Origin of the sequence: Streptomyces sp. YIM 98790 (assembly GCF_011421595.1) — a bacterium.
In the GTDB taxonomy this organism is placed as follows: Bacteria; Actinomycetota; Actinomycetes; order Streptomycetales; family Streptomycetaceae; genus Streptomyces.
On the sequence record NZ_WTLH01000014.1, the window covers coordinates 1 to 57671 of the forward strand.

Below are 57671 nucleotides of genomic sequence, written 5' to 3' on the forward strand. Positions count from 1 at the left end.
CGGGGCGGCCGGGCTGGTCACGGTGCTGCTGCTGCCGGCCACCGCCGGCACCTGGTGGATCGCCCTCGCCGCCGCCGGCTACGCGCTGTGCGCCGGGCGGGCCGTGGCCGCGCCGCTGACCGGCCCGCTGGACTGGCTGCTGCCGCCGCTGTTCCGCGCCGCCGAGTACGGCACCGTGCTGATCCTGGCCTCCGGGGCCGGGAACGGCCCCGTCACCGACATCTCGGTGAACGGAACCTTGCCCGCGGGTTTCGGACTGGTGGCCGCCTGCGCCTACCATCACTACGACACCGTGTACCGCCTGCGGAACGACGCGGCACCGCCCCCCACCCGGCTGGTCCGGGCCACCGGCGGACACGAGGGCCGCACCCTCGTGGTCGTGCTCGCCGCGCTCAGCGCGCCCGCAGCCGCGTTCACCGTCACCCTGGCGCTCCTGGCCGGAGCGCTGGGTGCCCTCACGCTCACCGAGAGCATCCGCTACTGGTGCTCCGACCGGGCCGCCGGGGCACGCGTTGCACACGACGAGTCAGGAGAACCCGCATGATCGGCCTGGTACTGGCGGCTGGCGCCGGACGGCGGCTGCGCCCCCACACCGACACCCTGCCCAAGGCGCTGGTGCCGGTCGGTCCCGAGCGGGACGGCGAGCCCGTCGCCGTGCTCGATCTCACCCTCGCCAACTTCGCCGAGGTCGGACTGACCGAGGCCGCCGTGGTGGTCGGCTACCGCAAGGAGGCCGTGCGGGAGCGCCAGGCCCTGCTGGAGCGGCGGCACGGGGTCAAGCTCACCCTGATCGAGAACGACAAGGCCGAGGAGTGGAACAACGCCTACTCCCTGTGGTGTGCCCGGGAGGTGCTGCGCGAGGGCGTGATCCTGGCCAACGGCGACACCGTGCACCCGGCCTCGGTGGAACGCGACCTGCTGGCCGCCCGCGGCGACGGCCGCCGCATCATCCTCGCGCTGGACACCGTCAAGAAGCTCGCCGACGAGGAGATGAAGGTCGTCACCGACCCGCAGCGCGGCGTGCGCCGCATCACCAAGCTGATGGACCCGGCCGAGGCCGGCGGCGAGTACATCGGCGTCACCCTGATCGAGCCCGAGGCCGCCGGGGACCTGGCCGACGCCCTGCGCACCACCTTCGAGCGCGACCCCGACCTGTACTACGAGGACGGCTACCAGGAGCTGGTGGACCGCGGCTTCCGCATCGACACCGCCCCGATCGGCGAGGTGCCGTGGGTCGAGATCGACAACCACGAGGATCTCGCCCGGGGACGGGAGATCGCGTGCCAGTACTGACCCGGCTGATCCCGTCCCCGGTCACGGTGGACATCCGCAGCGGCGCCCTGGACGGCCTGGCGGCGCTGCTGGCCGACCAGCGGATCGCCCCGACCGGCAAGTTCGCCGTGGCCGTGAGCGAGGGATCCGGGCGCGCGCTGCGGGACCGGCTCGCCCCCGACCTGCCCGGCGCCGACTGGTTCCAGGTCGGCGGCGGCACCCTGGACGACGCGGTGCGGCTGGCCAACCGGGTCCGGCGCGGCCACTACGACGCCCTGGTCGGCCTGGGCGGCGGCCGGATCATCGACTGCGCCAAGTTCGCCGCCGCCCGCGTCGGCCTGCCCATGGTGGCGGTCGCCACCAACCTCTCGCACGACGGCCTGTGCTCCCCGGTGGCCACCCTGGACAACGACGCCGGCCGCGGCTCCTACGGGGTCCCCACCCCGATCGCCGTGGTCATCGACCTGGACGTGATCCGGCACGCCCCCTCCCGCTACGTCCGTTCCGGCATCGGCGACACCATCTCCAACATCTCCGCCGTCGCCGACTGGGAGCTGTCCCACAAGGTCACCGGCGAGCCCATCGACGGCCTGGCCGCCGCCATGGCCCGCCAGGCCGGCGAGGCCGTGCTGCGCCACCCCGGCGAGGCCGGGGACGACGACTTCCTCACCGTGCTCGCCGAGGGCCTGGTGCTCACCGGCATCGCCATGTCCATCGCCGGCGACAGCCGGCCGGCGTCCGGCGCCTGCCACGAGATCAACCACGCGCTCGACCTGCTCTACCCGCGCCGCCGCGCCCCGCACGGCGAGCAGTGCGGCCTCGGCGCGGCCTTCGCCATGCATCTGCGCGGCTCCGCGCAGGCGCCGCTGATCGCAGCCACGCTGCGCCGCCACCGGCTGCCGGTGCTCCCCCGGGAGATGGGGTTCACCGAGGAGGAGTTCCTCCGGGCGGTGGAATTCGCCCCGGAGACCCGCCCCGGCCGCTACACCATCCTCGAACACCTGCACCTGACCCCCGAACAGATCAGGAACGCGTACGCAGACTATGTCGACACCGTCAAAACCATCGGTAGCTGAGCTCCGTCCCGTCGTCCACCCCGAGGGGATCAAGGACCGGCGGAGCGGCGAACACTGGGCCGGCCGGCTCTACATGCGGGAGGTGTCCCTGCGCTGGACCCGGCACCTGGTGAACGGGCCGCTCAGCCCCAACCAGCTCACCGGGCTGATGGTGCTGGCAGGGGTCGCGGCCGGCGCGGTGCTGCTGCTGCCCGGCGTGCCCGGTGCCCTGGCCGCCGCCCTGCTGATCCAGCTCTACCTGCTGCTGGACTGCGTGGACGGAGAGGTGGCCCGCTGGCGCGGGCAGACCTCCATCACCGGGGTCTACCTGGACCGGATCGGCCACTACCTGGCCGAGGCCGCGCTGCTGGCCGGGTTCGGCCTGCGCGCCGCGGACGTCTTCGGCCGGGACGGCGGCGGCAGCGGCCCCGACTGGCTGTGGGCCTTCCTGGGCACCGTGGCCGCACTGGGCGCCATCCTGATCAAGGCCGAGACCGACCTGGTGGACGTCGCCCGGCTGCGCGGCGGTCTGCCCGCGGTCAAGGAGGAGGCCGCCACCCCGCGCTCCTCCGGGCTGGCGCTGGCCCGCCGGGCCGCCTCCGCGCTGAAGTTCCACCGGCTGGTCGGCGGGGTCGAGGCGTCCCTGTTCATCCTGGCCGCGGCACTGCTGGACTGGCTGGTGGCGGAGCCCTCGGGGCTCTTCTTCACCCGGCTCGGGGTGGCGGTGCTGGCGGTGATCGCGGTGCTCCAGACGGTGCTGCACCTGGTGTCCATCCTGGCGTCCAGCAGGCTGAGGTGAGTGCGGTGGCCACGGCACAGCTGCGCGTCGGCGCGGTCGTCATCACCATGGGCACCCGGCCGCAGGAGCTCAACCGGCTGCTGGACTCGGTGGCCGCGCAGGAGGGCGAGCCGGTCCAGGTGGTGGTGGTCGGCAACGGCACCGCCCTGCCCGGCCTGCCCTCCTGGGTGCGCACCGTGGAACTGCCCGAGAACCTGGGCATCCCCGGTGGCCGGAACGTCGGCATCGAGGCGTTCGGCCCCGGCGGCGGCGAGGTGGACGTGCTGCTGTTCCTGGACGACGACGGCCGTCTGCCCGATCCCGCGACCGTGCAGCGGGTACGGCAGGCCTTCGAGGCGGACCCGCAGCTCGGCATCATCAGCTTCCGCATCGCCGACCCCGACACCGGGGCCACCGCCCGCCGCCATGTGCCGCGGCTGCGCGCCTCCGACCCGCTGCGCTCCTCCCGGGTGACCACCTTCCTGGGCGGTGCCAATGCCGTCCGGACCCAGGTGTTCCAGCAGGTCGGCCCGCTGCCGGACCGGTTCTTCTACGCCCATGAGGAGACCGACCTCGCCTGGCGGGCGCTGGACGCCGGCTGGGCCATCGACTACCGGGCCGATCTGGTGCTGCACCACCCGACCACCTCGCCCGCCCGGCACGCGGTCTATCACCGGATGGTGGCCAGAAACCGGGTCTGGCTGTCCCGCCGGAACCTGCCGCTGCCGCTGATCCCGGTCTATCTTCTGGTGTGGTTGGCCATCACGCTGGCCCGGCGGCCGTCCTGGCCTGCGCTGAAGGCCTGGCTGGGCGGCTTCGCGGAGGGCTGGCGCACTCCGTGCGGTCCCCGGCACCCGATGAGCTGGCGTACCGTGTGGCGACTGACCCGACTGGGACGACCCCCCGTGATCTGACAAGCTCGGGTCTGACACCATCCTGTGGCCGGAGCGCGACCGGGCACCCGGCCGGGGTCCCGGGCGTTTCCGGCTCGGCAGGTGTGCCCTGTGACGTGGCCTGAAGAGGACGAAAGTTTCAAGGTGAGCGAGACAACGCACCAGCGGACGACCGCCGGTTCTCCAGACTCCCGCCCCGACCGAGATCTCAGCCGCGCGGAGCTGGCGGCGCGCTACGGTCTCTCGGTCAGCGGCGCCCGGCCGTCGTTGGCCGACTACTTCCGGCAGCTCTGGGGGCGCAGGCATTTCATCCTGGCGTTCTCCCAGGCCAAGCTGTCCGCCCAGTACAGCCAGGCGAAGCTGGGGCAGCTCTGGCAGGTGTTCACCCCACTGCTGAACGCCTTCGTGTACTTCGTGATCTTCGGCCTGCTGCTCGGCGGCCGGGGCGGGATGGACATGCCGGAGTACATCCCGTTCCTGGTCATCGGCGTCTTCGTGTTCACCTTCACGCAGTCCTCGGTGCTCTCCGGGGTGAAGTCGATCTCCGGCAACATCGGCCTGGTCCGCGCGCTGCACTTCCCGCGCGCCTCGCTCCCGGTCGCGTTCTCGCTCCAGCAGCTCCAGCAGCTCCTCTACTCGATGGTGGTGATCGCCGCCGTCCTGGTGGGCTTCGGGCACTACCCCACCCTGACCTGGCTGCTGATCGTCCCGGCACTGGCTCTCCAGCTCGTCTTCAACGCCGGCCTGGCCCTGTTCTTCGCCCGCTGGGGCAGCGCCACCCCGGACCTGGCGCAGCTCATGCCGTTCGTGCTGCGGACCTGGATGTACGCCTCCGGCGTGATGTTCCCGCTGCACTACATGGTCACCCACCCGGACCGGGCGAACGCCCCGGAGTGGGTGGCCGATCTGCTGATGTGCAACCCCGCCTCCGTCTACATGGAGGTGATGCGGCAGGCGCTGATCAGCGGCCCCAGCCACCAGAGCCTGCCCGGCTACTTCTGGCTGCTCGCGGTCGGCTGGGCCCTGGCGATAGGCATCGGGGGCTTCGTGTACTTCTGGAAGGCGGAGGAGCGGTACGGCCGTGGCTGAACAGAACGACACCTCCGGGCGCACCGGCACCAGGACCGGAGCCGGGACCGGAGCCGGGACCGGTGCCGGGGCCGGCACCGGTCCGGCCGCCGCCGGCCGGACCGAGCCGGAACCGGCCGAGGAATCCCGGGTGCCGACCGTGATCGTCGACGACGTGCACGTGGTCTACCGGGTCTGGGGAGCCGGGCCCAAGGGCAACGCCGCCGCCGCGCTGCGCCGCATCGTGCGCCGGGAGCGCCGCCCCAAGGTCACCGAGGTGCACGCGGTGCGCGGCGTCAGCTTCACCGCCTACCGGGGCGAGGCCATCGGCCTGATCGGCTCCAACGGCTCCGGCAAGTCGACCCTGCTGCGCACCATCGCCGGGCTGCTGCCGCCCGAGCGCGGCAAGGTGTACACCAACGGCCAGCCCTCCCTGCTGGGCGTCAACGCCGCCCTGATGAACGACCTCACCGGCGAGCGGAACGTCATCCTCGGCGGCCTGGCCATGGGCATGACCCGGGAGCAGATAAGGGAACGCTATCCGCAGATCGTGGAGTTCTCCGGGATCAACGACAAGGGCGACTTCATCAACATGCCGATGCGGACCTACTCCTCGGGGATGTCCGCCCGGCTGCGGTTCTCCATCGCCGCCGCCAAGGACCACGACGTGCTGATGATCGACGAGGCGCTGGCCACCGGGGACAAGAAGTTCCAGCGCCGTTCCGAGGCCCGCATCCGTGCCCTGCGCGAGCAGGCCGGCACGGTTTTCCTGGTCAGCCACAACAACCGCTCGATCCGGCAGACCTGCGACCGGGTGCTGTGGCTGGAGAGCGGCGAGCTGGTCATGGACGGTCCCACGGAGCAGGTGCTCAAGGCGTACGAGGAGGAGACGGGCCGCTGACCGGTGCCCGCGGCTCCGCCCGCGGTGCGGTCCCGCTCCGCGGTGGGCGGGGCCGCACCGCGCGTGTCCGGAACCGGTTCCCGTCACCCGGCAAGGTAGAAATGAAGGTATGACCATCACCGCTGCGGGCGCAGCGCCATCAGCGGACCCGGGCACCGGACCGGGCGGGGAACCGGACGCCGCCCGCGCCACCCTGGACAAGGCGGCCCGGGAGAACTTCCCGGTCGCCCCCCGGTTTCTGCCCCGGGCCTGGCGCGACGACCTGATCGCCGTCTACGGCTTCGCCCGGCTGGTCGACGACATCGGCGACGGCGACCTGGCTCCCGGCGGCGCGGACGCCCGGCTGCTCGGCGCCCCCGAGCAGGCCGGCCCGCTCGCGCTGCTGGACGCCTTCGAGGCCGACCTGGAGCGGGTCTTCTCCGCCGCCGCCACCTCCGCCACCTCCGCCGCCACCGCCACCGCCGCCGGAGCCGGTGACCGCGGTGCGGCGGAGGGGCCGCGCCATCCGCTGCTGGCCGCGCTGGTGCCCACCGTGCGCCGGGCCGGCCTGACCCCGGCGCCCTTCCGCGCCCTGATCGAGGCCAACCGCCAGGACCAGCATGTCCACCGCTACCGGGACTTCGGCGAACTGCTGGGCTACTGCGAGCTGTCCGCCAACCCGGTCGGCCGCCTGGTGCTGGCCGTCACCGGCGCCACCAGCCCCGAGCGGGTCCGCCGCTCCGACGCCATCTGCACCGCACTCCAGGTGATCGAGCACCTCCAGGACACCGCCCAGGACCTCGCCCGCGGCCGGATCTACCTGCCCGCGTCCGACCTGGAGCGCTTCCGCGTCACCGAGGCCGACCTGGCCGCGCCCACCGCCAACGCCTCGGTACGGGCCCTGGCCGCCGTCCAGGCCGACCGGGCGCGTAGGCTGCTGGACGAGGGCGCGCCCCTGGTGGGCAGCGTGCACGGACGGCTCCGCCTGCTGCTGGCCGGCTTCGTCGGCGGCGGCCGGGCCGCGCTGCGGGCCATCCGGGCCGCCCGCTACGACGTGCTGGCCGGCACCCCCAGAGCCGGCCGGACCGGCGTGCTGACCGCCACCGCCGCGACCCTGCGGCACCACGCGACGAGAATGTGAGCTCCCGCCCGTGACCCAGAGCCCACGGCTGACTCCGGCCCTCGCCGCGGCCTACCGCTACTGCGACGCCGTCACCGCCGGCCAGGCGCGCAACTTCGCCTACGGCATCCGGCTGCTCCCCGCCGCCAAACGGCAGGCCATGTCCGCGCTGTACGCCTTCTCCCGGCGGATCGACGACATCGGCGACGGCACCCTGGAGCCGGCCGTGAAGGAGCTGCGGCTGAAGGAGGCGCGCGGGCTGCTGGACCGCATCCGGCAGGGCCAGATCGGCGAGGACGCCACCGACCCGGTGGCCGTCGCCCTGGGCCATGCCGCGCGCCGCTTCCCCATCCCCATGGGCGGCCTGGACGAACTCATCGACGGCGTGCTGATGGACGTGCGCGGCACCGCCTACGAGACGTGGGACGACCTGCGCGGCTACTGCCGCTGCGTGGCCGGCGCCATCGGGCGCCTCTCGCTCGGCGTGTTCGGCAGCCGGCCCGGCGCCCGGGACGCCGCCCGCGCCCCCGAGTACGCCGACACCCTGGGCCTGGCCCTCCAGCTCACCAACATCCTGCGCGACCTGCGCGAGGACGCCGCCAGCGGGCGCAGCTACCTGCCCGCCGAGGAACTGCGCGCGCACGGCTGCACCGAGGGCTTCCACCGCCCCGTGCCCCAGGCCGGCTCCGACTTCGAGGGACTGGTGCGCTTCCAGGTGCAGCGCGCCCGGCGGCTGTTCGCCGAGGGATTCCGGCTGCTGCCCCTGCTCGACCGCCGCTCCGGGGCCTGCGTGGCCGCCATGGCCGGGATCTACCACCGGCTGCTGGACCTGATCGACACCGACCCCCGGGCCGTGCTGCGCGGCCGGGTCTCGCTGCCCGCGGCGCAGAAGGCCATGGTCGCGGTGCGCGGCCTGACCGGCTGGGACGCCCTGTCCGCCGCCCGTGCCGCCGCCCGCGGCGCCGACGGCCGGAGCCCGGCATGACCGCCGGGCGGTCCGCGCTGGTGGTCGGGGGCGGACTGGCGGGGGTGAGCGCGGCACTGGCACTGGCCGACCGCGGCCACCGGGTCACCCTGATCGAGAGCCGCTCCCGGCTGGGCGGGCTGGCCTCCTCCTTCCGCCGGGACTCCGCCGCCGGCCGGCTCACCGTGGACAACGGCCAGCACGTCTATCTGCGCTGCTGCACCGCCTACCGGTGGTTCCTGGAGCGGATCGGCGCCGCCGCGCTCGCCCCGCTGCAGCGCCGCCTGGACGTGCCGGTGCTGGACGCCGCCCGCGGCCGGCTCGGCCGGCTGCACCGCACCGCGCTGCCCGCCCCGCTGCACCTGGCCGCCTCGCTGGCCGGCTACCCCCACCTCTCCGCCGGGGAACGGGCCCGGACCGTCCGTGCCGCCTTCGCCCTGCGCCGGCTCGACCCGCAGGACCCCGCCCTGGACGGCCAGTCCTTCGGCGACTGGCTGCACCGGCACGGCCAGACCGGGCGCTGCGTGGAAGCGCTGTGGGACCTGGTCGGCGTGGCCACCCTGAACGCCCGCGCGGGGGACGTCTCGCTGGCCCTGGCCGCCATGGTGTTCCGCACCGGCCTGCTCACCCGGAGCGCCGCCGCCGACATCGGGCTGCCCGCCGTGCCGCTCGGCGAACTGCACCACACCCGGGCCGGCGCCGCCCTGGACCGGTCCGGGGTACGGGTCCGGCTGCGCACCCGGGTCCGGGCGGTGCGGCCGGCGGCCGACGGCGGCTGGCGGGCCACGGTGCGGGACGCGGCCGGCCGGCCGGCCGAGCTGACCGCGGACACCGTCGTCCTGGCCGTGCCGCAGCGCGAGACGCACGGGCTGCTGCCGCCCGGCGCCCTGCCCGACCCCGGAGGGCTGCTCCGCATCGGCACCGCTCCGATCCTCAACGTCCACGTGATCTACGACCGGCCGGTGCTGCGGCGGCCCTTCCTCGCCGCGCTGGGCACCCCGGTGCAGTGGGTCTTCGACCGCACCGGCCCCTCGGGCCTGGCCGGGGGCGGACAGTATCTGGCGCTCTCCCAGTCGGCCGCGGGCGAGGAGATCGACCGGCCGGTGGCCGAGCTGCGCGCCCGCTATCTGCCGGAGCTGGAGCGGCTGCTGCCGCCCGCCCGGGAAGCCGCCGTGCGGGATTTCTTCGTCACCCGGGAACGCACCGCGACCTTCGCCCCCGAGCCCGGGGTGAACCGGCTGCGCCCCGGGCCGCGTACCCGGGCCGCGGGCCTCTACCTGGCCGGCGCGTGGACCGCCACCGGCTGGCCCGCGACCATGGAAAGCGCCGTCCGCAGCGGCCTGGCCGCGGCCGAGGCGGCCGACGCGGCGGACGCACCCGCGGTGTCCGGCCGCGCGAGCGGGGGCGCGCGCTTCCCGGCACCGGGGAAGGAAACCGGGGCATCCGGTGTTGCCGCTCCCGCGGCAGGCGGCGCAGCCGCGCAGGACCCGGCGGCGGATGCGCCGCCCGTACCGTACGAGGAGCACCCGTGACCGCGTCCGACACCACCGCTGAGGTACTGGCGCTGCTGGAGCGGGGCCGGGCGCTCACCACGCCCGCCCTGCGTGCCGCCGTGGACCGGCTGGCCGCGCCCATGAACACCGTCGCCGCCTACCACTTCGGCTGGATCGACGCCACTGGCCGCCCGGCCGACGGCGACGGCGGCAAGGCGGTCCGCCCGGCGCTGGCCATCCTGTCCGCCGAGGCCGCGGGCGCCCCGGCGGAGACCGGCGTGCCCGGCGCCGTCGCCGTGGAACTGGTGCACAACTTCTCGCTGCTGCACGACGACCTGATGGACGGCGACGAGCAGCGCCGCCACCGCGACACGGTCTGGAAGGTGCACGGCCCCGCCCAGGCCATCCTGGTCGGGGACGCGCTGTTCGCGCTCGCCCTGGACACCGTGCTGGACGGCTCCGCTCCCGGCAGCGCCATGGCCCGGGCCGCCCGCCGGCTGGCCAACGCCAGCCGCGCGCTGATCGACGGCCAGGCCCAGGACATCACCTTCGAGAACCGGGAACGGGTCACGGTCGCCGAATGCCTGGAGATGGAGGGCAACAAGACCGGCGCCCTGCTCGCCTGCTCGGCCTCCATCGGCGCGGTGCTGGGCGGCGCGGACGACCGCATGGCCGACGCCCTGGAGTCCTACGGCCACCACCTCGGCCTGGCCTTCCAGGCCGTGGACGACCTGCTCGGCATCTGGGGCGACCCGGCCAGCACCGGCAAGCAGACCTGGAGCGACCTGCGCCAGCGCAAGAAGTCCCTTCCGGTGGTCGCCGCCCTGTCGGCGCGCGGACCGGCCGCCGAGCGGCTGGCCGCGCTGCTCACCGCCGACGCCAAGAAGAGCACCGAGGAGTTCCAGGACTTCGACGAGGCCGAGTTCGCCGCCCGTGCCGCGCTGATCGAGGAGGCCGGCGGCCGCGGCTGGACCGCCGACGAGGCGCGGCGGCAACGGGACGCCGCCGTGACCGCCCTGGAAGGTGTGGACATCCCCGCCGACGTCCGCCGCCGGTTCACCGCCCTCGCCGACTTCATCGTCACCCGGCGCCACTAGCCCCGCCGCCGGCACCGGGGCCGTGGCGCCGGGGTGCCCCCGCCGGGGCGTCTCAGGGCGCGGTGAGCCAGGCGGTGGTGTCCGGGGGGAGGTGCCGGCCCGGGTCGAGCGGGCCGCTGGCCAGCAGGACCTCGCCGTGCCCGGGCAGCGGCTGCGGCCGGCCGGAGAGGTTCGCCGCGCAGCGGAAGCCGGGTTCCCGGGCGAAGGCCAGAACCCCGGGCGCGGACGGCAGCCACTCCAGCGGCTCCCCGTTCCCCGCGCCGAGCGCCGGGTGCCCGCGGCGCAGCCGCAGCGCCCGCCGGTACAGCTCCAGCATCGACGCCGGGTCGCCGGTCTGCGCCGCCACGGTGAGGTCCTTCCAGGCCGGCGGCTGCGGCAGCCACGGCGGGGCGGTGGCGTCGGCGGGGCTGAAGCCGAACGGCGGCTCCTGCCCGGACCACGGCATCGGCACCCGGCAGCCGTCGCGCCCCCGCACCGTGCGCCCGGAGCGCTCCCAGACCGGGTCCTGGAGCACCTCCTCGGGCAGGTCCTCCACCTCCGCCAGGCCCAGCTCCTCGCCCTGGTAGAGGTACGCCCCGCCGGGCAGCGCCAGCATCAGCAGCGCCGCAGCCCGTGCCCGCCGCAGCCCCAGCTCCAGGTCGAGCGGCGCGTCGGTGGGGGAGCGGGTGAGCACCCAGTCCTGCGTCTGCGGCCGGCCCAGGCGGCTGGCCGCGCGCAGCACGTCGTGGTTGGACAGCACCCAGGTGGCCGGCGCGCCCACCGCGTCCAGCTCGGCCAGGGTGCCGCTGATCACCTCGCGCAGCCGTCCCGGCTCCCAACGGCTCAGCATGAAGTCGAAGTTGAAGGCCGTGTGCAGGCCGCCCGGGGACACGTAGCGGGCCAGCCGGGCCGGTGAGCGCAGCGACGCCTCGGCGACGAACATCCGCTCGCCGGGGAACTCCCCGGCCAGCCGCCGCCAGTCCCGGTACACCTGCTGGACCTCCTCCCGGTCCCAGTGCGGGTGGCCCGGGTACGCCTTGGGTGCCACCTCGGGGGCCTCGGGGAAGTCCGGCAGCCGTGCGTCCTTGGCCAGGCCGTGTGCCACATCCACCCGGAAGCCGTCCACACCGCGCTCGAACCAGAACCGCAGCACCGACTCGAACTCCGCGGCCACCTCGGGGTGGTCCCAGTTCAGATCCGGCTGCCCCGGCGCGAACAGGTGCAGATACCACTCGCCCGGGCGGCCGTCCGCCTCGGTGATCCGCGTCCAGGCCGGGCCGCCGAACACCGACGCCCAGTTGTTGGGGGGCAGTTCCCCGTGCGGGCCGCGTCCGGGCCGGAAGTGGTAGCGGGCGCGTTCCGCGCTGCCCGGCCCGGCGGCCAGCGCGGCGCGGAACCACGCGTGCCGGTCGGAGGTGTGGTTGGGCACGATGTCCGGGATGATGCGCAGCCCCAGCCGGTGCGCCTCCTCGATCAGCTCCTCCGCCTCGCGCAGCGTGCCGTAGGCGGGGTCGATGTCCCGGTAGTCCGTGACGTCGTAGCCGTGGTCGGCCATGGGGGAGGGGTACCAGGGGGTGATCCACAGCGCGTCCGCGCCCAGCTCCTGCAGATACGGCAGCCGGCCGCGGATGCCCGCGATGTCCCCGATGCCGTCGCCGTTCCCGTCGGCGAAGCTGCGTATGTAGATCTGGTAGATGACGGCGCTGCGCCACCACGGTGCGGTGGACATGGGTGTGTGCGGCTCCTGGTTGCGGTCGGGCCGGCGGCCGCCCGCGGCGGCGCCCCGTCCGCGCGGCTCCGGCCCGGGACGGAAGAAGGCGAGGCGGGGAAAGGAGAGGAGAGGGGAGGAGGGCGCGGGTCAGGGGGCGGAGTCGAGCAGGGAGACGCGCAGGCGGTCGCGGTCCGCGGCGGTCAGGCCCAGGCCTCGCGTCAGATAGTTCTCGGTGCCGCTCCATTCGCGCTCGATCTGGTCGAACGCCGCCTCCAGATAGCCGGCCCGGGCGTCGAACAGCGGCGCGAGCAGCTCCGTGATCTCCGCCGTCACAGCCGGGTCCTCGGTCCGCTCCGAGGCGGCCCGCCTGAACCGGTAGCGCCGCTGGGCGTCGTTGGAGATGAGGTAGTCGGCGACGATGGCGTCCCGCTCCACGCCCACCGCCAGCAGCACCACCGCCACCGTCAGCCCGGCCCGGTCCTTGCCGGCGGCGCAGTGCAGCAGCGCGGGTGTGGCGCCGTCCGCCAGGCTGCGCAGCACCTGCCGGTACTCGGCCGTCCGCTCGCTGATCATCATCCGGTAGGAGGCCGCCATCCGGGCAGCCGCCTGCCCGTCGCCGAGCGAGGAGCGCAGCTGTGCCAGATCGCCGTGCCGCACCATGCGCCAGAACGCGGCGCCGTCCGCCGGATCGGTCAGGGGCAGATTGACGTTCCGCACCCCGGGCAGCTCCACATCCAGGCCGTCCACGGCCCGGTCCGCGGAATTGCGGAAGTCGAACACGGTGTGCAGCCCGAGCTCCGCCAGGAACCGCTGGTCCTCCTCGGTGGCATGGGCCAGGTGACCGCTGCGGAACAGCCGCCCGGTGCGGGTCCGGCGCCCGTCCGCGGTCGGCAGTCCGCCCAGATCGCGGAAATTGCGCACACCGGTGAGTATCGGTTCGGCGGACTGCTGCTGCGTCACTGGACCTCCGGACGACACTGCCGCCGGCATCCGCGCCGACGGGCGGGAGGGCCACCTTACGTCATGACGTGCACGGACGAGGGTGTGATGATGGCCGCATGGAAGGCGTGCGAGGTCCGGACGGTGAACTCTTCCCGCCGGAGGTCTCCCCGGGGCCGGTGACGGTCGCGCCGGGCGCGGTGCACCTGCCGGGCGAGCTGGGGCCCGAGCGGCAGCGGGAGCTGCTGGCCGCCTGCCGCGAGTGGTCCCGGCCGCCCGCGGGGCTGCGCACCGTGCGCACCCCGGGCGGGGTGATGTCGGTGCGCCAGGTGTGCGTGGGCCGGCACTGGTATCCCTACGGCTATGCGCGGACCGTGGTGGACGGCGACGGCGCGCCGGTGAAGCCGTTCCCGGCCTGGCTGGGGGACTGGGCCCGCCGGGCGGTGGCCGCCGCCGGGCTGCCCGGCCCGGGCGCCGGGAACCCCGGGGACTGCGGGGGCGAGGGGGACCACGCCTACGACATCGGGCTGGTCAACTTCTATGCGCGCGGGGCGCGGATGGGGATGCACCGGGACAGCGACGAGCGCTCGCCCGCGCCGGTGGTCTCCTTCAGCCTGGGCGACAGCTGCGTCTTCCGGTTCGGCAACACCCGGAGCCGGTCCCGGCCGTGGACGGACGTGGAGCTGCGCAGCGGGGACGCCTTCGTCTTCGGCGGTCCGTCCCGGCTGGCCTACCACGGCGTTCCCCGCACCCGCCCGGGAACCGCCCCGGCCGCCCTCGGGCTCGACGGCCGGCTGAACGTGACCGTGCGGGTGTCGGGCCTGTGAGACCGGGGTGAACGGCCCCGCCGCTCCCGCCCCGCCGCGCCCGGTGACCGTGTGTGTGTCCTGGGTCACTGCTGTGCCCGCCGCGTGCGCCAGTTGTGGGCGGGGACGGTGCGGGGTGTGGCGCTGGTGAGAGCGCTATGGGAAGCTCCGGAAAAGCTCCGGTACGGGCGTGCGGAAGGGTAGCGTGCGTTCGCGAACGTTCCCGGTGCGTCCTCCGGGAATTGCCCGGGAAAGTCGTCTGATGGGCCGTCTTGCGGTCCGGAACGGTGAACCCGGGGGTTCCAGGGGGCGTTATGATCCCCCGGAACGATCAAACGATCAAACGAACAACCGAACTTTTCACTCGTCAGGAGCTGGCGAGGGGTGGCGAATCCCGGAACTCGCGCCATCCCGCCGGGTGTTGGCGGCTAGCGTGGCCTGGCACGCAGTACCTTCGCCCCGCCCGCCCGGCCGTACCGGTGCACCCGGTCTCCGCTCAACTCCCGTGCGGATACCGCCCGTCCGCCGTCCGCCCGCTCCGACCGACAGTTGAATCCGCGTGAGCTCCGACAAAACTCCGAGGACGCCGATGCCCGAACCGCAGAGTCATGCGGCGAGCGCCGGAAGCGGACGCCCCGCTACCGGCGGTTCACGGCCCGCCCCCACCGGCTCCACCTCGCGCTCTGGCGACCGGCACCACGGCCGGGCCTCGGCCCGGCTCGCCGAGGGCGAGAACGAAGCGCGGCGGCGGGTGCTCCGCCTCGCGGTGGTCCCGTCACTCCTGGTCTCCGCGGTCTGCACCGCGGTCGTCACCTATCTGCTGCGGGCGCACCAGGGGCCGGGCAGCTACGAAACCCCGGCGCTGTGGATCGTCCTGGGCGCCGCCCTGCTGCTGGTGTGCCTGATCGTCGCCGGCGCCGCCTACGGTGCCACCGGCGAGAGCCGCGCACAGGCCGCCCGCTACGCGGCGCTGCGCCGCCAGGCCGCCCGCGGCCGCGGTGAACTGCACACCCTGCTCCAGCGGGTGGAGCGGGGCGAGCGCATCCGTCCCCCGGAGCACGCCCCGCCGCTGCCCGAACCGGACGGCGACGCCATGGAGCAGCTCGCCCGGGAGATCGCCTGCGCCCACTACGCCGCCCAGGTGGCGGTGGCCGAGGCCGCGCATCTGGTGCGCGGCAGTGTCAGCGGCAGCGACGAGAAGGTCGAGGTCTTCGTCAACCTCGCCCGCCGCCTGCAGTCCCTGGTGCACCGGGCCATCGAGTACCTGGACGAACTGGAGAACGAGGTCGAGGACCCGGACCTGCTCAAGGGCCTGTTCAACGTCGACCACCTGGCCACCCGGATCCGCCGGCACGCCGAGAACCTGGCCGTGCTGGGCGGGGCGGTGGCCCGCCGGCAGTGGACCCGCCCGGTCGGCATGACGGAGGTGCTGCGGTCGGCCATCGCCGAGGTCGAGCAGTACTCCCGGGTCAAGCTGGTGCCGCCGGTCGAGGGCACGCTGCGCGGCCACGCCGTGGCCGACGTCATCCACCTGCTCGCCGAACTGGTGGAGAACGCCACCACCTACTCGGCGCCGCAGACCCAGGTGCTGATGCGCGCCCAGTACGTGACGGCCGGCCTGGCGGTCGAGGTGGAGGACCGCGGGCTGGGCATGAGCGCCGCCGAGCAGAAGCGGATGAACGCCCTGCTCTCCGGCGCCGAGCGGATCGAGGTGGACGAGCTGCTCGCGGACGGCCGGATCGGCCTGTTCGTGGTGGCCTCGCTGGCCCAGCGGCACAACATCGTGGTGCAGCTCCAGAGCAACATCTACGGCGGCACCCAGGCGGTTCTGGTGGTGCCCCGGGAGCTGCTGGGCGAGACGCCCGCGGACCGGACCGGCGGCCGGCACCCGGCCGGCGCGGTGTCCGCCGCCCCGTCCGCGTCCGTTCCCGCCTCCGTGCCGGGCGTCCCCGCCCCGGCCGCGGACCGGCCCGCGGCGGAGGCCCGCCCCCTGCCGCAGCCGCGGCGGGAGGCGATAGAGCCGGCCGAGCACAGCCGGCCGGACCTGACCGGGTCCGCGGTGAGCGGCCCGCCCGCGGCGGTGGACCCGGTCGGCCGGGTCTCCGCCAGCCCGTACGGTCACGCCCAGTCCGGAGCCGGGCACCAGCCGCCGCACCAGGCGCACCACGGGCACCAGCCGCACCAGGCGAACCAGGCGAACCACGGAGCACCGCCCCAGGGACCGCAGACCCCGGCCCGGGCCCAGGAGCGGGCGCATCCGGCCGCGCAGGGACCGTCCACCATGCCGCTGGGCGTCATCCCCCCGCTGGACGACGGAACGGCCGACCGCCGTCCCGAACTCCCGCGCCGCCGACGCCAGGAGCATCTGGCGCCGCAGCTGCGGGACGAGCCGCAGGCCCGTCCCGCCGCCCAGGACGACCGCGAATTCGGCCACGACCCGGGTCTCATGGCCGCTTTCCGGCGCGGTGCCAACCTCGCCAACGACCCGGAAGACCGGTAACGGACCGCTCTGCAGACCCCCAGCCCAGACCGCTAGCCCCGAGCGTGCAGAAGCCGGCGGGCCGCGCAGCACCACACGACGGCACGCGACCCGCCAGCAGAACACCGGCTACATCGCCAGCCACGTAGCCGTGCACCCTCAGACTCAGCCCTTGAGGAGACTTAGGCGACCATGGTGAGTGAAGCGCCCCTCGGCCAGACCACGGACCTTTCCTGGCTGCTGTCCGGCCTTGTGCAACGGGTCCCGCACACCCGCAGCGCGCTCCTGCTGTCCAGCGACGGGCTGGTGAAGGCCGCCCACGGACTGGACATCGATGCCGCGGACCACCTGGCCGCGCTGGCGTCCGGCCTGTACTCTCTGGCCCGGAGCGCCGGAGCCCGGTTCGGCGACGGCGGCGACGTGCGGCAGGTGGTGGTCGAACTGGATTCCACACTGCTGTTCGTCTCCACCGCCGGGCAGGGGGCCTGCCTGGCCGTCCTGGCCGGCCGGGACGCGGACGCCGCGGTCCTGGGCTACGAGATGGCCATGCTGGTGAAGAGCGTGCGTCCGGCGCTGATGACGCCGGCGCGTCAGCCCGCGGGACAGTGAGCGGTGCGGGATCCGGAGCGGGAAGACCCTTATCTGGACGACGACGCCGGGCGGCTGGTGCGTCCGTACACGGTGAGCAACGGCCGTACTCGGCCCACCGCCGCTTTCGACCTGCTGACCCTGGTCATGGCCACCGGCCGGGGGCGGTCCCACAACTACCTGGGCCCCGACCACAGCGAGGTGCTGGGGCTCTGCAAGAACCCGATCACCGTGGCCGAGATCGCCGCGCACATCAAGATGCCCGCGGCGGTGACCAAAGTTCTCCTGTCCGACCTGGTCGACTCCGGAGCGGTGACCACCCGGGAACCGGTGGTGCCGCGACACGACTCCACCGACCGAGATTTGTTGGAGGCGGTGCTGCATGGACTCCGCAAGCGGCTCTGACCCGTTCCCCACGGCAGTGAAGATCCTGATCGCGGGCGGGTTCGGCGTCGGCAAGACGACCTTTGTCGGCGCGGTGAGCGAGATCGAGCCGCTGAGCACCGAGGAACTGCTCACCCAGGTCAGCGCCGCCTACGACAGCCTCGACGGGGTGGAGAACAAGCGCACCACCACCGTGGCCATGGACTTCGGGCGGATCACCCTGAGCGAGCAGCATGTGCTGTATCTCTTCGGCACGCCGGGGCAGGAGCGCTTCTGGTTCATGTGGAACGAGCTGTGCGCGGGCGCGCTGGGTGCCGTCGTGCTGGCCGATACCCGTCGTCTGGCGGACAGTTTCTCGGCCGTGGACTTCTTCGAGCGCCGGGGGATCGATTTCATTGTGGCGGTCAATGAGTTCGACAACGCGTACCGCTACACGCCCGAAGAGGTGCGGGCGGCGATCGACCTCAGTCCCGAGGTGCCGGTGGTGCTGTGCGACGCCCGCCAGGCCGCGTCGGGGACGCAGGTACTCATCACCCTTGTCCAGCACCTGATCAACACGAGGAGCCCTTATGGCGACGTCGTTCGACCCCACGAGTCACCTGCTGCTTACTCCTGAGGACCCCGACGCCCCGGCCCGGATGGCGCGGTTCCGGGAACTCGGGCTGGGCGACCGCCCGGTGGCGGAGTTCGACGACTTCGCCCGCCGGCTCGCCGAGCTGACCGGCGCGCCGTTCGCGGTGGTGAATCTGGTGGGCGAGGACCACCAGTATTTCGCCGGTCTGTACGCCACGGGCAGCGAGCAGGCGGTGGAGCTGAGCCCGGCCGACCCCGCCCCGGGCGGGATGGACCGGATGATGGACCGGGACCACGGCTACTGCCCGCATGTGGTGGTGCGCAAGAAGGCGCTGGTGCTGGAGGACGTCTGCGACTACCCGCGGTTCGCCGGCAACCCCGTGGTGGACGAGCTCGGCATCCGCTCCTACCTGGGCGCCCCGCTGCTGGACCCGACGGGCATCGCGCTGGGCACGGTCTGCGTGGTGGACCAGGAGCCCCGGCCGTGGGGCCGCCAGGGGCTGGAGACCATCAAGTCCATGGCCGCGGAGCTGACCGAGGTCATCCAGCGCGGCGTGGCGCTGCCGCGCTGAGGCCGGAGAGCCGAGGCCGGAGAGCCGAGGCCGGAAACGCGCGCCCGCGGCTTCCGGTGCCGGCCGCCCGGCGGCGCCGCGCGCGCCGCCCGGGTCCCCCGGGCGGCGACGGGCAGACGGTGAGCGGCGCGGCTCACCCCTCCTCGGCGCCGAAGCGCTCGCGGTAGGCGGCCAGGTCGTCCTCGGTGATCTTGGCGAACAGCACCGGCGGCACGGTGAACGGCGTACCGGCCGGCACCGAGCCCAGGGCGCGGGCCTCCGCCCCGGTGACCCACTGCCGGGTGTCGTCGGCCAGCGCGAAGGCGCCCCGCATCGCCCGGGCCGAGGCCGGGATGAAGGGCTCCGACACCACCGCGTAGAGGTGGATCAGGTTCATCGCGGTGCGCAGCGTCAGCGCGGCGGCGTCCTGGTCCTGCTTGATCTCCAGCCAGGGCGCCTTCTCCTCCAGGTAGGAGTTGCCCGCGCTCCACAGCGCGCGCAGCGCCGCTGCCGCCTTGCGGAACTGGAGCGCCTCCAGGTGCTCCTCGTACTCGGCCAGCAGCCGGGCGATCTCCTCGCCCAGCCGCTGCTCCGGCTCGCCCGCGGCGTGCCCGGCCGGCACCTGGTCGCCGAACCGCTTGCGGGAGAAGGACAGCACCCGGTTGACGAAGTTCCCCAGGGTGTCGGCCAGGTCCTTGTTGACCACCGAGGCGAACAGTTCCCAGGAGAAGGAGGAGTCGTCCGACTCCGGGGCTCCGGCCATCAGGAAGTACCGCCAGTAGTCGGCGGGCAGCAGCTCCAGCGCGGCGTCGGTGAAGATGCCGCGGTTCTGCGAGGTGGAGAACTTGCCGCCGTAGTACGTCAGCCAGTTGAACGCCTTGACGAAGTCCACCTTCTTCCACGGCTCCCGGGTGCCGAGCTGGGTGGCCGGGAACATCACGGTGTGGAAGGGGACGTTGTCCTTGGCCATGAACTGGGTGTAGCGGACGGCGTCGTCCACGTCGTACCACCAGGAGCGCCAGTCCCGCTGCTCGCCCTCGGGCGCGGCGTCGGCCCACTCCTTCGTCGCGCCGATGTAGCCGATCGGGGCGTCGAACCAGACGTAGAAGACCTTGCCCTCGGCGGCCAGTTCCGGCCAGGTGTCGGCGGGCACGGGCACGCCCCAGGTCAGGTCGCGGGTGATGGAGCGGTCGTGCAGGCCCTCGGTGAGCCACTTGCGGGCGATGGAGGAGGCCAGCGTGGGCCATTCCTTGCCGTGCTCGTCCACGAACCGCTCCACCTCGCCCTGCAGCCGGGACTGGAGCAGGAACAGGTGCTTGGTCTCCCGCACCTCCAGCGCGGTGGAGCCGCTGACCGCGGAGCGCGCGTTCAGCAGGTCGGTCGGGTCCAGCACGCGGGTGCAGTTCTCGCACTGGTCGCCGCGGGCCGCCTCGTATCCGCAGTGCGGACAGGTGCCGATGATGTAGCGGTCGGGCAGGAAGCGGCCGTCGGCCAGCGAGAAGACCTGGCGGGTGGTGCGCTCCTCGATGAAGCCGTTCTCCTGCAGCTTGCGCGCGATGTGCTGGGTGATCTCGATGTTCTGCCGGGAGGAGGTGCGGCCGAAGTGGTCGAAGCGCAGCTCGAAACCGTCGTAGACGGCCTTCTGGGCATCGTGCTGGCGGGCGCAGAACTCGTCCACCGGCAGCCCGGCGTCCTTGGCGGCCAGCTCGGCCGGGGTGCCGTGCTCGTCGGTGGCGCAGATGTAGAGCACCTCGTGGCCGCGCTGGCGCAGGTAGCGGGCGTAAACATCGGCCGGGAGCATCGAGCCGACCATGTTCCCCAGGTGCTTGATCCCGTTGATGTACGGCAGCGCACTGGTGATGAGGTGACGGGCCATCCTCGGATGCTCCAATGGTGAGGTGACAGCGGAGGTCACGGGCTGTGACGATGAATGCCGGACCGGGCAGCCGCCGAGCGGGCGGACGCCGGGGCGTTTTCATCCTAGCCATCCGCCGGCCCCGCTCCGTACCCGGTTTCCTCCGCCGCCGTGTCCCGACCCGTCTCCCGCGGGCCGTGTGTGCGGGGTCCTGTATGTGCGGGCCGTGTCCCGGGCCCCGGGCCTGTCGGACCTCTCGGGACCCTTTCAGACCGCCAGGGGGAGCTTCTCGGGCGGGCCCGGGCGGGCGTAGAACCAGCCCTGGGCGGAATCGCAGCCCAGCTCCTTGAGCCGCTCGGCCTGGAGCCCGGTTTCCACGCCCTCCACCGTCACGGACAGCCCCAGGGCGTGACTGAGCGAGACGATCCCCTCGATGATCCGCAGATCCACCGGGTCCGGCGGATGGTGCTGCAGCCCTTCGGTGAAGGAGCGGTCCAGTTTCAGCGTGGAGGCGGGCAGCCGCCGCAGGCTGGCCAGGTTCGAGTAGCCGGTGCCGAAGTCGTCCAGGGCTATGCCCACCCCCAGCTCGGCGAGCCGGCGCAGCGGTTTCAGCTCGTGGTCGTCGGCCCGCACCATGGCGGACTCGGTCACCTCCAGGCACAGCGAGGCGGCCGGCAGGCCGAACTCCTCCAGCACCGCCACCGTCTCGTCCACCAGGTCCGGGTGGTGCAGCTGGCGGGGCGAGAGATTGACGTTGACCCGCAGCGGGCGGGCGCCGCCGATGCCGCGCACCTGCCACTCGCAGGCCTGCCGCACCGCCTCGCGCAGCACCCAGCGGCCCAGCGGCACGATGAGCCCGGTGTGCTCGGCCAGCGGGATGAAGCGGTCCGGCCCCAGCACGCCGTGGCGGGGATGACTCCACCGCACCAGTGCCTCGGCGCCCTCGATGGAGCCGTCCTCCATCCGGATCAGCGGCTGGTACTCGATGAAGAACTCGCAGCCGCGCAGTGCCGAGGGCAGGTGGTGGGTGAGGTGGTGCCGGCTGATGGCCCGCGCCTCGGAATCCGGGTCGGCCACCGCGTACCGGTTGCCGCCCTCCGACTTCGCCCGGTACATGGTGATGTCCGCGCTGCGCAGCACCTCGGAGGCGGTCAGGTCGCCCACCGGGCCCTCCACGATGCCGATGGAGGCGCGCACCATCAGCTCCCGGCCGCCCAGGTCCACCGGCTCGGCGAGCGCGTCCAGCGCGCGCTGGGCCAGGTCGGTGACGGCGGCCCGGGTGGGCGGGTCGGTGATCAGCGCCACGAACTCGTCGCCGCCGATCCGGGCCAGCAGCTGGCGGGGGCCGGAGACGCAGGAGTGCAGCCGCTCGGCCACCGCTATCAGCAGCTGGTCGCCCACGGCGTGGCCCAGGCTGTCGTTGACCGCCTTGAAGCCGTCCAGGTCCAGGTAGCACAGCCCGATCCGGGCGCACTCCGAGGAGGGGCCGAGCGCCTGCTCCAGCCGTTCGAAGAACAGCGCCCGGTTGGGCAGGTCGGTCAGCGCGTCGTGGGTGGCCTGGTAGCGCAGCCGCAGGTTGAGCAGCCGGCGTTCGGTGATGTCCTCCATCATGGCGAGCATGTACTGCGGCTCGCCGTCGGCGTCGCGCAGCAGCGAGACGGTGAGGTTGGTCCACAGCACGGTGCCGTCGCTGCGGTTGTAGGGCTTCTCGATGGAGTAGTGGTCGCGTTCGCCGCGCATCAGCTCGCCCTGGAGCCGCCAGGTCTCGGGGGAGTCCTCGGGGTGCGTCCAGTCGGTGACGTTGCGGCTGCGGATGTGGTGCTCGGAGCCGCCGAACATGGTGGACAGCGTGCGGTTGGTCTCCAGGATGTTGCCGTCCATGTCGGCCAGCCCGATGCCCAGGGCGGCGTCGTTGAACACCGCGCGGAACCGGGTCTCGCTCTCGTGCAGCGCGGTGGCGATGTCGGTCTGGGCCTGGAGCGCGGCCCGGGAGAGCGCCTCCTGCTCGCTGCGGGTGCGGTCCTGGAGGGCGTGGGAGAAGCCGGCCGCGATGGCGTGCTGGAGGCGGGAGCAGCGCGCCCGGCCCTCCTCGGCGGAGAGCTGCTGCCCGTCCAGGCAGTAGAGCAGCAGATAGGCGTCCAGCACGCCGAGGATCCTGGGAAGCGAGTCCGGTGCGGTGCAGTGCGCGGCGACCAGGGCCCGGCCCACCGTGCGGCCGGGGGACGGATCGAACGGCCGGGCGTGCAGGGCGTCGGCCAGTTGCCGTGTCAGGCCGAGCAGGTGTGCCTCGAACTCGGGCCGGGTCATGGAGGTGGCCGTGGCCGGGTAGACGGCGCGCGACCAGATGCGGGCGAACCGCGCCGCCCCGTCCGGCGGCTCCCCTGGCGGCTCCTGTCCCTCCGGCAGGGCGGGCCCGGCGTCCGGTGGTGTCACGCTGTGCGTCCTACTCCGGCGAACCCGGTGTACACGACGGGGTCCTCCTCGTCCGTGGGTCCGTCCGGACGCCAGTCGGGCATGCTGACCAGTCCGGGTTCGACCATCTCGAAGCCGGTGAAGAACTCGGCGACGGCCTGCCGGTCGCGCATGATCAGGGGCGAGGAACTGCGGCGGTAGACGCCCATCACGGCGTCGCCCTGTTCGGTGGTGCGCGGGCCGCCCTCGGTGGAGGCGTGGGTGAGCGCCAGCAGGCTGCCGGGGGCGAGCCGCCGGCGGTACTCGGCCAGGGTCTCCAGGGGCTTGTCCTCGTCCGGGATGAAGTGCAGCAGGGCGATCAGCAGCAGCGCGACCGGGCGGTCCAGGTCGAGCAGCCGGCCGGCCTCCTCGCTCTCCAGCACGTCCATGGGGCAGCGGAAGTCCGCGGCGGCGATGCCGGCGCTGGGCTGGTCGCCCAGCACGGCGCGGCTGTGCGCCACGGCGACCGGGTCGTTGTCCACGTACAGCACGCGGGCCTCGGGGGAGGCGGCGAGGGCCACCTCGTGCACATTGCCGAAGGTGGGGATGCCGGAGCCGATGTCCAGGAACTGGGTGATGCCCTGTGCCACGGCGTAGCGCACCGCCCGGCGCATGAAGGCGCGGTTGGCCTGCATGATCTTCGGCAGGCCCGGGAACGCCTCCATCGCCTTGCGCGCCGCGACCCGGTCGACCTCGAAGTTGTGTGAACCCCCTAGGTAGTAGTCGTACATGCGGGCCACACTCGGCACGGACAGATCGATTCCCGGTGGCGCCCAGGCGGGTCGCTCCATGAAGACCTCCTGCACGTCGGCAATTTGGCGTTCAGGGGGCTGAGCGTACTGACCACAGGTAACGGAGGGAAGAAAACGGAGGGTCGGGGTCCCCCTGGTGCTGCGGAATTCTGTCATATGTACCCATCAATGCCGTTATCAGTCAGCGCTTACTTCACGGGACGGCAACAGCGCCCGCCGCGGTCGGTCCGGGGCGGCCGGGAGCGGCGACGGATGCGCTCCCGGCCGCGGCGCGCTCCTGCGAACGCGGTGTCAGGTGGCGTGCTGCGGGGCGGTCGTGGGGCTGATGCCGCCCGGCACGGCGGGGGTTCCGGCACCGTGCCGGGCGGGGTCCGGCGCGGGTGTCAGATGGACACCCCGTGCTGCCGCAGGTAGGCCAGCGGGTCGATGTCCGAGCCGAACTGCGCCGAGGTGCGGATCTCGAAGTGCAGGTGCGGCCCGGTGGAGTTGCCGGTGGAGCCGGACCGGCCCACCTGCTGTCCCGCGTTGACCTTCTGCCCGGAGGAGACCGAGATCGCCGACAGGTGCGCGTACTGGCTGTACCTGCCGTCGGTGTGCCGGACGATCACCTCGTAGCCGAAGGAGCCGGACCAGCCGGCCGAGACCACCTCACCGGCGGCCACGGACTTCACCGAGGTGCCGGTGGCCACCGGGAAGTCCGCGCCGGTGTGGTAGCCCAGCGACCAGCCGCCGCCGGTGGCCCGGTACTGGGTGCCCACCGAGGCGCTGACCGGCGCCACGTGGGTGGCGGCGGCCGGCTCCGGCTCGGCCCGGTCGGTGTCCCGGTCCGCCTTCTCGCCGCCCTGTGAGGCCTGCTCGGTCTTCTGCTGCTTCTCCTGCTTCTGCTGCTTCTCCTGTTTCTCGGTCTTCTGCTGCTTCTCCTGCTCCTGGGTGTCCGCCTGCGCGCCGCCGGAGCCGGTGAGCGCCTCCGAGCCGCTGGGCAGGGCGAGCCGCTGGCCGGGGAAGATCAGGTGCGGGTTGCCGCCGACCGTCGCCCGGTTCAGCTCGTAGAGGGACTGCCAGCCGCCGCGCAGCCCGTGCCGGGTGGCGATCCGGTACAGGCTGTCGCCCGGCACCACCTCGTACTGCGAACCGGCCTCTGCCTGGGGCGACTCCGTCGTCTGCCCGTTCTTCTGTTCCGCCTGCCGGGTCTGCTGGTGGGTCTGCTGCTCCTGCTGCCGGTTCTGCTGCCCGGACTCGCGCCCGGTCTCCCGGGAGGCCCGCTCGTCCTGCCCGGCGGACGCGGAGCCGGTGGAGCCGGTGGACACGTCGGGCTGCACACCGTCGTCGGTGAGGCCGGCGCGCACGGAGCAGGTGGGCCAGGCGCCCGGCCCCTGACCGTCCAGCACCTTCTCGGCGATCGTGATCTGCTCGTCCTTGGTGGCCAGGTCGGCGCGTGAGGCGTAGACCGTACCGCCGAACGCCTCCCAGGTGGACTGCTTGAACTGCAGCCCGCCGAAGTAGCCGTTCCCGGTGTTGATGTCCCAGTCGCCACCGCTCTCGCACTCGGCGACCTTGTCCCACGTCTCCACCGAGGCGGCGGAGGCGCCGGTGGCGCTGAGCAGCGGGAGGGCCAGTCCTGCGCCGCTGGCGGTGACGGTGAGCGAGGCCCGGGAGACGGTACTGGGCTTGTAGCGGCGGTGTCGTCCTCGAACGGTCATCGCGGTGGGTCCTCCCCCTCCGGCGGATCACTCGATCCCACATGACCCCGGCGCGGCCGGCGCGGGCCGCCGGCACGGTGCCCGGCGGAGCGTCAGTTTTTGTCGTGATCATGTGAGTTGTACGGCGATCAGCCTAGAGTTGGCCGCTTCCGGCGAGCAAGGGAGCGCCGGGGTGCCGGGGGAGCGCATGCGATGTCCGCGCCGGAAATGATGTTGCGGGCTACCGGCGCGGGGGGCGCACAATGGAGGCACCGCGGGCGAGGTGATGGGGGCGGATCCGCGGCATTTCTCCGTCTTCAATTGTCAGGACATACCCCGGGGGGAGTGAGCACGTTGGGGTACACGGAACTGCCCGGAGCACGGGTGCCGATCCGGATCTGGACCGACCCGTCGTCGGTGGAGGAGGGGGCGCTGCGTCAGCTGCACAATGTGACCACGCTTCCCTGGGTACGCGGACTGGCCGTGATGCCGGACGTGCACTACGGCAAGGGGGCGACCGTCGGCTCGGTCATCGCCATGGAGGGCGCGGTGTGCCCGGCGGCGGTGGGGGTGGACATCGGCTGCGGCATGACCGCGGTGCGCACCTCGCTCACCGCCGGCCACCTGCCCGGCGATCTCTCCCGGCTGCGCTCCCGCATCGAGCAGGCCATCCCCGTGGGGCGCGGCGCGCACCCCGAGGCGGTCGACCCGCGGCGGCTGCACGGCTTCGGCACTGCCCGCTTCGAAGCCCTGTGGCAGCGGTTCGACGGCCTTGCCCCGCAGGTCAAGGCACGTGCGGACCGGGCCGGCAAGCAGCTGGGCACGCTCGGCGGCGGCAACCACTTCATCGAGGTGTGCACCGACACCGAAGGCGCGGTGTGGCTGATGCTGCACTCCGGCTCCCGGAACATCGGCAAGGAGCTGGCCGAGCACCACATCGGCGAGGCCCGCCGGCTGCCGCACAACCAGGATCTGGTCGACGGCGATCTGGCGGTCTTCGTGCAGGGCACCCCGCAGATGGACGCCTACCGTCATGACCTGTTCTGGGCCCAGGAATACGCCCGTTGCAACCGCGAGCTGATGATGGCTCTGCTCCAGGACGTGATACGCCGCGAGTTCCGCGCGGCCCGCCCGTCCTTCGGCGAGGTCATCTCCTGCCATCACAACTATGTGGCGGAGGAGCGTTACGACGGCATGGACCTGCTGGTGACGCGGAAGGGCGCGATCCGGGCCGGGGCCGGGGAGTTCGGCATCATCCCCGGCTCCATGGGAACGGGCTCCTACATCGTCCGGGGTCTGGGCAATCCGGCGGCTTTCCGGTCCGCCTCGCACGGGGCGGGCCGGCGGATGAGCCGGGCGGCGGCAAAGCGCCGCTTCACGGTGCGGGATCTGGCCGACCAGACCCGGGGCGTGGAGTGCCGCAAGGACTCCGGTGTGGTGGACGAGATCCCGGGCGCCTACAAGCCGATCGAACAGGTCATAAACCAGCAGCGCGATCTCGTCGAGGTGGTCACCAAACTGCGCCAGGTGATCTGCGTCAAGGGCTGAGCCGCGGCCGTCTCCGTCCCTGCGGGGAGACGGCCGCTGTCCTTGACGGTGCGCGGCCACATCGGCGAGAAGCGTCATAGCGGATCAAAGCTCGTATCGCGGGAGAAGGAGCGGGAGAGGAGGAGAGGTCCTCGATCTCAGACTGCCCCGGAGAGCGCGCGGAAATTACTCCGATCTTGGAATTTTAATCTTCTGCCTGGTTTGGCGCGGCGGAAGGGAAGATCCCGGCCCGGTCCCGGCCCCGGCGGTGGGTCCCCGGGCGCCCGGCGGCACCGCCCCGGGGCGGTGCCGCCGCGGTGAGCAGGGAGAACCCCGGCGGCGGGGGAGCACTCCGGTCCCAGGGGATTGCCGTCCGGCCGTATCCGGCCAGGGCCGCGGCTTTCTGAAGGGACACGGTCAGATGCGGCCGGAGTTGCCGGGCTTGGCCGGCGGGAGCACAAGGCCCGGCCGCGGGCAACGGAACTTTGCCGTTCCCCGGTTCCGGCCGCCCCGGGGACCGGAACCGGCACTGTGCCGTTACCGCTCGCGGCGGGTCCGGCGGGCCGCGGGCGGCACCGCGGCACCGTGCGCCCCTGGCCATGGCCCGCCTCCCGTACCGGCATTCCCGCCCTGCGGCTCTCCCGGCCGTATCCCCGGCGCCGGCACACCATGATGGCGGTGACGGCGGGCATTTCGCCGCCGCCCGTGCCCTGCCGGACGGAAAAAGCGGTGAATATGTCGTCGAGCTATGACGGCGGGCCGCAGCGGCGATCCCCCGTCCGGTCACTGCCGCATGCGGCGGCCGGTACGGTCGGGCGGACCGGGGCATGCGGACGGGTGTGCGGGAGGAGCCATGGCGATGGCGGTGACGGAGCGGGCGATCGACAGAATCAAGGCGATGATTGTGGCCGGAGCACTGGCTCCCGGCCAGCGGCTGCCCCGCGAAGAGGAATTGGCCGAGGACCTCGGGCTGTCCCGCAATTCGCTGCGCGAGGCGGTCCGTGCCCTGACCGCCATGCGCATTCTGGTGGTCCGGCAGGGCGACGGCACCTATGTGTCCAGTCTTGAGCCCGGTCTGCTGCTGGAGTCGCTGACTTTCGCCGCCGACGTCTCCACCGGGGAAACCGCGCTCCAGCTCCTCCAGGTCCGGCGCATGCTGGAGCCGCAGGCGACGGCGCTGGCCGCCGGCCGGATCACCGACGCGGACCTGGCCCGCCTCTCCGGGCTGCTGGAGCGCTGCAACCGGGCACGGGACATCGAGGAGTTCGTGGCCTGCGACATGGACTTCCACGGCGCCATCGCCGACCTGGCCGGCAACCCCGTGCTCTCCGCGCTGCTGCGGATTCTCTCCAGCCGCACCCAGCGGGTGCGCGTGCTGCGCGCCGCGGGCGGGGACGCGGTGCTTGCCGGCGCACAGCGGGAGCACGGGGCGATCCTGGAGGCGCTCGCCGCCCGGGACGCCCGGCTGGCCGAGGCCAGCGCCGCCGTGCACATCGCCGGGGTGGAGCGCTGGCTGCGGGCCGAGGCCCCCGCCGGCTCTCCGGCCGGGACATCGGAGGTGTCCCCGGACGTGTCTCCGGCCGGGGCGGCGGCTTCCAGTGCCGCCACCCCGGCCGGAGCCTGAAAGACCTCCGATCTCTGTGCTGTTCAGTCCGGAAGTTCGGGGATAGGGTGCGGTGCTGGCATTGATACCTCCGAGGTCTTGGAGTCTCCGGTGAAGCTGATGCGTCTGGGAGGGGCGGGTGCGGAACGTCCGGCGGTCCGCACCGACGACGGCCGGGTGCTGGATCTGTCCCCGGTCACCGGCGGCGGTGACATCGACCGCGCCTTCCTGGCCGGCGGCGGAATCGAGCGGGCCCGCGAGGCGCTGGCCGCCGGCGGGCTGCCGGAGCTCCCGGACGCCGGGGACCTGCGGGTCGGGGCGCCCGTCGCCCGGCCCGGCAAGGTGGTCTGCATCGGCCTCAACTACCGCGACCACGCCCGGGAGACCGGAGCCGCGGCCCCGCCCCGCCCCGTCGTCTTCATGAAGGACCCGGGCACCGTGATCGGCGCCTACGACGAGGTCCTCATCCCGCGCGGCTCGGTCCGGACCGACTGGGAGGTGGAGCTGGCCGTGGTCATCGGCCGCCGCGCCCGCTATCTGGAGACCGAGGAGGAGGCCGCCGGGGTCGTCGCCGGCTATGCCGTCAGCAACGACGTCTCCGAGCGCGAGTTCCAGCTCGACTACTCACCCCAGTGGGACCTGGGCAAGTCCTGCGAGACCTTCAACCCGCTCGGCCCGTGGCTGGTCACCGCCGACGAGGTGGACGACCCGCAGAACCTGGGCCTGCGGCTGTGGATCAACGGTACCGAGCGGCAGAACGGCCACACCGGCGACATGATCTTCGACATCCGCCATCTGGTCGCCTACCTCAGCCGCTACATGGTCCTGGAACCCGGAGACGTCATCAACACCGGCACCCCGGCGGGCGTCGCCCTCGGCCTGCCCGACCAGCCCTACCTGCGCCCCGGCGATGTGATGGAGCTGGAGATCGACGGCCTCGGGCGGCAGCGCCAGACCCTCGGCCAGGCGTGAGAGCGGCACCGGACACCGCCATGAGCCGCATCACCGCCGTCGAGACCCACGACATCCGCTTCCCCACCTCGCGCGAGTTGGACGGCTCGGACGCGATGAACCCCGACCCCGACTACTCCGCCGCCTACCTGGTGCTGCGCACCGACGGGGGCCCCGCCGGCCACGGCTTCACCTTCACCATCGGCCGGGGCAACGAAGTACAGGTCGCCGCCCTGGAGGCGCTGCGCCCGCACCTGATCGGCCGCCGGGTGGACGACATCTGCGCCGACCCGGGCACCGTCTACCGCGCCCTCACCGCGGACAGCCAGCTCCGCTGGCTCGGACCGGAGAAGGGCGTCATCCACATGGCCATCGGCGCGGCCGTCAACGCGGTCTGGGATCTGGCCGCCCGGCGGGCCGGCAAACCGCTGTGGCGGCTGCTCGCCGACGCCGAACCGGAATGGCTGGCCGGGCAGGCCGACCTCCGCTACCTGGAGGACGTGCTGTCCCCGGAGCGCGCCGTGGAACTGCTGCGCGCCGGACGGGAGGGCGCCGGCCGGCGCGCCGACGCGCTGCTGCGAACCGGCTACCCCGCCTACACCACCTCTCCCGGCTGGCTCGGCTACTCCGACGCCAAACTCACCAGGCTGGCCCGCCAGGCCGTCGCCGACGGCTTCACCCAGATCAAGCTCAAGGTCGGCGCCGACCTCGCCGACGACGTCCGGCGGCTGCGCGCGGCGCGGGCCGCCGTCGGGCCGGACATCCGGATCGCCGTGGACGCCAATCAGCGCTGGCACGTCCGGCAGGCCATCGAATGGACCAGGGCGCTCGCCGAGTTCGGCCCCTACTGGATCGAGGAGCCGACCAGCCCGGACGACATCCTCGGGCATGCGGCGGTGCGGCGGGCCGTCGCCCCGGTCAAGGTGGCCACCGGCGAGCACGCCCAGAACCGGGTGATCGTCAAACAGCTCCTCCAGGCCGGAGCGGTCGACGTGCTCCAGCTGGACGCCGCGCGGGTCGGCGGCGTCAACGAGAACCTGGCCGTGCTGCTGCTCGCCGCCGATCACGGAGTGCCGGTCTGCCCGCACGCGGGCGGTGTCGGCCTGTGCGAACTCGTGCAGCACCTGGCCATGTTCGACTACGTGGCGCTCAGCGGCACCACCCGGGACCGGGCCGTGGAGTACGTGGACCACCTGCACGAGCACTTCACCGACCCGGTGCGCATCGTGGGCGGCCACTACGCCGCCCCCCAGACGCCCGGCTTCTCGGCCCGGATGCGCCAGGAGTCCCTGGACCGCTACCGGTTCCCCGACGGTGCCTTCTGGACCGCCGACCGTGCCGGGCGCACCCCGGGCGGACAGGACGACACGGAGAGGACGGTGCCGGCCGGATGACCGAGCCGACGACCGGAGCGACCACCGACCCGGCGACCGGCCCGGCGACCGGCCCGGCGACCGATCCGGCGGGCGGCCGGGAACTGGCGGGGCTGCGGGCCCTGGTGACCGGCGGGGCCTCCGGGATCGGGCAGGCCGCCGCCCGGCTGCTGGCCGCGCGCGGCGCCCGGGTCGCCGTCCTGGACCTGCGCCCGGAGGACGTCACCGCGCCCCTCCTCCCGTACCGGGCCGACGTCTCGGACGACGCCTCGGTCCGGGCCGCGGTGTCCGCCGCCGCCGAAGACCTCGGCGGGCTGGACATCCTGGTCAACAACGCGGGCATCGGCGCAGCCGGCACCGTGGCGGACAACCCCGACGAGGAATGGCACCGGGTCTGGGACGTCAACGTGGTGGGCATGGTGCGCACCAGCCGCGCCGCCCTGCCCCGTCTGCGCGCCTCGCCGCACGCCTCGGTGGTCAACGTCTGCTCCATCGCCGCCACCGCCGGGCTGCCGCAGCGGGCCCTGTACTCGGCCACCAAAGGCGCGGTGCTCTCCCTCACCCTGGCCATGGCCGCGGACCACCTGCCCGACGGCATCCGGGTCAACTGCGTCAACCCCGGAACCGCGGACACCCCCTGGGTCGCCCGGCTGCTGGACGCCGCCGACGATCCCGAGGCCGAGCGGGCCGCGCTCGCCGCCCGCCAGCCCATGGGCCGCCTGGTCACCGCCGGGGAGGTCGCGGCGGCCATCGTCTACCTCGCCGGGCCGGCCGCCTCCGCGGTCACCGGCACCGCCCTGGCCGTGGACGGCGGCATGGCCGGCCTGCGCCCCCGCCCCGCACCGCGGACCTGACGGGCGGAACCGCCGGGGATGACGACGGGAACGCGAAGCAGCGGAGCAGCGGAGCAGAACGGAGAGAAATGGAGAAGAACGGAGCCGAGGTGCCGCCGGCCGCGCGGACGAGAACCCTGGGGACCACCGGCGTCACAGTGACCGAACTGGCGCTGGGCGCCGCGCCGCTCGCCGGCCTCTACCGCCCGGTCGGCGCCGCACAGGCCCGCGCCGCCGTGGACGCCGCCTGGGCGGCGGGCGTGCGCTACTACGACACCGCGCCCCACTACGGACTCGGCCTGTCCGAACGCCGCCTCGGCGCCGCCCTGGCCGGCCGCCCGGCCGCCCGCCGCACCGTCTCCACCAAGGTCGGCCGCCTCCTCCGCCCACTGCCTCCTCCCCACCCGGCCGACGACCTGGACCACGGCTTCGCCGTCCCCGCCACCCACGAGCGGGTCTGGGACTTCACCGCGGCCGGGGTGCGGCGCAGCCTCGCCGACAGTCTCGACCGGCTCGGCCTCGACCGGGTGGACATCGCCTACCTGCACGACCCCGACGACCACGCCGGGGCCGCCTTCGGCGAGGCCCTTCCCGAACTGGCCCGGCTGCGCGCCGAGGGCACCGTCTCCGCGATCGGCGCCGGCATGAACCAGACCGCCATGCTCACCCGGTTCATCCGCGACTCCGGCATCACCCTCGACGTGGTGCTCTGCGCCGGCCGCTACACCCTGCTCGACCAGGACGCGCTGCGCGAGCTGCTGCCCGTCGCCGCCGCCCGCGGCACCTCGGTGGTGATCGGCGGCGCCTTCAACTCCGGACTGCTGGCCGATCCCCGCCCCGGAGCCACCTACAACTACACGGCCGCCCCGGAGCCGCTGCTGCGCCGCGCCCTGCGGCTGAAGGACGTGTGCGAGGAGCACGGCGTCCCGTTGCGCGCCGCCGCCCTCCAGTTCCCGTTCGGCCACCCGGCGGTGAGCAGCGTGCTGGTGGGTGCCCGCTCCGCCGGGGAAGTCCGCGACGCCGCCGCGATGATGGCCCACCCGATCCCCGGGGCGCTGTGGGAACGGCTGCGCGCCGAGGCCCTGCTGCCGCCCGGGGTTCCCGTCCCCCCGGAGAGAGCCGCCCCGTGAACGAGCCTTCCCCGCCTCCGCCTCCGTCCCCGTCCTTGCCCCCGTCCCCGTCCCCGGCCTCGTACGCCGCCGCGCGGTGTGCACCGGCCGGTCCCGCCCCCGGAGCGGTGATCGACGCCCACCACCACCTGTGGGAGCTGGCCGTCCGCGACCAGGACTGGATCGCCGGGGAAGCCCTGGCCCCGCTGCGCCGCGACTTCACCCTGGCCGACCTGGAGCCCGAGGCGCGCGCGGCGGGGGTGACGTCGACCGTGGCCGTGCAGACCGTGACCGTCGCCGAGGAGACCCCCGAGCTTCTCGCCCTGGCGGCGCAGAGCGAGCTGATCGCCGGCGTGGTCGGCTGGACCGACCTCACCGCCCCCGACGCCGGCCGGGCCTTGGAGGCGCTGCGCACCGGTCCGGGCGGGGAACGGCTGGTCGGCATCCGGCACCAGGTGCAGCACGAGCCCGACCCGCGGTGGCTGCTCCGTGCCGACGTGGCCCGCGGCCTGGCCGCCGTGGCCGATGCCGGGCTCGTCTACGACCTGGTGATCCTTCCGCACCAACTGCCCGCCGCGGCGGAGGCCGCCTCCCGTTTCCCGCAGCTCACCTTTGTCCTGGACCACTTGGGCAAGCCGCCCATCGCCGCCGGGGAGCCGGAAGAACTGGCCGGCTGGTCGGCGTCGGTGCGCCGCCTCGCCGGGCGGCCCAACGCCGTGTGCAAGCTCTCCGGTCTGGTGACCGAGGCGGACTGGCGGACCTGGACCGTGCCCGACCTGCGGCCGTATGCCGAAGTGGTGCTGGACGCCTTCGGCCCGGAACGGGTGATGTTCGGCTCCGACTGGCCGGTCTGCCGCCTCGCCGCCGGCTACGGGAGGGTCCTGGACACCGCCCGGGAACTGTGCGACACCCTGGCCCCTGCCGAGCGGGACGCCGTGTTCGCCGGCACCGCCGCCCGGGTCTACCGGCTGCCCGCGGCCCGGCGGACCGGAACGGCGCCGTAGCGGGATGCGCAGCCGCCGGCCGGGCCGGGAGCTTCGCCCGCCCTCCCTTACCCCGCGGCGGCCCGAATGTGTGGCACCGCCCGTGGGCAAACGAGTGGCGCCGCCGCCTTTTTCACTGAAAGAGATGATGGCCTCACTCGAATACCACACTTTCCAGTGGTGCGCGGTCGTGATCCGGCTGAGGCTGAACACGTCGCCAGCGCGTTCCCAAGAGCTGATGACGTGTCGGCTCTCGCGTTCGCGGCGAAAGGAAAATTCATGCGTGCCACTCGCACTCTCTTCGCCTCAGCCGCCGTCACCGCGGCCCTTGCCCTCTCCGCTCCCGCAGCGAGCGCCCTGACCGCACCCGAGCTGCGGGCGCCGGAGAGCGGTATGGCCACCAGTGGTGACCACGGGGACAAGGACCGTCACGACAAGGACGGCAAGCACCACGATAAGGACCGTCACGGCAAGGACGGCAAGCACGGCAAGGGCAAGAAGCCGCGCGGTGGTGTTCACGCCGGCAGCGGTGCGCTGGCCGTGACGGGGCTCCCGGTGAGCGGGGACCACGGGGACAAGGACCGTCACGACAAGCACGGCAAGCACCACGATAAGGACCGTCACGGCAAGGACGGCAAGCACGGCAAGGGCAAGAAGCCGCGCGGTGGTGTTCACGCCGGCAGCGGTGCGCTGGCCGTGACGGGGCTCCCGGTGAGCGGGGACCACGGGGACAAGGACCGTCACGACAAGCACGACAAGCACGACAAGCACGGCAAGCACGACAAGCACGGCAAGGGCAAGAAGCCGCGCGGCGGTGTTCACGCCGGCAGCGGCGGGCTGGTCCAGCCCGCAGGCGGCATGGCCGCCGGGTCCGTGCTGCTGCTCGGCGGTCTCGGTGCCGGGGCCTACGTGCTGCGGCGTCGCACCGCGGCCGGCTCTGCCGCCGCCTGAACCGTCACCCCTCACGCCTCACTGCGTTCTTTCGCGGCTGCCGTCCTTCCACGGATGGCGGCCGCGGTCGCTGCTCCGCGCGGTCCCCGGCAACGCCGCCGCCGTCCCGTTCACGAAAGGCCCTCTTCCATGCCGGCCCAGCAGCCGTCCCAGCAGCCGTCCGAGCAGAACCGGACCCGGACCCGGACCGGGCCCGCCCGCCGCAAGCTCGGCCGAGCACTGATCCTGCCCCTTGCGGCCACGGCCGCGGGTGTCCTCCTCCTCTACAACGCCCTCACCGCACCGGCCGAGCTCCCGCCCCCGGCCCACTCCGCGGCGGAAGCCCCGGCCCCGGCCGGCTCTCCCGCCGTGCCCGGTCAGGCTTCCGGCGCCGAACAGGCCCTGCCCCGCTCGGTACCCACCCGGATCACCATCCCGGAGATCGGCGTGGACGCGCCGTTCGTCCCACTGGCCATCGGGGAATCCGGGCAGCTCGACCCACCGCCTCGCGACGACAGCAATCTCGCCGGCTGGTTCGAGGACGGAGCGGCTCCGGGCGAGCGCGGCTCCTCCATCGTGGTCGGCCATGTCGACACCATGGACGGACCGGCCGTGTTCGCGCGCCTGAACGAACTGAAACCGGGAAGCTCGGTCAGCATCACCCGCGAGGACGGCATCACCGCGACGTTCACGGTCCATGCCATGGAGGTCTTCAGCAAGGCCGACTTCCCCGACGACCGGGTGTACGCCGACACCCCCTCCCCGTCGCTGCGCCTGATCACCTGCGCCGGCGCCTACGACCGGGAGACCCGGAACTACGAGGACAACCTGGTGGCGTTCGCCCGGCTCGACTCGGCGGAACGCACCTGAATCCCCGCGCCGACCGCAGCGTTCGCCACGCTGCGCCGTGCCGCACCGGGTTGCCTGCGCGCAGCGGCCGGCCGCGCCGGCTTGTCGGCGGATGCGTATTCCGTACGGAGTGATTGAGGGCCGCTGACAAAGAAAAAATGCGGCCCGGAATACCCAGCATTTCCTCCCTATCCTGTCTCGGGCCCGGAGAGAACAGAGGACAGGGAGGCCCCACCGTGCCCGCTCGATGGCGACGCAAAGCAGTGCAGGCGGCAGCGGCGGGCGCACTCGCGCTGATCCTGGCCGCCGCCCCGCCCGGCGGGCCGTCCCGCGCCGCGGCGGCAGCCGTGGCCACCGAGGCGGAGAGCGCGCTCTCCGACGACGCCTTCCACACCCCGCCCGATCCGCTGCCCGCCGGGCGGCCCGGCGACCTGATCCGGTACCGCCCGGCCAAGGCGGGACCGCCCAGCGCGCAGGCCCTGGCCGACGCCTGGCAGGTGATGTACCTGTCCACGGACGCGCTCGGCGAGCCCAACGCCGTCACCGGAACCGTGCTCGTGCCCAAGGGCGCCGACCCGGCAACCGCCCCCGTCGTCGGATTCGGCCCCGGCACCCACGGCCCCGCGTTCCACTGCGCCCCTTCCCGCATGCTCGCCATCGGCGCCTTCTACGAACAGCCCGCGGTCAATTCCCTGCTCGGCGCCGGGTACGCCGTCGCCCTCACCGATTACGAGGGCTATCACCCCGATCCGGAAACCACCTACACCATCGGCCGCTCCATGGGTGCGGCGCTCATCGACGGTGTGCGGGCCGCGCAGCGCCTCACCGAGGCCGGGCTCTCCGCCACCGCCCCGGTCTTCTTCCGCGGCTACTCCCAGGGCGGCGGGGCCGCCATGTGGGCCGGTGAACTCCAGCCCGCCTACGCACCGGAACTCGACCTGGCCGGGGTGATCGGCGGGGGAGTACCGGCCGACCAGGTGCAGGTCGCCCTCGGGCTGGAAGGCGGCGACGGTTTCGGACTGCTCGCGTACGCCCTGCTCGGCATGGACAACGCCTACCCGGAACTGGATCTGGAGCCCCACCTCAATGACACGGGCCGCGCGGCCTTCGCGGATATGAACGCACGCGCCTGCACCATGGAACTCCTGCTGGAGCACCGGGGCAAACGCGTCACGGACTATCTGACGCGCAGCCCGCTGATCGATCCGCCGTGGCTGGCCCGCATCCAGGAGAACACGCTCGGCACCCGGCCGATCGCCGCCCCGGTCTTCCAGTACCACGCCACCGAGGACGAACTCGTCGCCTCTCCGCAGGCCCGGTCACTGCGCGACGCCTACTGCGCGGCCGGTGTCGAACTGGTCTGGAAGACCTGGCAGACCGGCCACATCGCGCTGGTCTACCACGGCAACGCGGAGGCCCTCGCGTTCATGAACGACCGCCTGTCCGGCCAGCCGGTCCCCAGCACCTGCTGACCGGGAGGGGCGGCGCCATGGAGATCACGGAACGCCAGGAAGCCGAAGAAGTCAGGGAAGAACGCGACAGCCGGGACAGCCGGGACAGCGAGGAGACCGGCGCACCGGGCGTGGGCCGGGCCCCGCACACCCTGTCCCGGCCGCTGCGGGCGGCCGTGCAGCTCTTCGCCGCCGGGCTGGCGCTGCTCACCCTGTGGCACATGCTGGCGGGCTTCCTCTCCATCGCGCCCGACAACGTGCTGAAGCGCCGGACCGAGTCCGCCGTCGACGGCTACCTGGAACCGGAACTCGTAAGGAACTGGCTGCTGTTCGCGCCCAGCCCGCCACGCGCTGATCTGCGCATCGAGGTGCGCGCCGAAATCCGGCGGGACTCCGCCGGCGTCATCCGCACCGACTGGCTGGACCTCACCCAGCAGGACCTGGACAACATCCGTCACCAGCTGCTGCCCAGCCACGCCGACCGCGCCCAGCTCTTCCGGGCCTGGTCGCAGTTCCGCAAACACACCGACGACTCGTTCGTCCCGTACACCGAGTACGGGCTGCTGATGGACGCCCACGTGCACCGGATCGCCCTGCTGCGCCTCGCCGAACAGGGCCGCGACCTCGATCGGGTGGAACGCATCCAGCTTCGTTCCGGCAGCGTCGCCATTCCGCCACCGCCCTGGGAGAGGGGCCGTGGCGCGGCCTCCGGCGAACCCGCCTACCGCGAGGCCGGATGGCGTGAGGTGACCGACGCCGACCGTGGCGTCGCCGCCCTCGCCGGAGGAGGAACCACCCCGTGACCACCACCGCGTCCGATCCCGGCACCGATCCCGGCACCGATCCCGGCACCACGAGCGGCACCAGGACCGGGGCCGATGACGGCCCGGACCACCCCGAGCGGACCGCGCCCGCCGCGCAGACGCAGACGCAGCCCGAGGGACTGATCGCCCGCTGGGACTCCGCCCTCACCCGCGGATTCCGTACCGTGACCACCCGTTCCCTGGGACCGCACCAGACCGCGGTACTGCGGATCGCCACCGCCTTCACCTGGCTGCTGTTCATGGTGCGGGAGTTCCCCCACCGCCACGAGCTGTTCGGCCCCAACGGCCCCTGGGGCCTGGACCTTGCCGTCCCCTACCTGGAGACCACCGGGGCCCTCACCGTACTGGTCTGGTCCGGCTCCACCCTGTGGTTCGAGCTCTGCTACGCCCTGGCCCTGGCCTCGGCGGCCGGACTGCTGCTCGGCTGGCACACCCGGGCCATGTCGGTGCTGTTCATGGTCGCGGTGCTGTCCTTCGACAACCGCAGCAGCATCATGGGCAACGGCGGCGACAATCTCCTGCATCTGCTGGCCGTCTACCTGGTGCTGCTGCGCTGCGGCCAGGTCTGGTCACTCGACGCCCGCCGCCGGGCCCGCGCCCGGTCCGGCGCAGGCCCGGCGCTCTGGGCACTCCTCGGCGCCGCCCTGGCCGCGTCCACCCTCAGCGGCAGACTCGACGCCCCCGGCTGGCTGCTGGTCTTCTGGGGGCTCTGGCTGGTCCATGCCCTGTGGTGGACGGCGGGCCGCTTCGCGCCCGGCCAGCCCCGGACCTTCTGCGACACCCTTGCCCACCTGGTGCACAACGCCACCCTGCTGGTGCTGATGTACGAGGTCTGCCTGATCTACGGCAGCGCCGGCTGGTACAAGATCCAGGGCGAGCTGTGGCAGAACGGCACGGCCACCTACTACGCGCTGCACGCCGACTACTACACCCCCTGGCCCGGACCGTCCGCCTGGCTGGCCGGCCACTCGGGCGTGGTGCTGGCGATGACCTACGTGACCGTCTTCCTCCAGGTCGGCTTCGTCTTCTCACTGCTCAACCGCCGCGCCAAGAACGTCATGCTGGTCTTCCTGATCGCCGAACACGCAGTGATCGGCGTGCTGATGGGACTGCCCTACCTCTCCCTGGCGGTCATCGCCGCCGACCTCCTCTTCCTCCCCACCGCCTTCCTTCTCCGGGCCCGGGCTTGCCTCCGCCTCCGCCCCCCACGCCTCTGGCGGGCGCGACCGGGCTGACGCGGGGGAGCCGGGCCCAACCCCGCATAATCGTTTCCATGGGCAAGAACTATGAGCGGATAGACGGCCGGTTGCGGGCCTTCATCGAGGCGCAGCACATCTTTTTCACCGCGACGGCGCCGCTGGACCGCGAGGGCACCGTGAACCTTTCACCCAAGGGCCTGAAGGGCTCGTTCGCGGTGATCGACGAGCTGACCGTGGCCTACCTCGATTTCGCCGGGAGCAACGCCGAGACGATCGCGCATCTGCGCGAGAACGGCCGCATCACCCTGATGTGGTGCGCCTTCGACGGTCCGCCCAACATCGTGCGCGTGCACGGCCGCGGTGAGCCGGTCTTCCGCGACGACGCGCGATGGGCCGGGCTGATCGGGCACTTCCCCGACATCGATCCGACCACCCATGGCCTGCGGGCGATCATCGTCGTGACGGCCGAGAAGATCCGCGACACCTGTGGGTACGCCGTCCCGTTCATGACCTATGACGGAGACCGCCCCCTGCATGCGTCGCGCTTCGCGCGCGAGACGGACGAGTCACTCGACGCGTACTTCCGGAAGAAGGAGCACGTCGCCACCAGCATCGACGGCCTGCCGGGCCTTCCCCTGCCGCTGCCGCCACTCCCGCCCGGCGCACAACCATGACCCGGCCGCGACCCCCGATGGCCGCCATGGAACGCCGGTCCCCGGCCCTCGGCGCCGGCCTCAGCCGAGTTGCTGGGCCAGCCCGACGACGATGCCCTCGGGACCACGGATGTAGCAGAGCCGATAGATGTCCTCGTACCGCACGATCTCGCCGACGAGTTCCGCGCCGCGGGCCCGCAGACGGGCAACGACGTCCTCGATGTCGTCGACGGCGAACATGACGCGGCGAATGCCCAGCGTGTTCGCGGGTGCGTTCTTCGGCTCCGGACTGATCGCCGTCGGCGTGTGAAACCTTGCCAGTTCGATCCGGCCGTGTCCGTCCGGGGTGCGCAGCATGGCGATGTCCTGCCGGACGTCGTCGACCCCGATGACACGTTCCACCCAGCGCCCCTCGACCGGTCCCTTGCCCTCCAGTTCCATGCCGAGTTCGACGAAGAACTCGATGACCGCATCGAGGTCGTCGACAACGATGAGGACGTTGTCCATCCGCTGAATCGCCATGGCGAGAGTGTATTGCCCCGGATGCCGCCCACCGGTGCCTCGCCAGGCCCGGCCCTGCCGACCGGCGTGGGAGGATCGGGGGGTGCTGGATATCGGGTATGCGCTGTCGTCGCGGTTTCCGGACCCGCCGCAGACGGACTACCGGGCGGCGGACGTACGGGCGCTGCGTCACGACCTGTTCAGCGGGGACGTCTACCTCGCCGACTCAAAGACGGACCACGAGCTGGCCACCGCCTGGGGGTGGGTGCCGGTACTGGATTTCGCCTGGGCGCTGTGTGACATCGCCGAGCAACTGGACCGGGACCCGCTGGGCAGCCGCGCCGCCCGCCCGCAGCGGGCGGAGCTGGACTTCACCGAATCCACCGAGCGCCTGCGCTTCGTGCGCCGCTTCGGGCATGTGGACATCACCGCCGACTGGCAGCCGGCGGGCGAGCCGCCGCTGGTGGTGCGCCACGCCGAGCTGCGGCGCGAGGCCCGCGACTTCCTGCACGACCTGCTGGCCGATCTGATCGACCTGCATGAGGAACTGGGCGAGAACGTCCACGTCTGGCAGTTGCAGACCCGCTTCCCGCGCCTGCCGGTCGCCCGCTGAGCCGCTTGCCGCGGCATGGCCCGAAGGCCCCGCCCGTCCGCCCCGCCAGGGCGGACGGGCAGGGCGGACGGGCGGGGCTCCGAGGCCCTGCGGCGGGATGCGTCAGGCGGTGCCGGTGCTGCGGTTGTTCAGCAGGCGGGGGACGTAGCGCAGGGCGGCGCCGCCGGCCAGCATGGTCGCCGCGCCGAACGCGATCAGCCCGGCGTCGAGGTCGGTGCCGGTGTTGGCGAGACCTCCGCCGGCGCCTCCGCTGCTGAGCTGGGCGCCGCCGCTGAGCTGCGGTGAGCTGGTGCCTCCGCTGATGGTGGAGGCGCCTCCGCCGGTGCTGCTCCCGGAACTGCTGCCGCCGGTGGACACCGTGCCGCCCACATCGGCAGGGGAGGGATCGGCCGGGTCGGCGGGATCACCGGGATCGGCCGGGTCGGCGGGGTCGCTCGGGTCGGTGGGGTCGGCGGGGTCGCTCGGGTCAGCGGGGTCGGCGGGATCACCGGGATCGGCCGGGTCGGCGGGGTCGCTCGGGTCGGTGGGATCGGTGGGATCTGCCGGGTCCACCGGGCCGTCGCCGACGATCTGGCCGGTGGCCAGGATGTTGTCCTGATCCGCCGGGTCCAGCACGCAGTGCGAATCGAAGGTCCCCAGCCCGGTCTCGCTGCCGTTGGCGTCCAGCGGGGTCAGCGTCATGTCCAGTTCGTGCACCGAGATGGTCAGGTCTCCCGGCTGGTTGAGCGTGATGGAGGGCGCTGTGCCGCTCGCATCGACGGTGAACGTCCCGGAGGCCGGGATGGCGGTGTCCTCAAGCGTCACCGGAACCGCCAGGTCGAGTGAACCTCCGGGATGAGTGATCTTCGACTGGGAGACGGCCGTACCTGTGAGCGTCTTCGCACCCACCAGGTTCAGGCCCTGGGTGGCCTTCTCCCCGACGGTGGAGATCGCGATGATCGCGATCTCCGGCGACGGAACGCCGACCTCAAGTGTGGCCGGAATGTTGGCGGAGATCTCGACAGTGACCGTGTCATTCCCGATGAGCGGGAACGGACACGCGTACGTCAGGGTCAGCGAGCTGGGTTCGTCCGCGGAAGCAGTTCCGAATCCCAACGCCACCATCATTCCGCCGGCGGCTATCGCGGTCGCCGCCACGGCCGTCGCGGCCTGGGCTTTGCGTGTTCTCCTGTGGGCTCCCATGAGCTACCTTTCCGGAAACAATTGGAATACTGAATTGCTTCCCGTGCGGGCACGATGCGTGCCGTAAGCTACTCACCGGTATGGCGCTGGTCAACCTGCCGTGAGCAGTGTGTTTCTTCTTGTCATCCGGTGAGTAGGGCGACTGTGTCGCGTTGTCATCCGATGCTGAAGCCCTGCCTGGAGCGGAGTCGCCGGACGTTAGCGCAATATGATGAGTGGCGGCTGTCCGATTGCTCCCAGGGGGAGGAAAAATCGCCTTCCGGATTGGTTCCGAGCCGCCTTCTGCCGGAATTCAGGAGTGAGCCTTGACCCCCAGGCTACCCGTCAGTAGTTTTCGGCTCCGAAACGTGGCGGAATCCGCTCAGTCCGCTCGCATCCACAGGAAAGGCAGCTCATGGGAGCTCATAAAAGAAATGCGGGGAAGGCCAGGGTCCTGGCGGCCGTGGCCTCCTCAGCCCTCGTGGCCGGCGGCATCGTCGCCGTCGCCGGGGTGGGAGCCGCGAACGCGGAACCCGGTTCGGTGTCGCTGACCTATCAGTGCCCCTTCCCGCTGATAGGCAACGATGTCGTCGGCGTGGAGATCACGGCGAACTTCCCGGCAACGCTGGAGGTCGGCGTCCCGTCGCCGGAGATCGCGATCACCGCCGTGTCCACGGTCGGGGAGCGGGCCAACCAGGGCCTGAATCTGGTCGGTGCCAAGACCCTGACCGGTACGGGCGTCTCCAGCTCCAGGATCGAATCGCCCGACGGCACACTGGACCTCAGCGTTCCCGTGACCCTGGAGGACACCCCCATCCCGCCGTCCGGGGCCTTCCCGGTCAACGCCCACGGCAACGCGCCGTCGCTCACCTTCCAGAACGCGGGGACGGTCACGGTGACCGTCAACGAACTGGACCTGACGCTGACGCCGCTGGACGCCAACGGCAACGAGACCGGGCTGGGAACCTTCGACTCGCACTGCGTGCTGGACCCGGCGGACCAGGACAACGTCCTGTTCACGGGCGAGATCATCAACCCGCCGGACCCCGAGGACCCCGCTGACCCGGTGGACCCCACGGACCCGGTCGACCCGACTGACCCCACCGACCCGGTGGACCCCACCGACCCGGTGGACCCCGCGGACCCGGTGGACCCCGCGGACCCGGTGGACCCCGCGGACCCGGTGGACCCCGCGGACCCGGTGGACCCGACCGATCCCGCTGACCCGGTGGACCCTGCGGACCCGGTGGACCCGACCGATCCCGCTGACCCGGTGGACCCTGCGGACCCGGTGGACCCGACCGATCCCGCTGACCCGGTGGACCCGGTCGACCCGGTCGACCCGGTCGACCCGACGGACCCCACGGAGCCTCCGGGCGGTGTCGAGTACGGATATGACCTCGCCGGCTCTTCCCACATCGGCGCGGCCAACGGTGATGTCCCGCTGAGCGGCGGCCTGGACGCGGTGCTGGACCTGGCCTCAGGTTCCTACGAGGCCGACCTCCAGCTCAATCCGACCTCCGGGAAGTTCAAGATCCTCGGCTTCCTGCCGGCCTCCGCCAGGGTGGAGTTCCAGCAGCTCGGGTCGACCACCGGTTCGCTGGTGAACGGCAAGCTGACCTCGTCCTCGACCATGGACATCTACCTGCCCAAAGTGAAGGTCCTCGGCCTGCCGATCGGCGGCGGCTCCGACTGCAAGACCAGCTCTCCCTCCACGGTGGATCTGGCCTCGACCGCCGACTTCTTCAACCCGCTGGCCGGCGGCGAGCTGACCGGCACCTACGAGATCGCCGGCCTGCAGAACTGCGGATTCCTGACCGGAATCCTGAACGTCTTCGTGGCCGGCCCGGACAACACCCTCAGCGTCAACCTCACGCCCAAGGCCTGAGGTGCGGAGCTGAGGCAGTGCACGCAATGAGCGGCCCCCGTCCGAAGGGACGGGGGCCGCTTCCTCGTGCCCGCGGCCTCGCCGGACGTTTTCCTCTTGCGGCCGGCTCACAGGTCCCGGCAGTTCTCCAGGGCGTCGAAAGCGGTGTTGAGCTGCTCGTCGGCGCGGAATTCCCGCACCGGGCCCTCGTAGCCGTCCACCGCCGCCATGTCCTCCTCCGCCCGGGACACGGCGGTCGCCAGGGCCTCCGGATCGTCGTTGACCCCTGCCTCCTCCAGCGAACTCGCCGCAGAGGCCAGGGCGGTGCGGGCCTCGCCCAGGCCGGACAGGGCCGCGTCGAACAGCGCCTGGCCCTCCGGCACCGGCGGCGGCCCGGTCTCCGTGATGCCCTCCTCCAGCGCGGCCAGCCGTCCGGCGAGGTCGTCCAGGAACAGCACGATGTCCTCCTGTGCCTGCTGCGGACCGTCCTCCGTGCCCTCCTCGGGGACGGTCAGGCCGTCGCCGCCCGCCGCCACATGGCCGCAGAATTCCTCGCTCCATGCCAGCACTTCCGCGGACACCTCGGCGGCGGTCTCCCGGCCGTCTCCGGTGCCGGTTCCGCCGTCCGCGGTGCCCGGCGTATCGGAGCTGCATCCGGTGGTGGCCAGTCCGGCGGCCGAGGCCAGCGCGACGGCGGATATCAGGCGGCGCATGAGGGTCCCTTTCCTTCGCTCCGAACCGGGCGTGGATCCGGTGCCGACGCGGGTGCCGACACGAACGGCGGCGTCAGCGCGAAGGAACGTTACTCACGCGTAAATTCGGCGGACAAGACGTCCACGGTGATACGGCCGGGGCGCGGCACGGTTTCATCAGCGGCTGACAACGGGCGGCACCGGAATTGCTCAGCCCGGCGCTATCCGTGGTCGCCGCAGCACGGGTGCGGGTCGGGGATCTCGAAGGGCAGGTAGCCGCCGTGGGCGGGCATCAGCCGCAGCCGCAGCGCTCCGTCCCGCCACTCCGGTCGCAGATGGCCCCGGGTGTCGAGCCGTGCCTCCGGGGCCACGGCCGCGCCGCCGAGGGCGGTCACCTCCTCGATGGCGGTGCGCGCCAGCAGCTCCGCGATGCCGAGTACGGCGGGCAGCCCGGCCAGGCCAGGGAACAGCACGGCCCGCCCGCCGCTGCGCGCCGCATGCTCGGCCGCCGCGGCCGTGGCCGCCTGCCGTGCGGCCTCCGACCGCCCCCCGGCCGCCGTCAGCAGGCGGTTGCCCAGGACGGCGGTGAACGGCGCGGGCCGGTCGGCGCCGCCCTCGCCGGCCTTCCGGTCCTCGTCCGGCAGGCCGGGCAGGCCGGGCAGACCCGGCAGACCGGGCAGACCGGCGAGGGCGGCCAGACGGTCCCAGACCGCCTCGGCCGCCGCCGCGTCCGGCAGGCCCAGGGAGAACGTGATCCGGCCGAGGCTGTCCGCCGCCCGGTGGGTGCAGGCGCAGGCGTCCTCCGGCAGCTCCAGCCGCGCGGCCAGGGTGCGCAGCAGATGGTCGGCCCCGTGCAGGCCGCCGAGGCCGCCGAAACCGGCGTCCAGGCCGATCACGGCGGCCGGGGCGGTGGCTGTCACGAGGTGATCACCCACATCGGGTTGGTGTAGAACCACAGGTCGCGCCAGGGGTCGGCGTCGCCCATCACGTCCAGCGCGGGGCCGTGCGGGTCCACGGCCGAGCCGTTCAGACCGGGCTGGCTGCGGTTGCCGTCGGTGCCGCGCAGCCGCACGTACAGCGGGCCGGAGACCCTGCCCAGCCGGTAGGTCAGCCGGACGCTGCCGGTGGACCTGTTCACCTCGAAGGACTTGACCACCCGGGTGCCCGGGGCGGTGAAGGTGTCCTTGTCGGCGGCCGTACCGGTGACCTCGCCCCGGATGACGTCCACCCGGGCCAGGACGGGCACGAACTGGGCCCAGTTGGCCCCGTTGGCCAGTGCGATGTCCATCACCAGTTCGACCTCGGTGCCGCGCCTGACGTGCAGCATGCCGCCCAGGGTGACGGACTTGCCGCCGCCGCGGAGCCGGGCGTCCAGGCCGGAGATCAGGCCGCCGTGGTCGACCCAGATCCGGCCCTCGCGGATGCCGTCCATCACCGCCCGGTAGGAGAAGGAGCGGGCCCCGACGTGGGTGCGGCTGTACTGGCCGGGCCAGAAGTCGCCGGCCGTGAGGTTGGGCGCGCCCGCGTAGACGGGGTCGTCGTGGAAGCCGTTGGCGTTGAAGTCGGTGCCGTCCGGGCGCCGGGACAGGTCGGCCCAGTTGACGTGCGAGTCGGAGTTGGCCGTGATCCACCAGGGCTTGCCCTCGGCCAGCAGGCTGTCCCACAGGCCGCCCACGGTGGCGGTCATCCAGTCGAAGCCTCCCCAGGTGCGGTAGCTCTCCGCCGGGTAGCCAGGCCAGGAGTGGGAGCCGGGGCTGGAGGCGTAGTAGCCGCGGGCGCTGCCCGGGCCGTGCGGGGCGGGGATGCCGGCGGCCTGGTGGCCGGGTGCGCCCTCCATGCCGACGGCGATGGCCGGCTGCGCGTCCCGCCAGCCGCGGATCTCGTGCGGGGAGTCCACGCCGCGCCGTGCGGGGTGGTTGGCCAGCATCAGCGCGTCCTTGACCCGGTCCTTGCGCACCTGCTCGGCCAGGAAGTCCAGGCCGGCGATGGCGAGTGCCTCGTTCTCCGGCGAGGTGCCGCTGGTACCGGTGACGCTGCCGTCGTAGTCGGCCTCGAACTGCTTGAGCACCGACACCTCGTTGCGGCCCGGGTGGACGAAGACGGTGCCGTGCTCGGCGCCCGGGATGTTCCACTCCAGGCCCTGAAAGACCAGGGTGTCGGGGAAGTCCGCGCGGGCCTCCTTGATGTCCGGGTTGACCTTCTCCACGCCGATCCGCACGTGGTTGCTGTTGCCGTGGTCGGTGATGACCATCCAGTCCAGGCCGTGGCGGGCGCCGTTGCGCACCTGGTCGGCGACGCGGTACATGGCATCGGGGCTGTACTGCGTGTGGATGTGGTGGTCACCGGCCAGCCAGAGCAGCCGTCCGCCGTGGCCGCCGCGGCCGGTGACGGGTGTGCCGGCCGCGGGGCCGGGGACCGCCATGGCCGGGGCCGCGCCGGTCAGCATGCCCGCGCCGGCCAGGCCCGCGCCGAGCACACCGGCCCGCCGCAGGATGCCGCGCCGGGAGAGCTGCTCGGGGCTCAGTTCGCTGTCGGGCACGGCGGGGTCCATGGCCGCCGGGAGGGGGCCGGTACCGTCCTCGCCATGGTGCCGGTGGGGGTGCGGGTGTGCATGCGGGAGGTCGTCGTGGTGGTGGCCGTGGCCCATCTGTGCTCCCTGCGGATTCGGGGCGGGACTGCTGCCGGTGGAACCCTCGGGAGAACAGATGAACGCCGGGTGAGAAATGGCGGGCGCCCGGGCGCCCATTGCACGTCACTTGGCATATGCAGGTGAAGTGCGCCGGTGTTGCAGGGGGCCGTCCGGCCTGCGGGAACGCGCTGGCCGCCGGGCCCGAGTCCGGCCGGCGTCCGGCCGGCGTCCGGCCGGAGCCGGTCCGTCAGACGGGGCGGCGCGGGCCGCGGGGCAGCGGCAGCACGGTGGCGTTCTCCCGCAGCCGCAGGGCGCGCAGCACGCTCTCGGTGGCGAAACGCTGGTCCGGATCGCTGAGCCGGCGGGAGCCGAAAACGCGTTCCAGGTTCCGCATCCGGTAGCGCACGGTCTGCGGATGCAGATGCAGCAGGTCCGCCATCTCCACGGCATTGCCCCGGGTGGCCAGCCAGGCCCGCAGGGTCTCGATCAGCCGTTCCCGCTGCGATTCGGTGAGGTCGGTCAGCGGGGCCAGCTGTCGCCGTGCCATCTGCTCGGTGAGCGCCGGGTCGGTGAGCAGCCAGAGGGTGACCAGATGGGTCTCGCAGTCGACCAGCGGGCCGTCCTGGATCACGCCGCTGTGCACGAGCTGGAGGGTCTGGCGGGCCCAGCGCAGCGAGTCGCCCGCGTCGTCCAGCGGCACGGTCAGCCCGATCACGGCCGGTGAGCCGGCCAGCGCCGGTTCCAGGTCGGCCCGGCGGGCCTCGTCGAACGGGCCGGGCAGCAGCATGTGCGGCTGCGGATCGGTCAGGTCGGCCAGGGCGTCGCTGTCCAGGGAGTCGCGGGTGAGCTGGGGGTCGGCGGACAGGGCCACCAGGGTGACCTCGTCCGGCAGCGGCCAGCGGGTGCGCTCGGCCAGTTCGGTGACCCGGGCGCGCGGCGCGGACGGCCCGGCCAGGATCAGCCGCAGCAGCCGGCGCCGGTCGTTCTCCAGCTGCTCGCCCAGCGCGGCCTCGGCCTGCGCCTGGAGATAACCCTCCCGGGCCAGCGCGGTGATGTCGTCGACGTACGCGAACAGCGCGTCGGCGAACATCAGCATGAGGGAGGGGGAGAGGCTGTAGCGCTTGCCCGCCTTCTTGGCGTGGCGCAGGGCCAGCCGGGCTCCGAGCTGGAAGGAGCTGTAGACGCTGTCGAGGCTGCGGCCCAGTCTCGCGGCGGCCCGGCCCAGCCGGCGGCAGAGATCGTCGCGGCGCGCGGTGGGCACACCCGCGTCGGCCACCTGATCGACAAATGTGGTCAGGATCTGGTCCACGCAGACTCTGATGCCGCGCCCATAGGGACCGTCCAGCACCTCTGCACAATCCGGCACGGACCTGCGAATCTCGGTGCCGATCTCTTCCAGAAGGCTGGGAAGTTCCGGGCGCATAATCGCGGCGAATTCCCTTGGGAGCGGTCCCATGGGTTCCTTCAGACTCACGATCTGGGGTGCCATCGTCATGTCGTTCGCCTCCCTCCGCGGAGAGCGGTTTGAGTGCCCCGGCGGCCACGTGCGGGCAGCGGCGGGCAGGTGCCGGTGCCGTACGCCGGGCGGCTCACCGAGCGGTCGGATCGGTCCGCCGGGCAGGGTGATGACGCGGTCGTAGCGACACAAGATAGACCAGCGGGTAACCGATAGGCACCCCCCGTGCACGGCTGGTGTACGCGTGCACAGCAGGCAGCACGAGTGGAAGCGGGGACCGGGGCGGATTGTCAAGAGGGAGGCTCAGGAACAGTCACCGGATGATGAATCACGGGTTCCGGGCTGTGCCGGAGAAACAAGAAAACGCGCGGATTCCCCGGCGCTCCGGGAATTGCGTACTTCTCCATTGCGCCCTTGGTTACCGGTGCGTAACCTCCCCTCCGCAAGGGCTCACCGGCGACCTCGATTTCCCGGTGATCCCGTGCGCGCATTCCCGCCACCTGCGCTTTCTTTGCGATCAAGAGGAGTCCCATCGATGCACGGGAAAGGGCGCCGGCGCCGGGCGGCACCCGGGAACCGCCGTCGTTGGACGGCCGCCGTCCTGGCGTCCGCCGCGGTCCTGCTCACCCTGCTGGTGCAGAGCTCCGGCACGGCCGGGGAGGCGGTCCGCGACGGCCGCGGACCGGCCGCCGGACCGGCCGCCGCGCTCCCCGGTCCCGGCCACGGCGGTCCGCGGCAGGGCCGGGAGGCGGCCGAGCCCCCGCCCTGCCCGGAGGGGAAACCCCCGGGCGAGCTGGACCCGGCCCGGATGCCGGAGCCGCCGGCCGGCGCCACCGTCACCGAGGTCGGGATCGAGGGCTGCGCCGTCCCCATGGGCTTCGCCGACGTCCGCAAGCTCGGCGGGGCCATGATGATCAACGACCCGGCCCGGCCGCAGCTCATCCAGCTGAGCATCAACCACCAGATGGTGTCCGCGCCCGGCTACTTCCAGATCCGCCACCTGGGCCGGCTCACCTTCCCGGACGCCGAGTCCACCTTCCTCGCCTTCGGCTTCCAGCCGGTCACCGCCCGGGTGGAGTTCACCAACGGCCCGGTCACCATCGTCACCGTCCAGCGGGCCGGGGAACAGCCGCACACCACCGTCGGCTACGACCAGTGGCTCCGCCTCCACGACGTCCGGGTCAACGGCGTGCCCTGGGACGTCGGCCCGGACTGCCGCACCGCCGGGCCGGTCGACACCGTGCTGGAGGGCGCCGCCCACGAGTACGACGTGCTGGGCGGCGGCACCCTCCGCGGCACCGTCGACATCCCGCCGTTCACCGGCTGCGGCAGCGGCCGGGACGATGTCTCGCCGCTGCTCACCGCGGCCATCTCCGGCCCGGGGAACTACGTGGAGATCAGCCAGAGCGCCGTGTGCTCCGGCGACTGCCGGGTGCCGGACCTGCCGGAACTGCCCCGCCATTGATCCGCTGATCCGCGCCGTGCCGGGCCATGACCGGCAGCGCGGCACCGCCCGCACCCACACAGGGAGGCCGCCATGGGCGTCGACGTCGTCATCAAGGGTCTGACCAAGTCCTTCGGGGAGCAGACCGTCTGGCAGAACCTCACCCTGACGCTGCCCGCCGGTGAGATCAGCGTGATGCTCGGCCCCTCCGGAACCGGCAAGACCGTCTTCCTGAAATCCCTGATCGGGCTGCTCAAGCCCGAGGAGGGGGAAGTCCTGGTGGACGGCACCGACATGATCAACAGCCCGGAGCAGGAGATCTACGAGGCCCGCAAACGCTTCGGCCTGATGTTCCAGGACGGCGCGCTGTTCGGCTCCCTCACCCTCTACGACAACATCGCCTTCCCGCTGCGCGAGCACACCCGCAGAACCGAGACCGAGATCCGGCGCATCGTGCTCGAACGCATGGACATGGTCGGCCTGATCGGCGCCGAGGACAAACTGCCCGGCGAGATCTCCGGCGGCATGCGCAAGCGCGCCGGCCTGGCCCGCGCGCTGGTGCTGGACCCGCAGATCATCCTGATCGACGAGCCCGACTCCGGCCTGGACCCGGTCCGCACCGCCTACCTCTCCCAGCTGCTGATCGATCTCAACGCGCAGATCGACGCCACCATGCTGATCGTCACCCACAATCTCGACATCGCCTCCACCGTTCCGGACAACATGGGCATGCTCTACCGGCGCAACCTGGTCGCCTTCGGCCCCCGGGAACTGCTGCTCACCAGCCAGGAGCCCGTGGTCGACCAGTTCCTCTCCGGGCGCCGCGCCGGACCCATCGGCATGTCCGAGGAGAAGGACGCCACCACCCTCGCCGCCGAACGCCGCGACGGCCTCCACCCCGGGGAGGGACGGGTGCGCACCCTGCCCGCCCAGCTCGACCCCTCCCCGGGCATGCCCGTCCGGCAGGCCGTGCCCCGCCGGATGAACCGGGTACTGCGCATGATGTCGCAGCTCCCGCCCGCCGCCCGCCGGGCCATCGAACTGTCCATGCTCTCCGGCGGCCGGGCCGCGGCCGGAGGCCCGCCGGCATGAGCGGCACCGCGCCCCGATCACCGCACCCGGCCCGGACCGGCCGCCGCCCCGCCGGGCGCGGGCCGCGGCCCCGGCCCCTGCCCGGCCTCGGCATGCTGCGCCAGACCGGCCGGATGTTCCTGCTGGCCGGCTCCGTACTGCGGCTGATGTTCCGCCGGCCCTTCAACGCCCGCGAGTTCATCGAGCAGTTCTGGTTCATCGCCAGCGTCACCATCCTGCCCGCCTGCCTGGTCGCCATCCCCTTCGGCGCGGTGATCGCGCTCCAGGTCGGCTCGCTCACCGAGCAGTTCGGCGCCCAGTCCTTCACCGGCGGGGCCAGCGTGCTGGCCGTCATCCAGCAGGCCAGCCCGCTCATCGTGGCGCTGCTGGTGTCCGGGGTGGCCGGGTCCGCCCTCTGCGCCGACCTCGGCGCCCGCACCATCCGGGAGGAACTGGACGCCATGGAGGTGATGGGGATCTCGCCCGTGCACCGGCTGGTCGTCCCCCGGGTGCTGGCCGCCATGGCCGTGGCCGTGCTGCTCAACGGCCTGGTCTCGGTGGTCGGCACGGTCGGCGGCTACTTCTTCAACGTCATCATGCAGGGCGGCACCCCCGGCGCCTACGTGGCCAGCTTCTCCGCCCTCGCCCAGCTTCCCGACCTCTACATCTCCGAGCTGAAGGCACTGATCTACGGCTTCCTGGCCGGGGTGGTCGCCGCGCACCGCGGCATGAACCCGCGCAGCGGCCCCAAGGGAGTGGGCGACGCGGTCAACCAGTCCGTGGTCATCACCTTCCTGCTGCTGTTCTTCGTCAATCTCGTGCTCACCACCGTCTACCTCCAGATCGTCCCCCCGAAGGGAGGCTGACCGTGGCTCTCCTGGACCGGGACCCCGAACCGCGGACCGTGCGCACCCCCCGCCCCGCCCCCGCGGCGCCGCCCCGCCCCGCCGGCCGGCTCGCCGGGCTGCGCCGCGCGCTGCGCCCCCGCCGGCTGTTCGGCTTCCTCGACCGGCCCGGCGACCAGCTCACCTTCTACCTCCGCGCGCTGCTGTGGACGCCCAGAGCGGTGCGCCGCTATCTGCGCGAGGTGCAGCGGCTGCTCTCCGAAGTGGCCTTCGGCAGCGGCGGCCTCGGCGTGATCGGCGGCACCGTCGGCGTGATGATCGGCATCACCCTGTTCACCGGCATGGTGGTCGGCATCCAGGGCTATGCCGCGCTCAGCCAGATCGGCACCGAGGCGCTCACCGGCTTCGTCAGCGCCTACTTCAACACCCGTGAGATCGCCCCGCTGGTGGCCGGGCTCTCGCTGTCCGCCACCGTCGGCGCCGGATTCACCGCACAGCTGGGCGCCATGCGCATCAACGAGGAGGTCGACGCCCTGGAGTCGATGGGCATCCGCTCCCTGCCCTACCTGGTCTCCACCCGGATCGTGGCCGGTTTCGTGGCCGTCATCCCGCTCTACGCCATCGGCCTGCTCAGCTCCTACCTGGCCTCCCGCTACGTCACCGTGCTGTTCAGCGGCCAGTCCACCGGCACCTACGACCACTACTTCGGCATGTTCCTCTCACCCACCGACGTCCTGCTGTCCTTCCTGAAGGTGATGGTGTTCAGCGTGCTGGTGATCCTCGCCCACTGCTACCACGGCTACCGCGCCTCCGGGGGCCCGGCCGGGGTCGGGGTGGCCGTCGGCCGCTCCGTGCGCACCGCCATCGTGCTGATCGCGGTCACCGACTTCTTCCTCTCCCTGGCCCTGTGGGGAACCACCACGACCGTGCGGGTGGCCGGATGATGACCGGATTCCCCCGCCCGAGGAAGAAGCGCCGCGGCGGCGGCACCCTCGGCCTGCGGCTGGCCGGGGCGGTGTTCCTGCTGCTGCCGGTGGTCCTGGCCTGGTACGCGGTCGCCGTCTACCGGAAGGACTTCACCGAGGTCACCACCGTCACCCTGGAGACCGGCGCGGCCGGCCACGAGATGCGCCCGCACGCCGATGTCAAACTGCGCGGCGTGGTGGTCGGCGAGGTCCGGGAGATCACCAGCGACGGCACCACCGCCCGGCTCACCCTGGCGCTGGACCCGCGGCACCTGGACCGGATACCGGCCGACGTCACCGCCCGGCTGCTGCCCACCTCCCTGTTCGGGGAACGCCATGTGGCGCTGATCCCGCCCGAGCGGCCCGCCGAGGCCCGGATCGCCGAGGGCGGCGTGATCCCCGCCGACCGCAGCGCCAACGCCATCGAGATCGAGCAGGTGCTCGACCGGGTGCTGCCCACCCTGTCCGCGGTCAAGCCGGAGAAGCTGTCCGCCACCCTGACCGCCGTGGCCCGGGCACTCGACGGCCGCGGCGCGAGACTCGGCGAGACCCTGGTCGCCCTCGACGCCCAGCTCGCCGCGTTCAACCCCCACCTTCCCACCCTCAACGAGGACCTGAAACAGCTGGTGGAGGTCGGCCACCTGTACGCGGAGACCGCCCCGGAACTGCTCACCGCGCTCTCCGATGCCGCCACCACCAGTGCCACCATCGCCGAACAGCGCACCCGGCTCGGCGATCTCTACGCCTCGGTGACCACCACCGCCCGGGAACTCGACGGCTACCTGCGGGCCAACCGGGCCAACCTCATCCGGCTGAGCGGCGCGAGCCGCCCCACCCTGGAACTGCTCGCCGCATACGCCCCCTCCTTCCCCTGCACCCTGAAGACCCTGGCCGACTTCGTGCCCGTGATGGACCGCGCCCTGGGCAAGGGCACCGGCCGTCCCGGCCTGCACGTCGAACTGACCACCGTGCAGCCGCGCGGCGCCTACCGGCCCGGCAGCGACGCGCCGTCCTTCGGCGCCGGCGGCGGACCCGCCTGCTACGGCGCCCCCCACACCGCAGGCCACACCGCGCACGGAGCCGCCGGCACCGGCCTCGGCCTGCCCAACTCGCCCCAGGAGCACGCCCTGGTCAACGANGCCTGCCCAACTCGCCCCAGGAGCACGCCCTGGTCAACGAACTCCTCACGCTCTCCGGCGCCCCGGCCGGGACCGGCTCCGGCGCCGCCCTGCCCGACTGGTCCGGGGTGCTGGCCGGCCCGGTGTTCCGCGGCACGGAGGTGAGCCTGCGATGAGAAGCCGCAGCCTGACCGGGCCGCTGCTGAAATCGGCGGTCTTCGTGCTGGTCACCGTGGCCGCCACGCTCACCCTGGCGGTCAGCATCGCCGGCGGCGAGGTCGGCGGCACCGAACGCTACCGTGCCAGGTTCACCGACGTCACCGGACTGGCGGCGGGCGACAGCGTGCGCATCTCCGGCGTCAAGGTCGGCGAGGTCCGCTCCATCGCCGTGGTGGACCGCCGCTACGCCGAGGTCACCTTCACCGTCACCCGGCAGCGCACCCTGCCCGCCGGCACCACGGCCGCCGTGCGCTACCTCACCATGACCGGGCAGCGGTACCTCGCGCTCGGCCAGGGCCCGGGCGAGGCCGGGGCCACCCTGCGGCCCGGCGGCACCATCCCGCTGGAGCGCACCACGCCCGCCCTGGACCTCACCCAGCTGTTCAACGGCTTCCAGCCGCTGTTCCGGGGCCTGTCCCCGGAGCAGACCAACCAACTCGCCGGGGAGATCGTGCAGGTGCTCCAGGGCGAGGGCGCCACCGTCGGCGGGCTGGTCCGCTCCATCGGGTCCCTGACCACCCACATCGCCGCCGAGGACGAGGCCATCGGCGCGGTGATCGACAACCTCAGGACCGTGCTCACCACCGTCAACGAGCGCGAGACCGGCGTCACCGAACTCATCACCACCCTCCAGCGGCTGGTGTCCGGCCTCAGCGAGGACCGCGAACCGCTCGGCGAGGCCGTCACCGCCATCGGCGACCTGAGCCACTCCACCGCCGCCCTGCTGGAGGAGGGCCGCGAGCCGCTGCGCCAGGACATCGAGGAACTGGGCCGCCTCTCCGGCCTGCTGGCCGGCAGCACCCCCCAGGTGGAGAACTTCCTGACGCAGACCCCGGTCAAGATGCGGGCCCTGACCCGCCTGGCCTCCTACGGCTCCTGGTTCAACCTCTACCTCTGCGAGGCCACCGTGACCGGCCTGACCACCTACGACGGCAGCCCCGCGCCCACCGGGCCGGCCGCGACCGACGCGAGGTGCGCCGGATGACCACCCGCACCGGAAACCCCCGCCCGCCGCGCCCGCGACGCCGGCCGGCCCGGCTCCGGGCCGCCGCCCACCGCCACCCGGCCACCGTCGGCCTCGCCGGACTGCTCGCCCTTGCCCTGTGCGCGCTCGGCGCCTACCGGGCCGACTCCCTCCCGCTGGCCGGCGACGCCACCGCCTACACCGCCGACTTCGCCGAGGCGGCCGGCATCCGGGACGGCGACGAGGTCCGCATCGCCGGCGTCACCGTCGGCGAGGTCACCGGGGTGAGACTGAACGGCGACCGGGTCACCGTCTCCTTCACCGTCCGCGACGCCTGGGTCGGCAACGCCTCCACCGCCGGCATCGCCCTCAAGACCCTGCTCGGCTCCACATACCTGGCCCTGGACCCGCTCGGCACTGCCGCGCAGGACCCGGACGAGACCATCCCCCTGACCCGCACCGCCTCCCCCTACGACGTCACCCGCGCCTTCGAGGGGCTCGGCGAGACGCTCGGCGCACTCGACACCGACCGGCTCGCCGAGAGCTTCCGGGTCATGGCCGACACCTTCCGGGACACCCCCGCGGACGTCGCGACCGCACTGGAGGGGCTCTCCGCCCTCTCCGGGACCATCGCCTCCCGCGACACCGAACTCGCCGGCCTGCTGGAGGCGGGCAACCAGGTCGCCGAGGACCTGGCCGCCCAGAACGCGACCATCGAAACCCTGCTGGAGGACGGCAATCTGCTGCTCGGCGAGCTCAGCGCCCGCCGCACCGCCATCCACGCCCTGCTCACCGGCTCCACCGCGCTCGGCGAACAGCTCGGCGGCCTGGTCGAGGACAACCGGGAACAGCTCGGCCCCACCCTGGAAGCGCTGGACCGGATCACCGCCGTGCTGGAGGAGAACCAGGAACACCTGGACGCCACCCTGGCCGCGGCCGGCCCCTACTACCGGCTGCTCGGCAACACCCTCGGCAGCGGACGCTGGTTCGACCTCTACCTCTGCGGCGTCGTCCCGCCCGCATACCTGCCCGAGGGCAGCACACCCGCCTCCGGCTGCCTGCCCGCCGACACCCGAGGGGGAGGATCATGACCGCCGTCCGCCCGCGCCGCGTCCTGGCCGTGCTCGCCGTGGCCGCCGTGCTGACCACCGCCGCCGTGGCCGCCGTCTCCGCCCTCTTCGGAACGGAGGGCACCAGGATCACCGCACACTTCGACCGCACCATCGGCCTGCACGAGGGGTCCGACGTCACCGTGCTCGGCGTCACCGTCGGCACCGTGGACCGGATCACCCCGCAGAGCGGACAGGTCAGCGTCGAGATGACCCTGCGGCCCGGCATCAAGGTGCCCGCCGACGCCCGCGCCGTGGTGGTCACCCCCAGCATCGTCTCCGGGCGCCACGTCCAGCTCACCCCCGCCTGGACCGGCGGCCCGCAGCTCGCCGACGGCGCACTCATCCCCCGGGAACGCACCGCCGTCCCGCTCGACATCGACCAGCTCTACGACTCGGTGGCCGGCCTCGCCGAGGCCCTCGGCCCGGACGGCGCCAACGCCGACGGCGCCCTGGCCGACCTGCTCGACGTCTCCGCCGCCAACCTCGACGGCAACGGGCGGAAGCTCGGCACCGCCCTGGAGCACCTGGGCTCCGCCTCCCGCACCCTCGGCGACAGCAGCGAGGACCTCTTCGGCACCGTCACCCGCCTCCAGGAACTCACCACCATGCTCAAGGAGAACGACGAGGGCGTGCGCACCGCCGAGCAGCAGCTCGCCGAGGTCAGCAGCTTCCTCGCCGCCGACAAGGAGGAACTGGCCACCGCCCTGGCCGAACTCGGCACCGCGCTGGGCCAGGTGGAGACCTTCGTGGCGGACAACCGGGAGGCCGTCGGCACCAGTGTGGAACGGCTGACCGGACTGACCCGGACCCTGGCCGACCAGCGTGCCTCGCTCGCCGAGACCCTGGACACCCTGCCGCTGGCCGCCGGCAACGTCCTCAACGCCTACAACCCGGCCACCGGCACCTTCGACGGCCGCGCCAACCTCACCGAGATCAGCGCCGCCGACGCCGCCGGGCTGCTCGGCCTGCCCCCGGCCGGCACCTTCCGGGAAGCGGAGGACGACCGGTGACCGCCATCCCCGCACCCCGCCCGCGGGCCCCGCGCCGCGGACTGCGGCGCGCCGGCGTGACCGCCGCCGTACTGGCCGTCGCCCTGACCGCCTGGCTGCTCGGCCGGCAGGCCCTGGCCGGCTTCGGCGGCATCGAGGACCTCCCGCTGCCCGGCGGTGCCGAACTCGGCGACCGCCCGTACCAGGTCACCGCCGAATTCGCCGACGTCCTCAGCCTGGTGCCGCACTCCTCGGTCAAGGTCAACGACGTGCCGGTGGGCCGGGTGACCGGCATCCGGCTGGCCGGCGACGGCTGGACCGCCCTGGTCACCCTGCGCATCAACGGCGATGTGGAACTCCCCGCCAACGCCGT

Annotated in this window: 53 protein-coding genes (1 of these 53 running past the window's edge); 41 read left to right on the forward strand and 12 right to left on the reverse strand. The window is 72.9% G+C overall.

Going from position 1 to position 57671, the window contains the following annotated elements:
• The 11 genes from GQS09_RS04475 to GQS09_RS04525 form a co-directional block, all read left to right on the forward strand.
• Positions 1–544: DUF5941 domain-containing protein (locus GQS09_RS04475; RefSeq protein ID WP_243761107.1), on the forward strand; the 544-nt coding region annotated here is incomplete at its 5' end.
• The gene (locus GQS09_RS04480) at positions 541–1293 is read left to right on the forward strand and encodes a sugar phosphate nucleotidyltransferase (protein WP_165984654.1); all 753 of its coding nucleotides are present in this window, start codon (positions 541–543) and stop codon (positions 1291–1293) included. The genes GQS09_RS04475 and GQS09_RS04480, both read left to right, overlap by 4 nt.
• Positions 1281–2348, forward strand: coding sequence for an iron-containing alcohol dehydrogenase family protein (locus tag GQS09_RS04485; RefSeq protein WP_165984655.1), 1068 nt, complete (start codon positions 1281–1283; stop codon positions 2346–2348). The genes GQS09_RS04480 and GQS09_RS04485 overlap by 13 nt, the downstream gene beginning before the upstream one ends.
• A complete protein-coding gene (locus tag GQS09_RS04490) occupies positions 2317–3126 on the forward strand; it encodes a CDP-alcohol phosphatidyltransferase family protein (RefSeq protein ID WP_165984656.1) in 810 nt (269 codons plus the stop codon). The genes GQS09_RS04485 and GQS09_RS04490 overlap by 32 nt, the downstream gene beginning before the upstream one ends.
• Before the next feature lie 20 nt (positions 3127–3146).
• Positions 3147–4019, forward strand: a complete 873-nt coding sequence (locus GQS09_RS04495) for a glycosyltransferase family 2 protein (protein ID WP_165984697.1) — start codon at positions 3147–3149, stop codon at positions 4017–4019.
• Positions 4020–4142: 123 nt separating this feature from the next.
• Complete coding sequence (locus GQS09_RS04500; protein WP_165984657.1) at positions 4143–5087, forward strand: ABC transporter permease; 945 nt, start codon at positions 4143–4145, stop codon at positions 5085–5087.
• Between the two features lie 130 nt (positions 5088–5217).
• Positions 5218–5967 (forward strand): ABC transporter ATP-binding protein, encoded by a 750-nt coding sequence (locus GQS09_RS04505; RefSeq protein WP_313895989.1) that lies wholly within the window; start codon positions 5218–5220, stop codon positions 5965–5967.
• A gap of 109 nt (positions 5968–6076) precedes the next feature.
• Positions 6077–7087, forward strand: a complete 1011-nt coding sequence (gene hpnC, locus GQS09_RS04510) for a squalene synthase HpnC (RefSeq protein WP_165984659.1) — start codon at positions 6077–6079, stop codon at positions 7085–7087.
• A gap of 10 nt (positions 7088–7097) precedes the next feature.
• Positions 7098–8051: a presqualene diphosphate synthase HpnD gene (gene hpnD / locus GQS09_RS04515; protein WP_165984660.1), complete on the forward strand. Its 954-nt coding sequence runs from the start codon at positions 7098–7100 to the stop codon at positions 8049–8051.
• A complete protein-coding gene (gene hpnE, locus GQS09_RS04520; protein WP_165984661.1) occupies positions 8048–9562 on the forward strand; it encodes a hydroxysqualene dehydroxylase HpnE in 1515 nt (504 codons plus the stop codon). The genes hpnD and hpnE overlap by 4 nt, the downstream gene beginning before the upstream one ends.
• Positions 9559–10620: a polyprenyl synthetase family protein gene (locus GQS09_RS04525; protein ID WP_165984662.1), complete on the forward strand. Its 1062-nt coding sequence runs from the start codon at positions 9559–9561 to the stop codon at positions 10618–10620. The genes hpnE and GQS09_RS04525 overlap by 4 nt, the downstream gene beginning before the upstream one ends.
• Positions 10621–10672: 52 nt before the next feature.
• Here the strand turns inward: GQS09_RS04525 and GQS09_RS04530 are convergent, their stop codons facing one another.
• Both GQS09_RS04530 and GQS09_RS04535 read right to left on the reverse strand, forming a co-directional pair.
• Entirely contained in the window at positions 10673–12328 is a 1656-nt protein-coding gene (locus GQS09_RS04530; RefSeq protein WP_165984663.1) for a glycoside hydrolase family 13 protein, read from the reverse strand.
• A gap of 129 nt (positions 12329–12457) precedes the next feature.
• Positions 12458–13270 (reverse strand): tyrosine-protein phosphatase, encoded by an 813-nt coding sequence (locus GQS09_RS04535; RefSeq protein WP_165984664.1) that lies wholly within the window; start codon positions 13268–13270, stop codon positions 12458–12460.
• Between the two features lie 98 nt (positions 13271–13368).
• Between GQS09_RS04535 and GQS09_RS04540 the strand changes: the two genes are divergently transcribed.
• From GQS09_RS04540 to GQS09_RS04565, 6 genes are all read left to right on the forward strand, one after another.
• Positions 13369–14076, forward strand: coding sequence for an alpha-ketoglutarate-dependent dioxygenase AlkB (locus GQS09_RS04540; RefSeq protein ID WP_165984665.1), 708 nt, complete (start codon positions 13369–13371; stop codon positions 14074–14076).
• 568 nt (positions 14077–14644) lie between these two features.
• Positions 14645–16555: an ATP-binding protein gene (locus GQS09_RS04545; RefSeq protein ID WP_165984666.1), complete on the forward strand. Its 1911-nt coding sequence runs from the start codon at positions 14645–14647 to the stop codon at positions 16553–16555.
• A gap of 171 nt (positions 16556–16726) precedes the next feature.
• Positions 16727–17143, forward strand: a complete 417-nt coding sequence (locus GQS09_RS04550) for a roadblock/LC7 domain-containing protein (protein ID WP_165984667.1) — start codon at positions 16727–16729, stop codon at positions 17141–17143.
• A gap of 3 nt (positions 17144–17146) precedes the next feature.
• Entirely contained in the window at positions 17147–17527 is a 381-nt protein-coding gene (locus GQS09_RS04555) for a DUF742 domain-containing protein (protein WP_165984668.1), read from the forward strand.
• Positions 17505–18122 carry an ATP/GTP-binding protein gene (locus GQS09_RS04560; protein WP_165984669.1) on the forward strand — a complete coding sequence of 206 codons (618 nt, stop codon included), beginning with the start codon at positions 17505–17507 and terminating at the stop codon, positions 18120–18122. Before GQS09_RS04555 ends, GQS09_RS04560 begins: the two co-directional genes overlap by 23 nt.
• Positions 18076–18651 (forward strand): GAF domain-containing protein, encoded by a 576-nt coding sequence (locus tag GQS09_RS04565; protein ID WP_165984670.1) that lies wholly within the window; start codon positions 18076–18078, stop codon positions 18649–18651. Before GQS09_RS04560 ends, GQS09_RS04565 begins: the two co-directional genes overlap by 47 nt.
• Positions 18652–18784: 133 nt before the next feature.
• On the opposite strand, the gene metG is transcribed toward GQS09_RS04565, so the two are convergent.
• The 4 genes from metG to GQS09_RS04585 all read right to left on the reverse strand — a co-directional run bounded on the left by metG (position 18785) and on the right by GQS09_RS04585 (position 25388).
• A complete protein-coding gene (metG, locus tag GQS09_RS04570; protein ID WP_165984671.1) occupies positions 18785–20506 on the reverse strand; it encodes a methionine--tRNA ligase in 1722 nt (573 codons plus the stop codon).
• Between the two features lie 246 nt (positions 20507–20752).
• Positions 20753–22918, reverse strand: coding sequence for a putative bifunctional diguanylate cyclase/phosphodiesterase (locus tag GQS09_RS04575; RefSeq protein ID WP_399552399.1), 2166 nt, complete (start codon positions 22916–22918; stop codon positions 20753–20755).
• Complete coding sequence (locus GQS09_RS04580) at positions 22915–23727, reverse strand: SAM-dependent methyltransferase (RefSeq protein ID WP_165984672.1); 813 nt, start codon at positions 23725–23727, stop codon at positions 22915–22917. The genes GQS09_RS04575 and GQS09_RS04580 overlap by 4 nt, the downstream gene beginning before the upstream one ends.
• A 344-nt stretch (positions 23728–24071) precedes the next feature.
• Positions 24072–25388: a transglycosylase family protein gene (locus GQS09_RS04585; protein ID WP_165984673.1), complete on the reverse strand. Its 1317-nt coding sequence runs from the start codon at positions 25386–25388 to the stop codon at positions 24072–24074.
• 333 nt (positions 25389–25721) lie between these two features.
• Between GQS09_RS04585 and GQS09_RS04590 the strand changes: the two genes are divergently transcribed.
• From GQS09_RS04590 to GQS09_RS04650, 13 genes are all read left to right on the forward strand, one after another.
• Positions 25722–26915, forward strand: a complete 1194-nt coding sequence (locus tag GQS09_RS04590) for an RtcB family protein (RefSeq protein WP_165984699.1) — start codon at positions 25722–25724, stop codon at positions 26913–26915.
• Positions 26916–27753: 838 nt separating this feature from the next.
• A complete protein-coding gene (locus tag GQS09_RS04595; RefSeq protein WP_165984700.1) occupies positions 27754–28518 on the forward strand; it encodes a FadR/GntR family transcriptional regulator in 765 nt (254 codons plus the stop codon).
• 90 nt (positions 28519–28608) lie between these two features.
• The gene (locus GQS09_RS04600) at positions 28609–29469 is read left to right on the forward strand and encodes a fumarylacetoacetate hydrolase family protein (protein ID WP_165984674.1); all 861 of its coding nucleotides are present in this window, start codon (positions 28609–28611) and stop codon (positions 29467–29469) included.
• A 20-nt stretch (positions 29470–29489) separates the two neighbouring features.
• Positions 29490–30842, forward strand: a complete 1353-nt coding sequence (locus GQS09_RS04605) for an enolase C-terminal domain-like protein (protein ID WP_165984675.1) — start codon at positions 29490–29492, stop codon at positions 30840–30842.
• Positions 30839–31675: an SDR family NAD(P)-dependent oxidoreductase gene (locus tag GQS09_RS04610; protein WP_165984676.1), complete on the forward strand. Its 837-nt coding sequence runs from the start codon at positions 30839–30841 to the stop codon at positions 31673–31675. The genes GQS09_RS04605 and GQS09_RS04610 overlap by 4 nt, the downstream gene beginning before the upstream one ends.
• 68 nt (positions 31676–31743) lie before the next feature.
• A complete protein-coding gene (locus tag GQS09_RS04615; RefSeq protein ID WP_165984677.1) occupies positions 31744–32784 on the forward strand; it encodes an aldo/keto reductase in 1041 nt (346 codons plus the stop codon).
• Between the two features lie 110 nt (positions 32785–32894).
• Positions 32895–33767 (forward strand): amidohydrolase family protein, encoded by an 873-nt coding sequence (locus GQS09_RS04620; protein WP_165984701.1) that lies wholly within the window; start codon positions 32895–32897, stop codon positions 33765–33767.
• A gap of 258 nt (positions 33768–34025) precedes the next feature.
• Positions 34026–34697, forward strand: a complete 672-nt coding sequence (locus GQS09_RS04625) for a hypothetical protein (RefSeq protein ID WP_165984678.1) — start codon at positions 34026–34028, stop codon at positions 34695–34697.
• Between the two features lie 129 nt (positions 34698–34826).
• Positions 34827–35546 (forward strand): class F sortase, encoded by a 720-nt coding sequence (locus tag GQS09_RS04630; RefSeq protein WP_165984679.1) that lies wholly within the window; start codon positions 34827–34829, stop codon positions 35544–35546.
• 215 nt (positions 35547–35761) lie between these two features.
• Complete coding sequence (locus GQS09_RS04635; RefSeq protein WP_207957454.1) at positions 35762–36997, forward strand: lipase family protein; 1236 nt, start codon at positions 35762–35764, stop codon at positions 36995–36997.
• A 17-nt stretch (positions 36998–37014) separates the two neighbouring features.
• Positions 37015–37779, forward strand: a complete 765-nt coding sequence (locus GQS09_RS04640) for a DUF5819 family protein (RefSeq protein WP_165984681.1) — start codon at positions 37015–37017, stop codon at positions 37777–37779.
• Positions 37776–39035, forward strand: a complete 1260-nt coding sequence (locus tag GQS09_RS04645) for an HTTM domain-containing protein (protein WP_165984682.1) — start codon at positions 37776–37778, stop codon at positions 39033–39035. The genes GQS09_RS04640 and GQS09_RS04645 overlap by 4 nt, the downstream gene beginning before the upstream one ends.
• 38 nt (positions 39036–39073) lie before the next feature.
• A complete protein-coding gene (locus GQS09_RS04650) occupies positions 39074–39673 on the forward strand; it encodes a pyridoxamine 5'-phosphate oxidase family protein (protein WP_165984683.1) in 600 nt (199 codons plus the stop codon).
• 60 nt (positions 39674–39733) lie between these two features.
• On the opposite strand, the gene GQS09_RS04655 is transcribed toward GQS09_RS04650, so the two are convergent.
• Entirely contained in the window at positions 39734–40174 is a 441-nt protein-coding gene (locus GQS09_RS04655; RefSeq protein ID WP_165984684.1) for a VOC family protein, read from the reverse strand.
• An 82-nt stretch (positions 40175–40256) separates the two neighbouring features.
• On the opposite strand from GQS09_RS04655, the gene GQS09_RS04660 reads away from it, so the two are divergent.
• Positions 40257–40766 (forward strand): hypothetical protein, encoded by a 510-nt coding sequence (locus GQS09_RS04660; protein WP_165984685.1) that lies wholly within the window; start codon positions 40257–40259, stop codon positions 40764–40766.
• Between the two features lie 102 nt (positions 40767–40868).
• Here GQS09_RS04660 and GQS09_RS29050 read toward each other — a convergent pair whose 3' ends face one another.
• Positions 40869–41861: a DUF6801 domain-containing protein gene (locus tag GQS09_RS29050; protein WP_243761108.1), complete on the reverse strand. Its 993-nt coding sequence runs from the start codon at positions 41859–41861 to the stop codon at positions 40869–40871.
• A gap of 529 nt (positions 41862–42390) precedes the next feature.
• On the opposite strand from GQS09_RS29050, the gene GQS09_RS29055 reads away from it, so the two are divergent.
• Entirely contained in the window at positions 42391–43815 is a 1425-nt protein-coding gene (locus GQS09_RS29055) for a DUF6801 domain-containing protein (RefSeq protein ID WP_243761109.1), read from the forward strand.
• Between the two features lie 107 nt (positions 43816–43922).
• Here the strand turns inward: GQS09_RS29055 and GQS09_RS04680 are convergent, their stop codons facing one another.
• The 4 genes from GQS09_RS04680 to GQS09_RS04695 all read right to left on the reverse strand — a co-directional run bounded on the left by GQS09_RS04680 (position 43923) and on the right by GQS09_RS04695 (position 48610).
• Positions 43923–44507 (reverse strand): hypothetical protein, encoded by a 585-nt coding sequence (locus GQS09_RS04680; RefSeq protein WP_165984686.1) that lies wholly within the window; start codon positions 44505–44507, stop codon positions 43923–43925.
• Between the two features lie 200 nt (positions 44508–44707).
• A complete protein-coding gene (locus tag GQS09_RS04685) occupies positions 44708–45406 on the reverse strand; it encodes a hypothetical protein (protein WP_165984687.1) in 699 nt (232 codons plus the stop codon).
• Positions 45403–47133 (reverse strand): PHP domain-containing protein, encoded by a 1731-nt coding sequence (locus GQS09_RS04690; RefSeq protein WP_165984688.1) that lies wholly within the window; start codon positions 47131–47133, stop codon positions 45403–45405. The genes GQS09_RS04685 and GQS09_RS04690 overlap by 4 nt, the downstream gene beginning before the upstream one ends.
• Positions 47134–47362: 229 nt before the next feature.
• Positions 47363–48610 carry a helix-turn-helix domain-containing protein gene (locus GQS09_RS04695; RefSeq protein ID WP_165984689.1) on the reverse strand — a complete coding sequence of 416 codons (1248 nt, stop codon included), beginning with the start codon at positions 48608–48610 and terminating at the stop codon, positions 47363–47365.
• Between the two features lie 496 nt (positions 48611–49106).
• Here GQS09_RS04695 and GQS09_RS04700 point away from each other — a divergent pair, with 496 nt between their 5' ends.
• From GQS09_RS04700 to GQS09_RS04740, 9 genes are all read left to right on the forward strand, one after another.
• A complete protein-coding gene (locus GQS09_RS04700; protein ID WP_165984690.1) occupies positions 49107–50036 on the forward strand; it encodes a hypothetical protein in 930 nt (309 codons plus the stop codon).
• Positions 50037–50108: 72 nt separating this feature from the next.
• Positions 50109–51107 (forward strand): ABC transporter ATP-binding protein, encoded by a 999-nt coding sequence (locus GQS09_RS04705; RefSeq protein ID WP_165984691.1) that lies wholly within the window; start codon positions 50109–50111, stop codon positions 51105–51107.
• On the forward strand, positions 51104–51952 hold the full coding sequence (locus tag GQS09_RS04710) for an ABC transporter permease (RefSeq protein WP_165984692.1): 849 nt from the start codon (positions 51104–51106) through the stop codon (positions 51950–51952). Before GQS09_RS04705 ends, GQS09_RS04710 begins: the two co-directional genes overlap by 4 nt.
• 125 nt (positions 51953–52077) lie before the next feature.
• Positions 52078–52875 carry an ABC transporter permease gene (locus GQS09_RS04715; RefSeq protein ID WP_165984704.1) on the forward strand — a complete coding sequence of 266 codons (798 nt, stop codon included), beginning with the start codon at positions 52078–52080 and terminating at the stop codon, positions 52873–52875.
• Complete coding sequence (locus tag GQS09_RS04720) at positions 52872–54179, forward strand: MCE family protein (RefSeq protein ID WP_399552400.1); 1308 nt, start codon at positions 52872–52874, stop codon at positions 54177–54179. Before GQS09_RS04715 ends, GQS09_RS04720 begins: the two co-directional genes overlap by 4 nt.
• Before the next feature lie 7 nt (positions 54180–54186).
• Positions 54187–55218 (forward strand): MCE family protein, encoded by a 1032-nt coding sequence (locus GQS09_RS04725; RefSeq protein ID WP_165984693.1) that lies wholly within the window; start codon positions 54187–54189, stop codon positions 55216–55218.
• Entirely contained in the window at positions 55215–56288 is a 1074-nt protein-coding gene (locus GQS09_RS04730) for an MCE family protein (RefSeq protein ID WP_165984694.1), read from the forward strand. The genes GQS09_RS04725 and GQS09_RS04730 overlap by 4 nt, the downstream gene beginning before the upstream one ends.
• The gene (locus GQS09_RS04735) at positions 56285–57319 is read left to right on the forward strand and encodes an MCE family protein (RefSeq protein ID WP_165984695.1); all 1035 of its coding nucleotides are present in this window, start codon (positions 56285–56287) and stop codon (positions 57317–57319) included. The genes GQS09_RS04730 and GQS09_RS04735 overlap by 4 nt, the downstream gene beginning before the upstream one ends.
• Positions 57316–57671: the 5' end (the start) of an MCE family protein gene (locus GQS09_RS04740; protein ID WP_399552401.1), read on the forward strand. Its footprint extends 745 nt past the window's final position; only the first 356 of its 1101 coding nucleotides appear in the window; the start codon lies at positions 57316–57318; its stop codon lies off the right edge, out of view. The genes GQS09_RS04735 and GQS09_RS04740 overlap by 4 nt, the downstream gene beginning before the upstream one ends.

What these genes read in the sequence shown, in the direction of transcription:
- GQS09_RS04480 (WP_165984654.1), top strand. Translation starts at nt 541, where the DNA reads ATGATCGGCCTGGTACTGGCGGCTGGCGCCGGACGGCGGCTGCGCCCC.
- GQS09_RS04490 (WP_165984656.1), top strand. Translation starts at nt 2,317, where the DNA reads ATGTCGACACCGTCAAAACCATCGGTAGCTGAGCTCCGTCCCGTCGTC.
- hpnC (WP_165984659.1), top strand. Translation starts at nt 6,077, where the DNA reads ATGACCATCACCGCTGCGGGCGCAGCGCCATCAGCGGACCCGGGCACC.
- hpnE (WP_165984661.1), top strand. Translation starts at nt 8,048, where the DNA reads ATGACCGCCGGGCGGTCCGCGCTGGTGGTCGGGGGCGGACTGGCGGGG.
- GQS09_RS04530 (WP_165984663.1), bottom strand. Translation starts at nt 12,328, where the DNA reads ATGTCCACCGCACCGTGGTGGCGCAGCGCCGTCATCTACCAGATCTAC.
- GQS09_RS04540 (WP_165984665.1), top strand. Translation starts at nt 13,369, where the DNA reads ATGGAAGGCGTGCGAGGTCCGGACGGTGAACTCTTCCCGCCGGAGGTC.
- GQS09_RS04545 (WP_165984666.1), top strand. Translation starts at nt 14,645, where the DNA reads ATGCCCGAACCGCAGAGTCATGCGGCGAGCGCCGGAAGCGGACGCCCC.
- GQS09_RS04550 (WP_165984667.1), top strand. Translation starts at nt 16,727, where the DNA reads ATGGTGAGTGAAGCGCCCCTCGGCCAGACCACGGACCTTTCCTGGCTG.
- GQS09_RS04560 (WP_165984669.1), top strand. Translation starts at nt 17,505, where the DNA reads ATGGACTCCGCAAGCGGCTCTGACCCGTTCCCCACGGCAGTGAAGATC.
- GQS09_RS04565 (WP_165984670.1), top strand. Translation starts at nt 18,076, where the DNA reads ATGGCGACGTCGTTCGACCCCACGAGTCACCTGCTGCTTACTCCTGAG.
- metG (WP_165984671.1), bottom strand. Translation starts at nt 20,506, where the DNA reads ATGGCCCGTCACCTCATCACCAGTGCGCTGCCGTACATCAACGGGATC.
- GQS09_RS04580 (WP_165984672.1), bottom strand. Translation starts at nt 23,727, where the DNA reads ATGGAGCGACCCGCCTGGGCGCCACCGGGAATCGATCTGTCCGTGCCG.
- GQS09_RS04585 (WP_165984673.1), bottom strand. Translation starts at nt 25,388, where the DNA reads ATGACCGTTCGAGGACGACACCGCCGCTACAAGCCCAGTACCGTCTCC.
- GQS09_RS04595 (WP_165984700.1), top strand. Translation starts at nt 27,754, where the DNA reads ATGGCGGTGACGGAGCGGGCGATCGACAGAATCAAGGCGATGATTGTG.
- GQS09_RS04605 (WP_165984675.1), top strand. Translation starts at nt 29,490, where the DNA reads ATGAGCCGCATCACCGCCGTCGAGACCCACGACATCCGCTTCCCCACC.
- GQS09_RS04610 (WP_165984676.1), top strand. Translation starts at nt 30,839, where the DNA reads ATGACCGAGCCGACGACCGGAGCGACCACCGACCCGGCGACCGGCCCG.
- GQS09_RS04615 (WP_165984677.1), top strand. Translation starts at nt 31,744, where the DNA reads ATGGAGAAGAACGGAGCCGAGGTGCCGCCGGCCGCGCGGACGAGAACC.
- GQS09_RS04625 (WP_165984678.1), top strand. Translation starts at nt 34,026, where the DNA reads ATGCGTGCCACTCGCACTCTCTTCGCCTCAGCCGCCGTCACCGCGGCC.
- GQS09_RS04630 (WP_165984679.1), top strand. Translation starts at nt 34,827, where the DNA reads ATGCCGGCCCAGCAGCCGTCCCAGCAGCCGTCCGAGCAGAACCGGACC.
- GQS09_RS04640 (WP_165984681.1), top strand. Translation starts at nt 37,015, where the DNA reads ATGGAGATCACGGAACGCCAGGAAGCCGAAGAAGTCAGGGAAGAACGC.
- GQS09_RS04650 (WP_165984683.1), top strand. Translation starts at nt 39,074, where the DNA reads ATGGGCAAGAACTATGAGCGGATAGACGGCCGGTTGCGGGCCTTCATC.
- GQS09_RS04655 (WP_165984684.1), bottom strand. Translation starts at nt 40,174, where the DNA reads ATGGCGATTCAGCGGATGGACAACGTCCTCATCGTTGTCGACGACCTC.
- GQS09_RS04680 (WP_165984686.1), bottom strand. Translation starts at nt 44,507, where the DNA reads ATGCGCCGCCTGATATCCGCCGTCGCGCTGGCCTCGGCCGCCGGACTG.
- GQS09_RS04690 (WP_165984688.1), bottom strand. Translation starts at nt 47,133, where the DNA reads ATGGGCCACGGCCACCACCACGACGACCTCCCGCATGCACACCCGCAC.
- GQS09_RS04695 (WP_165984689.1), bottom strand. Translation starts at nt 48,610, where the DNA reads ATGACGATGGCACCCCAGATCGTGAGTCTGAAGGAACCCATGGGACCG.
- GQS09_RS04700 (WP_165984690.1), top strand. Translation starts at nt 49,107, where the DNA reads ATGCACGGGAAAGGGCGCCGGCGCCGGGCGGCACCCGGGAACCGCCGT.
- GQS09_RS04705 (WP_165984691.1), top strand. Translation starts at nt 50,109, where the DNA reads ATGGGCGTCGACGTCGTCATCAAGGGTCTGACCAAGTCCTTCGGGGAG.
- GQS09_RS04710 (WP_165984692.1), top strand. Translation starts at nt 51,104, where the DNA reads ATGAGCGGCACCGCGCCCCGATCACCGCACCCGGCCCGGACCGGCCGC.
- GQS09_RS04725 (WP_165984693.1), top strand. Translation starts at nt 54,187, where the DNA reads ATGAGAAGCCGCAGCCTGACCGGGCCGCTGCTGAAATCGGCGGTCTTC.
- GQS09_RS04730 (WP_165984694.1), top strand. Translation starts at nt 55,215, where the DNA reads ATGACCACCCGCACCGGAAACCCCCGCCCGCCGCGCCCGCGACGCCGG.
- GQS09_RS04735 (WP_165984695.1), top strand. Translation starts at nt 56,285, where the DNA reads ATGACCGCCGTCCGCCCGCGCCGCGTCCTGGCCGTGCTCGCCGTGGCC.